The sequence below is a fragment of the Microbacterium sp. MYb45 genome (assembly GCF_002979655.1).
Classification (GTDB): Bacteria; Actinomycetota; Actinomycetes; order Actinomycetales; family Microbacteriaceae; genus Microbacterium.
The window spans coordinates 852,479-910,149 of record NZ_PCPG01000001.1; the positions used below are offsets into that span (position 1 = coordinate 852,479).

At 67.8% G+C, this 57,671-nt stretch carries 50 protein-coding genes (2 of these 50 running past the window's edge); 22 read left to right on the forward strand and 28 right to left on the reverse strand.

The annotated features are described in order from the left end of the window. On the forward strand, positions 1-654 hold the 3' portion of the coding sequence (locus CQ034_RS04080) for a DUF1684 domain-containing protein (protein ID WP_105710018.1). 222 nt of this gene lie to the left of the window's left edge; the window shows 654 of its 876 coding nt (coding positions 223-876); the start codon falls outside the window, past its left edge; the stop codon is at positions 652-654. A 168-nt stretch (positions 655-822) separates the two neighbouring features. Further along, complete coding sequence (locus CQ034_RS04085) at positions 823-1,980, forward strand: DUF1611 domain-containing protein (protein ID WP_181156202.1); 1,158 nt, start codon at positions 823-825, stop codon at positions 1,978-1,980. On the opposite strand, the gene CQ034_RS04090 is transcribed toward CQ034_RS04085, so the two are convergent. The 3 genes from CQ034_RS04090 to zapE form a co-directional block, all read right to left on the reverse strand. Continuing rightward, positions 1,946-2,527 carry a type II toxin-antitoxin system PemK/MazF family toxin gene (locus CQ034_RS04090; RefSeq protein ID WP_105710019.1) on the reverse strand — a complete coding sequence of 194 codons (582 nt, stop codon included), beginning with the start codon at positions 2,525-2,527 and terminating at the stop codon, positions 1,946-1,948. The two genes, CQ034_RS04085 and CQ034_RS04090, sit on opposite strands and share 35 nt — an antisense overlap. A gap of 20 nt (positions 2,528-2,547) precedes the next feature. Then, the gene (locus CQ034_RS04095) at positions 2,548-3,786 is read right to left on the reverse strand and encodes an ammonium transporter (protein ID WP_029263283.1); all 1,239 of its coding nucleotides are present in this window, start codon (positions 3,784-3,786) and stop codon (positions 2,548-2,550) included. Between the two features lie 134 nt (positions 3,787-3,920). Further along, on the reverse strand, positions 3,921-4,958 hold the full coding sequence (gene zapE / locus CQ034_RS04100; RefSeq protein WP_105710020.1) for a cell division protein ZapE: 1,038 nt from the start codon (positions 4,956-4,958) through the stop codon (positions 3,921-3,923). A 145-nt stretch (positions 4,959-5,103) separates the two neighbouring features. Here zapE and CQ034_RS04105 point away from each other — a divergent pair, with 145 nt between their 5' ends. Next, positions 5,104-5,997, forward strand: coding sequence for a sulfurtransferase (locus CQ034_RS04105; RefSeq protein WP_105710021.1), 894 nt, complete (start codon positions 5,104-5,106; stop codon positions 5,995-5,997). A gap of 19 nt (positions 5,998-6,016) precedes the next feature. Continuing rightward, a complete protein-coding gene (locus CQ034_RS04110; protein WP_029263280.1) occupies positions 6,017-6,448 on the forward strand; it encodes a SufE family protein in 432 nt (143 codons plus the stop codon). On the opposite strand, the gene CQ034_RS04115 is transcribed toward CQ034_RS04110, so the two are convergent. After that, positions 6,432-7,586 (reverse strand): S9 family peptidase, encoded by a 1,155-nt coding sequence (locus tag CQ034_RS04115; RefSeq protein ID WP_105710022.1) that lies wholly within the window; start codon positions 7,584-7,586, stop codon positions 6,432-6,434. The genes CQ034_RS04110 and CQ034_RS04115 overlap by 17 nt on opposite strands. A 25-nt stretch (positions 7,587-7,611) precedes the next feature. On the opposite strand from CQ034_RS04115, the gene CQ034_RS04120 reads away from it, so the two are divergent. The 4 genes from CQ034_RS04120 (at position 7,612) to CQ034_RS04135 (ending at position 12,810) form a co-directional block, all read left to right on the forward strand. Further along, complete coding sequence (locus CQ034_RS04120; RefSeq protein ID WP_029263278.1) at positions 7,612-8,193, forward strand: DUF3000 family protein; 582 nt, start codon at positions 7,612-7,614, stop codon at positions 8,191-8,193. Further along, positions 8,186-9,379 carry an HRDC domain-containing protein gene (locus CQ034_RS04125; RefSeq protein WP_105710023.1) on the forward strand — a complete coding sequence of 398 codons (1,194 nt, stop codon included), beginning with the start codon at positions 8,186-8,188 and terminating at the stop codon, positions 9,377-9,379. The genes CQ034_RS04120 and CQ034_RS04125 overlap by 8 nt, the downstream gene beginning before the upstream one ends. Positions 9,380-9,451: 72 nt before the next feature. Further along, complete coding sequence (locus tag CQ034_RS04130) at positions 9,452-10,657, forward strand: thiolase family protein (protein WP_021200670.1); 1,206 nt, start codon at positions 9,452-9,454, stop codon at positions 10,655-10,657. An 8-nt stretch (positions 10,658-10,665) separates the two neighbouring features. Then, on the forward strand, positions 10,666-12,810 hold the full coding sequence (locus CQ034_RS04135) for a 3-hydroxyacyl-CoA dehydrogenase NAD-binding domain-containing protein (RefSeq protein ID WP_105710354.1): 2,145 nt from the start codon (positions 10,666-10,668) through the stop codon (positions 12,808-12,810). Positions 12,811-12,874: 64 nt separating this feature from the next. Here CQ034_RS04135 and CQ034_RS04140 read toward each other — a convergent pair whose 3' ends face one another. From CQ034_RS04140 to CQ034_RS04150, 3 genes are read right to left on the reverse strand one after another with little or no spacing between them, the layout of a single operon-like run. Further along, positions 12,875-14,497: an FAD-dependent oxidoreductase gene (locus CQ034_RS04140; protein ID WP_105710024.1), complete on the reverse strand. Its 1,623-nt coding sequence runs from the start codon at positions 14,495-14,497 to the stop codon at positions 12,875-12,877. Next, on the reverse strand, positions 14,494-15,396 hold the full coding sequence (locus CQ034_RS04145; RefSeq protein ID WP_105710025.1) for a YegS/Rv2252/BmrU family lipid kinase: 903 nt from the start codon (positions 15,394-15,396) through the stop codon (positions 14,494-14,496). Before CQ034_RS04145 ends, CQ034_RS04140 begins: the two co-directional genes overlap by 4 nt. Before the next feature lies 1 nt (position 15,397). Continuing rightward, the gene (locus CQ034_RS04150; protein ID WP_258134032.1) at positions 15,398-17,020 is read right to left on the reverse strand and encodes an FAD-binding oxidoreductase; all 1,623 of its coding nucleotides are present in this window, start codon (positions 17,018-17,020) and stop codon (positions 15,398-15,400) included. A gap of 20 nt (positions 17,021-17,040) precedes the next feature. Here CQ034_RS04150 and CQ034_RS04155 point away from each other — a divergent pair, with 20 nt between their 5' ends. From CQ034_RS04155 to CQ034_RS04165, 3 genes are all read left to right on the forward strand, one after another. Continuing rightward, the gene (locus CQ034_RS04155) at positions 17,041-17,619 is read left to right on the forward strand and encodes a TetR/AcrR family transcriptional regulator (protein ID WP_105710027.1); all 579 of its coding nucleotides are present in this window, start codon (positions 17,041-17,043) and stop codon (positions 17,617-17,619) included. A 47-nt stretch (positions 17,620-17,666) separates the two neighbouring features. Beyond that, the gene (locus CQ034_RS04160) at positions 17,667-19,067 is read left to right on the forward strand and encodes a glycerol-3-phosphate dehydrogenase/oxidase (protein ID WP_258134033.1); all 1,401 of its coding nucleotides are present in this window, start codon (positions 17,667-17,669) and stop codon (positions 19,065-19,067) included. 74 nt (positions 19,068-19,141) lie between these two features. Next, complete coding sequence (locus CQ034_RS04165) at positions 19,142-19,903, forward strand: SPFH domain-containing protein (protein WP_258134034.1); 762 nt, start codon at positions 19,142-19,144, stop codon at positions 19,901-19,903. 39 nt (positions 19,904-19,942) lie between these two features. Here the strand turns inward: CQ034_RS04165 and dxs are convergent, their stop codons facing one another. The 5 genes from dxs to dut form a co-directional block, all read right to left on the reverse strand. Next, positions 19,943-21,883 (reverse strand): 1-deoxy-D-xylulose-5-phosphate synthase, encoded by a 1,941-nt coding sequence (dxs, locus tag CQ034_RS04170; RefSeq protein ID WP_105710029.1) that lies wholly within the window; start codon positions 21,881-21,883, stop codon positions 19,943-19,945. 156 nt (positions 21,884-22,039) lie between these two features. Then, a complete protein-coding gene (locus CQ034_RS04175) occupies positions 22,040-24,874 on the reverse strand; it encodes an aconitate hydratase (RefSeq protein ID WP_105710030.1) in 2,835 nt (944 codons plus the stop codon). Positions 24,875-25,027: 153 nt separating this feature from the next. Then, positions 25,028-25,762 carry a DUF3159 domain-containing protein gene (locus CQ034_RS04180; protein WP_029263267.1) on the reverse strand — a complete coding sequence of 245 codons (735 nt, stop codon included), beginning with the start codon at positions 25,760-25,762 and terminating at the stop codon, positions 25,028-25,030. Next, positions 25,759-26,346: a DUF3710 domain-containing protein gene (locus CQ034_RS04185; protein WP_029263266.1), complete on the reverse strand. Its 588-nt coding sequence runs from the start codon at positions 26,344-26,346 to the stop codon at positions 25,759-25,761. The genes CQ034_RS04180 and CQ034_RS04185 overlap by 4 nt, the downstream gene beginning before the upstream one ends. Continuing rightward, on the reverse strand, positions 26,343-26,813 hold the full coding sequence (dut, locus tag CQ034_RS04190) for a dUTP diphosphatase (RefSeq protein ID WP_029263265.1): 471 nt from the start codon (positions 26,811-26,813) through the stop codon (positions 26,343-26,345). Before dut ends, CQ034_RS04185 begins: the two co-directional genes overlap by 4 nt. 3 nt (positions 26,814-26,816) lie before the next feature. Between dut and CQ034_RS04195 the strand changes: the two genes are divergently transcribed. Next, complete coding sequence (locus CQ034_RS04195) at positions 26,817-27,290, forward strand: DUF3093 domain-containing protein (protein WP_051662458.1); 474 nt, start codon at positions 26,817-26,819, stop codon at positions 27,288-27,290. A gap of 75 nt (positions 27,291-27,365) precedes the next feature. Here CQ034_RS04195 and CQ034_RS04200 read toward each other — a convergent pair whose 3' ends face one another. After that, on the reverse strand, positions 27,366-27,659 hold the full coding sequence (locus CQ034_RS04200) for a DUF4193 domain-containing protein (RefSeq protein ID WP_029263263.1): 294 nt from the start codon (positions 27,657-27,659) through the stop codon (positions 27,366-27,368). Positions 27,660-27,855: 196 nt separating this feature from the next. Between CQ034_RS04200 and sepH the strand changes: the two genes are divergently transcribed. Then, the gene (sepH, locus tag CQ034_RS04205; RefSeq protein WP_105710031.1) at positions 27,856-28,899 is read left to right on the forward strand and encodes a septation protein SepH; all 1,044 of its coding nucleotides are present in this window, start codon (positions 27,856-27,858) and stop codon (positions 28,897-28,899) included. 47 nt (positions 28,900-28,946) lie between these two features. On the opposite strand, the gene CQ034_RS04210 is transcribed toward sepH, so the two are convergent. Continuing rightward, entirely contained in the window at positions 28,947-30,068 is a 1,122-nt protein-coding gene (locus CQ034_RS04210; RefSeq protein ID WP_258134037.1) for an alkaline phosphatase family protein, read from the reverse strand. Between the two features lie 44 nt (positions 30,069-30,112). Between CQ034_RS04210 and CQ034_RS04215 the strand changes: the two genes are divergently transcribed. Beyond that, the gene (locus CQ034_RS04215; protein WP_105710033.1) at positions 30,113-32,554 is read left to right on the forward strand and encodes a DNA topoisomerase (ATP-hydrolyzing) subunit A; all 2,442 of its coding nucleotides are present in this window, start codon (positions 30,113-30,115) and stop codon (positions 32,552-32,554) included. Between the two features lie 60 nt (positions 32,555-32,614). Here CQ034_RS04215 and CQ034_RS04220 read toward each other — a convergent pair whose 3' ends face one another. Further along, a complete protein-coding gene (locus tag CQ034_RS04220) occupies positions 32,615-34,741 on the reverse strand; it encodes a type IIA DNA topoisomerase subunit B (RefSeq protein ID WP_374956807.1) in 2,127 nt (708 codons plus the stop codon). Positions 34,742-34,922: 181 nt separating this feature from the next. On the opposite strand from CQ034_RS04220, the gene CQ034_RS04225 reads away from it, so the two are divergent. Then, a complete protein-coding gene (locus CQ034_RS04225; protein ID WP_029263258.1) occupies positions 34,923-35,141 on the forward strand; it encodes a hypothetical protein in 219 nt (72 codons plus the stop codon). Positions 35,142-35,147: 6 nt separating this feature from the next. Here CQ034_RS04225 and CQ034_RS04230 read toward each other — a convergent pair whose 3' ends face one another. Both CQ034_RS04230 and CQ034_RS04235 read right to left on the reverse strand, forming a co-directional pair. Next, the gene (locus tag CQ034_RS04230; RefSeq protein ID WP_105710034.1) at positions 35,148-36,188 is read right to left on the reverse strand and encodes an alanine racemase; all 1,041 of its coding nucleotides are present in this window, start codon (positions 36,186-36,188) and stop codon (positions 35,148-35,150) included. Beyond that, positions 36,185-36,889, reverse strand: coding sequence for an alanine racemase (locus CQ034_RS04235; RefSeq protein WP_258134039.1), 705 nt, complete (start codon positions 36,887-36,889; stop codon positions 36,185-36,187). Before CQ034_RS04235 ends, CQ034_RS04230 begins: the two co-directional genes overlap by 4 nt. An 80-nt stretch (positions 36,890-36,969) precedes the next feature. Here CQ034_RS04235 and CQ034_RS04240 point away from each other — a divergent pair, with 80 nt between their 5' ends. Further along, positions 36,970-37,986, forward strand: coding sequence for a sugar-transfer associated ATP-grasp domain-containing protein (locus CQ034_RS04240; protein WP_029263255.1), 1,017 nt, complete (start codon positions 36,970-36,972; stop codon positions 37,984-37,986). 63 nt (positions 37,987-38,049) lie between these two features. Here CQ034_RS04240 and CQ034_RS04245 read toward each other — a convergent pair whose 3' ends face one another. The 3 genes from CQ034_RS04245 to CQ034_RS04255 all read right to left on the reverse strand — a co-directional run bounded on the left by CQ034_RS04245 (position 38,050) and on the right by CQ034_RS04255 (position 41,090). Further along, positions 38,050-38,745, reverse strand: a complete 696-nt coding sequence (locus tag CQ034_RS04245; protein ID WP_029263254.1) for a coenzyme F420-0:L-glutamate ligase — start codon at positions 38,743-38,745, stop codon at positions 38,050-38,052. Then, on the reverse strand, positions 38,742-39,980 hold the full coding sequence (locus tag CQ034_RS04250; RefSeq protein WP_029263253.1) for an RNA polymerase sigma factor: 1,239 nt from the start codon (positions 39,978-39,980) through the stop codon (positions 38,742-38,744). Before CQ034_RS04250 ends, CQ034_RS04245 begins: the two co-directional genes overlap by 4 nt. 168 nt (positions 39,981-40,148) lie before the next feature. Next, positions 40,149-41,090 (reverse strand): proteasome assembly chaperone family protein, encoded by a 942-nt coding sequence (locus tag CQ034_RS04255; protein WP_029263252.1) that lies wholly within the window; start codon positions 41,088-41,090, stop codon positions 40,149-40,151. A 114-nt stretch (positions 41,091-41,204) separates the two neighbouring features. Between CQ034_RS04255 and CQ034_RS04260 the strand changes: the two genes are divergently transcribed. From CQ034_RS04260 to sucB, 3 genes are all read left to right on the forward strand, one after another. After that, positions 41,205-42,677 (forward strand): leucyl aminopeptidase, encoded by a 1,473-nt coding sequence (locus CQ034_RS04260; RefSeq protein WP_105710035.1) that lies wholly within the window; start codon positions 41,205-41,207, stop codon positions 42,675-42,677. Positions 42,678-42,680: 3 nt separating this feature from the next. Then, on the forward strand, positions 42,681-44,054 hold the full coding sequence (lpdA, locus tag CQ034_RS04265; protein WP_105710036.1) for a dihydrolipoyl dehydrogenase: 1,374 nt from the start codon (positions 42,681-42,683) through the stop codon (positions 44,052-44,054). A 67-nt stretch (positions 44,055-44,121) separates the two neighbouring features. Next, on the forward strand, positions 44,122-45,882 hold the full coding sequence (gene sucB, locus CQ034_RS04270; RefSeq protein ID WP_105710037.1) for a 2-oxoglutarate dehydrogenase, E2 component, dihydrolipoamide succinyltransferase: 1,761 nt from the start codon (positions 44,122-44,124) through the stop codon (positions 45,880-45,882). A 13-nt stretch (positions 45,883-45,895) separates the two neighbouring features. On the opposite strand, the gene CQ034_RS19710 is transcribed toward sucB, so the two are convergent. Continuing rightward, positions 45,896-47,395, reverse strand: coding sequence for a hypothetical protein (locus CQ034_RS19710; protein WP_258134044.1), 1,500 nt, complete (start codon positions 47,393-47,395; stop codon positions 45,896-45,898). Positions 47,396-47,559: 164 nt separating this feature from the next. Between CQ034_RS19710 and CQ034_RS04280 the strand changes: the two genes are divergently transcribed. Continuing rightward, positions 47,560-48,270, forward strand: a complete 711-nt coding sequence (locus CQ034_RS04280; RefSeq protein WP_105710038.1) for a DUF4191 domain-containing protein — start codon at positions 47,560-47,562, stop codon at positions 48,268-48,270. A 60-nt stretch (positions 48,271-48,330) separates the two neighbouring features. Here CQ034_RS04280 and CQ034_RS04285 read toward each other — a convergent pair whose 3' ends face one another. Then, entirely contained in the window at positions 48,331-49,518 is a 1,188-nt protein-coding gene (locus CQ034_RS04285; RefSeq protein WP_029262827.1) for a RimK family alpha-L-glutamate ligase, read from the reverse strand. 20 nt (positions 49,519-49,538) lie between these two features. On the opposite strand from CQ034_RS04285, the gene CQ034_RS04290 reads away from it, so the two are divergent. Then, positions 49,539-50,030, forward strand: a complete 492-nt coding sequence (locus tag CQ034_RS04290) for a RimK/LysX family protein (protein ID WP_029262828.1) — start codon at positions 49,539-49,541, stop codon at positions 50,028-50,030. Between the two features lie 9 nt (positions 50,031-50,039). Here CQ034_RS04290 and CQ034_RS04295 read toward each other — a convergent pair whose 3' ends face one another. Further along, on the reverse strand, positions 50,040-50,468 hold the full coding sequence (locus CQ034_RS04295; protein ID WP_029262829.1) for an RDD family protein: 429 nt from the start codon (positions 50,466-50,468) through the stop codon (positions 50,040-50,042). A gap of 146 nt (positions 50,469-50,614) precedes the next feature. Between CQ034_RS04295 and glnA the strand changes: the two genes are divergently transcribed. Continuing rightward, the gene (glnA, locus tag CQ034_RS04300; RefSeq protein ID WP_029262830.1) at positions 50,615-52,039 is read left to right on the forward strand and encodes a type I glutamate--ammonia ligase; all 1,425 of its coding nucleotides are present in this window, start codon (positions 50,615-50,617) and stop codon (positions 52,037-52,039) included. 529 nt (positions 52,040-52,568) lie between these two features. Here the strand turns inward: glnA and CQ034_RS04305 are convergent. From CQ034_RS04305 to CQ034_RS04325, 5 genes are all read right to left on the reverse strand, one after another. Beyond that, the gene (locus CQ034_RS04305; RefSeq protein WP_146114794.1) at positions 52,569-53,294 is read right to left on the reverse strand and encodes a helix-turn-helix domain-containing protein; all 726 of its coding nucleotides are present in this window, start codon (positions 53,292-53,294) and stop codon (positions 52,569-52,571) included. Positions 53,295-53,428: 134 nt separating this feature from the next. Next, positions 53,429-55,732, reverse strand: a complete 2,304-nt coding sequence (locus CQ034_RS04310; protein ID WP_105710040.1) for an arylsulfatase — start codon at positions 55,730-55,732, stop codon at positions 53,429-53,431. Continuing rightward, on the reverse strand, positions 55,729-56,571 hold the full coding sequence (locus CQ034_RS04315) for a tyrosine-protein phosphatase (RefSeq protein ID WP_036303301.1): 843 nt from the start codon (positions 56,569-56,571) through the stop codon (positions 55,729-55,731). The genes CQ034_RS04310 and CQ034_RS04315 overlap by 4 nt, the downstream gene beginning before the upstream one ends. A gap of 28 nt (positions 56,572-56,599) precedes the next feature. Further along, on the reverse strand, positions 56,600-57,556 hold the full coding sequence (locus CQ034_RS04320) for a DUF1214 domain-containing protein (RefSeq protein WP_105710041.1): 957 nt from the start codon (positions 57,554-57,556) through the stop codon (positions 56,600-56,602). Positions 57,557-57,584: 28 nt separating this feature from the next. Continuing rightward, positions 57,585-57,671: the 3' portion of an SHOCT domain-containing protein gene (locus tag CQ034_RS04325; protein WP_105710042.1), read on the reverse strand. The gene runs 288 nt beyond the window's last position; only the last 87 of its 375 coding nucleotides appear in the window; its start codon lies off the right edge, out of view; the stop codon is at positions 57,585-57,587.

The following is a 57,671-nucleotide window of genomic DNA, read 5'->3' on the forward strand; positions in this document are numbered from 1 at the left end:
GGCGAGTACCCCACCGGCACCGTCGAGATCGTGCCCGGGCGCAACCAGACCTACGGCCACGGGCGCAGCGTCCCCGTCTACTCCGGGGTGAGCGAGGTCGAGACCATCCCGCGCACGACCGACGACGGCGACCGCATCTTCGCGGTGCGGGTGCGGGACCCCCGCGAATCCGCACGCAAGGACTTCTCCGGCCTCGCCGCATACGACTACGACCCGACCTGGCGTATCCCCGCCCGATTCACGCCGGCCGTGCGGGAGGACGTCGAGCAGGTCACGGTCGAGACCGGGGTCCGCGAGACCACGGCGCGCATCGGGACGCTGGCGTTCGAGCACGGCGGCCGCACGTATGAGCTCGCACTGATCGGCAAGGATGCCGCGTACGGCGTGCAACCCGTCGCGCACATCCGCGACCTGACGAGCGGGAAGACGACGTACGGTGCCGGACGGGTCGTCGAGCTGCAGTTCGCGGACGAGGCGGGTCAGGAGATCGACCACATCGACTTCAACTATCTGACCGCGCTGCCCTGTGCGTTCACGAACTTCGTCACCTGCCCCCTCCCGCCGAGCCAGAACCACCTGGACTTCGAAGTGGCGGCGGGCGAGAAGAAGCCGGATGTCGACATCGACCGGGTGCTGACCTTTCAGAGCACCTGACCCCGGTCTGCGAGTGGCCGCGACGACCCACGGCCCAGTCCCAGCGAGCACTGCTACGGTGAGGCTGTCGGCATCTTGCCGACATCAGGGAAGACTTCTCGTCGACCAACGGGCCTTATAGGTCATTTCGTTCTCCGTCGCCTCCTCTGTGCGAGCCCGAGGAGCGTCATGCCCACCCCGTCAGTTCCCTCTTCCATCGACCCCGCGCACGCCTGGGCGGAGCCCATCGCGCTCCCGGTCGGCACCACGGCGATCGTGTACTGCGAAGGCCAGTTCGGCGAGCAGGACGGCAAGACCGCGAACGGACTCGTCCGCCACTCCGAGAAGTACGAGATCCTCAGCGTCATCGACAGCACGCACGCCGGCGCGGACGCCGGGATGCTGTTGGACGGCACCGCGAACGGCATCCCGATCCTCGGCGGCCTCGCCACGGCGATCGCGCACGCCGGCCACGTCCCGGACTACCTGATCTGCGGAGTCGCTCCCGCCGACGGGCTGCTCTCGGCCGACCAGCGCACCGTGCTGCTCGACGGCATCGCCCGTGGCATGCACATCATCAACGGGCTGCACGAGTTCCTCACGGACGACGCGGAGTTCGTCGCCGCCGCCCTGCTCGCCGGGGTGACCATCACCGACATCCGCCGCCCCAAGGACAAGAAGGATCTCCACCTCTTCTCCGGGCGCATCTTCGACGTGACCTGCCCGCGCATCACGATCCTCGGCACCGACGGCGCGATCGGCAAGCGCACCACGGCCACGATCCTCGTTCGTGCGCTCAACGATCGCGGCATTCATGCCGTCATGGTCGGCACGGGACAGACCACGATCATCCAGGGCGGTCGCTACGGCGTCGCGCTCGACGCACTCGTGCCGCAGTTCTGCTCGGGCGAGGTCGAGAACCAGGTGGTCGCCGCGTACGAGGGCGAGCACCCCGACGTGATCATCGTCGAAGGCCAGGGCGCGCTCAGCCACCCGGCCTACATCACTTCGGCGCACATCCTCCGCGGCAGCCAGCCCGAGGCAGTGATCGTGCAGCATGCACCTGGTCGCACGGTCCTGGGCGACTTCCCGATGGTCGCGATGCCGACCGTCACGAGCGAGATCGCTCTGATCGAGGCCTTCGCCGACACCCGCGTGATCGGGGTGACCGTGAACCACGAGAACCTCTCGGCGGATCAGCTGGCCGGAGCGATCGACGAGATCGAGCTCGACACGGGTCTCCCGGCGACAGACCCCCTGACTCGACCGTTGTCCGAGCTCGTCGAGATGGTCCTCCAGGCATTCCCCGCTCTCACCCCGCGACAGACCACCCGTACAGCCGCGTGAGAGCGGCTCCGACACGGTCGTAACGGCGCCTGTCGAGGACGGCGGCCTCCCGCCGCAGTCCTCGCTCGTGCACGCTGTACAGCTGCTCCACGTCGACCCACGACTCACGCCCCTGCGAATCCCACGCACCCGTGCCGATCGACAGGTAGTCGCGATCGCCGTCATGCGGCTTGCTCGTCATGCGCACGGCATACACGCGGTCCGCCGATTCGCGTCCGATCACGAGAACGGGGCGATCTTTGCCGCGTCCGTCGTTCTCCTCGTACGGGACCCAGGTCCAGACGATCTCGCCCGCATCCGGAGCTCCGTCCCGCTGGGGTGAATACGCGACCTGGAGGTCGCGGATCAGGCTGGGATCGATGCGCATGGTCGCGGTGCCACGCTCCTGCGCCGGCCCCGACGAGGTCGCGGCGCCGGTGCGCTCCTGGGATGTGCGCAGACGCGCGGCCGGGCGTCTCGGATCTGTCGTCCGAGACGCCCGGCCGGACCCCACTGCCTTGAGCAGGATGTCCACGAGTGCTGTCAGGATGCCGTTGGTCTTGCTCACACGGTCACCCTAACCGCAGATCATGCGTCGGCGAGTGCGTAGCCCTCCTCGCCGTGCACGACCTGGTCGACACCGGCGATCTCGTCCTCGTTCGTGACACGGAATCCGATCGTCTTCTCGATCGCGAAGCCGATGATGAAGGCGACCACGAAGGAGTAGATCAGGACACCGAGCGCCGCGATGACCTGCACCGCGAGCTGACGGGCGTCGCCACCGACGAACAGGCCGGTCTCGCTGGCGAAGAAGCCGAGGTACAGGGTGCCGATGAGTCCGCCGACGAGGTGGATGCCGACCACGTCGAGCGAGTCGTCGAAGCCGAGACGGAACTTCAGTTCGATCGCGAGGGCGCAGACCACACCGGCGAGGGCGCCGAGCAGCAGTGCCCAGCCGGGCGTCAGGTTGGCACACGCCGGGGTGATGGCAACGAGACCCGCGACCGCACCGGAAGCAGCGCCGACCGAGGTGGGCTTGCCGTCCTTGATCTTCTCCACCAGGATCCAGCCGAGGATCGCTGCAGCCGTGGCTCCGAGGGTGTTCAGGCCGATGAGTCCGACGCCGCCCATGTCCTCCGCGAGCCACTCCGCACCGGCGTTGAAGCCGAACCAGCCGAACCACAGCAGTGCGGCGCCGAGCAGCGTCAGCGGCACGTTGTGCGGCTTGAGGATGCCCTTCTGGAAGCCGATGCGCTTGCCCAGGACCAGCGCAAGGGCGAGGGCGGCCGCACCCGCGTTGATGTGCACCGCGGTACCGCCGGCATAGTCGATGACGCCGATCCCGCTGTCCTCACCGAAGAGCGTGGTGCCGAGGTTCATGATCCAACCGCCACCCCAGACCCACGCGGCGACCGGGAAGTAGCCGACCGTGGCGAAGATTCCGGCGAAGATCAGCCAGCTGCCGAACTTGGCGCGGTCCGCGATCGCGCCGGAGATCAGCGCGACGGTGATGATCGCGAAGGTCGCACCGTAGGCGACGCCGAGGAGAGCGACGTTCGAGCCCTCACCGGACGCCAGGCTGGAGAGCCCGAAGTCGGCGAACGGGTTGCCGGCGAAGGCGGTCGGGCTGTCGACGGCGCTCATCGAGAAGCCGAAGAGAATCCACAGCACGGCGACAAGACCGATCGAGCCGAAGCTCATCATCATCATGCTGACGACGCTCTTCGCCTTGACGAGACCGCCGTAGAAGAAGGCGACGCCGGGCGTCATGAGCAGGACCAGCGCTGTCGCGGTGATCGCCCACGAGATGTTGCCGGGAGCATCCATAGGAAAACCTCACATCCGAAGTAATTGAGAGCTTCAGTGTGACGACGCGCCGTTTCGCGCATGCGTGAGGTTTGTTTCCCCGCTGTTACAGGGCTGCCCCGGGTGTGAACATCGCGTTACGCGGGCCTTAGGGGTTACGCAGAATGCGTCAGGGCGTTGAGCCGAGAGACCGCTCGCAGGTACTTCTTGCGGTATCCGCCGGCGAGCATCTCGTCGGAGAACACCGAGTCGAGTCCCAGGCCGGTCGCGATGATCGGTATCTGGGCGTCGTATACGCGGTCCACGAAAGCGACGAACCGCAGAGCCTCGGACTGGTCCGTGAGCTGACGCACGCCGCGCAACCCGACCTGGCCGAGTCCCTCGATGAGACGGATGTAGCGCGACGGGTGCACCTGGGCCAGGTGGCGGATCAGGTCGTCGAACCGATCGTCCGAGGCTGCGCTCCCCTGAGCGGCTGCGGCCGATGCGGCCTCGTACGCGTCATCGTCGAGCACCACGGCGTGCCCGTCGAGCGCGCGCTGACGGAAGTCGACCCCATCGATGCGCAGCGTCTGGAAGCTGTCGGACATGGCGTGGATCTCGCGGAGGAAGTCCTGCGCCGCGAAGCGGCCCTCACCGAGGGCGTTCGGCGGGGTGTTGGAGGTGGCGGCGAGGCGCGTCCCCGTCGGCACGAGTTCGCCGATCAGCCGGGTCATCACCATCGTGTCGCCCGGATCGTCGAGCTCGAACTCGTCGATGCAGAGGAGGTCGGCGCCCTTGAGCAGGTCGACCGTGTTCTTGTAGCCGAGCGCCCCGACCAGTGCGGTGTACTCGATGAACGAGCCGAAGTACTTCCGGCGTGCCGGCATCGCGTGATAGATGGATGCGAGCAGGTGGGTCTTGCCGACTCCGAAACCGCCGTCCAGGTAGACGCCCGGCTTGAGCTCGGGTTCCTTCTTCGCGCGGCTGAAGAATCCGCCGCGCTTGACCGGGGCTCCCCGACCGGAGAAACGCATCAGCGTCTCCTTGGCCTCCTCCTGGGACGGATAGGCGGCATCGGCCCGGTAGCTGTCGAACGTCGCCGTGTCGAACTGGGGCGGCGGCACCAGGCTCGCGAGCATCTCCGGTCCGGTGACCGTCGGCTGACGATCGGTGAGGTGCACGATTCCGGTGCGGCTGGTCGGGTCGGTCATCACAGTCCTGAATCGGGTGCTCGCCTGTGTCGAAGTCTTACGAATCGGGCGCAGGGTGCTCGGCGGGGATCTATCGTCGAAGGGACGGATCAACACTACGCCGTCTGCACCCGCACCCTCGTCCGCTCAACGCTTCGGAGACCCCATGGCCATCGAGTTCGATTCCTCCTCCCCCAAGTTCGCCGAGTACGCCGAGCCCGGCCGACTCGTCACCACCCAGTGGCTCGCCGAACGGCTGGGAACGCCGGGGCTCGTGGTGGTCGAGTCCGATGAGGACGTGCTGCTGTACGAGACCGGCCACATCCCCGGCGCGGTGAAGGTCGACTGGCACACGGAGCTCAACGATCCCGTCGTGCGGGACTACGTCGACGGCGAAGGCTTCGCCGAGCTGCTGAGCCGCAAGGGCATCTCGCGTGACGACACCGTCGTCATCTACGGCGACAAGAACAACTGGTGGGCTGCGTACGCACTGTGGGTCTTCTCGCTCTTCGGCCACGAAGACGTCCGTCTGCTCGACGGCGGCCGCGACCGCTGGATCGCCGAGGGTCGCGAGCTGACCCGCGAGCCCGCGAACCGCCCGGCGACCGAGTACCCCGTCGTGGAGCGCGACGACTCCGTCATCCGCGCCTACAAGGAGGATGTGCTCGCGCACATCGGCAACCCGCTGATCGACGTGCGCTCGCCCGAGGAATACAGCGGAGAGCGCACCACGGCTCCCGCCTACCCCGAGGAGGGGGCGCTGCGCGCCGGTCACATCCCCACGGCGCAGAGCGTGCCGTGGGCGAAGGCCGTGGCCGAGGACGGCGGATTCCGCAGCCGCGCCGAGCTCGACGCCATCTACCGCGAGGGCGCCGGTCTCAACGACGGCGATGACGTCGTCGCATACTGCCGCATCGGTGAGCGCTCGAGCCACACCTGGTTCGTGCTCAAGCACCTGCTCGGCTTCGAGAACGTGCGCAACTACGACGGTTCCTGGACGGAGTGGGGCAGCGCCGTTCGGGTGCCGATCGTCACCGGCGCCGAGCCGGGATCCATCTGAACGTGGGACAATGACAGGGATGAGCGCGAGCGAAGTTCCTGAGGCACTGGCCGAGATCCGAGACGGTTTCCTGGAGACCCCGGAGTCCGATCGGCTCCTGCTGCTGCTCGAATACTCGGACGAGCTCCCCGACGTGTCCGACGAGGTCGCCGCCCACCCCGAGATGTACGAGCGGGTCGCGGAGTGCCAGTCCCCCGTGTACATCCACGTGGAGGTGGACGACGACATCGTCACGATGCACGCCACGGCTCCGCCGGAGGCTCCGACCACGCGCGGTTTCGCGAGCATCCTGGTGCAGGGCCTCACCGGACTCACCGCCGACGAGGTGCTGGCGATCCCGAACGACTACCCGCAGTCGATCGGTCTGACCAAGGCGGTCTCCCCGTTGCGGATCGGCGGCATGACGGGAATGCTCATGCGCGCGAAGAACCAGGTCATTCAGAAGCGCTGAGCCCCTGGGCATCCAGCCAGTCGGTAATCGCCGTGCTCCACCCGGTCTCGTCGTAGTTCCAGAGCTTGGTGTGCCGCGCGACGGTGAACCTCGGCATCGTGACGAGGTCGGGGCGTGCCTCCTGCAGCGCGTGCGAGGAGTCGGCGGGAACGAAGCCGTCGTCGTCGCTGTGCAGGATGAGGATCGGTGCGGTCAACTCATCGGCGCGGGCGACCATGTCCAGGCGGTCGAACAGGATCGGCTCATCGGCGCCGCTCAGGCGTGCGGTGAGCGGCGACTGCAGCGCGCCCATCGCGAGAGCCGGCAACGGCGCACGCACTCCGGCCATCCGAGCTTGGAAGCGCAGCACCGTCCGCCAGTCGACGACAGGGGACTCGAGGATGATCCCCGCGATGCGGTCGCGATGCCCGGAGGTGACTGCGGCCTGCAGCGACACCGCGCCACCCATCGACCAGCCCATCAGGATCACGCGCTCCGCGCCGTGTCGGAGCGCGTAGGCGATCGCGGCATCGACATCCCGCCATTCCGATGCGCCCAGCGCGTAGGCGCCGGCCCGGGTGCGGGGCGCCTCGCCGTCATTGCGGTACGACACGACGAGGTTGGGCAGACCGGCCGCGTGCAGCACCGGCACGGCCCGCAGGCACTCCGCACGCGTGGCACCGCGTCCGTGCACCTGGATCACCCAGGTCGATGACGACGCAGGGAAGTACCACGCAGGGCACGGGCCCGCAGGAGAACCGATCAGTACGTTCTCCCAGCGCAGATGAAGCTCACTGGGCGACGAGTAGTAGTACCCGCTGAACGAGGCTGCGCGGTCCACCCGGGATCCCGGCTCGATCTGCGTGAGCAGCTTGCGGCGCACACTCTTGCCGTCGGCACTGAGCACGGCGCCGAGCTTGACGTAGCCATAGGTGCCGGTGGTGAAGAGTCCGTACCGGCCGGGCAGCTCGGTGTCGAGGGTGCGCTCCAGCTCGATCGTCTGGGCTCCCGTGTCGACGGCCAGGATCTCGGTGTCCGTCGGGCGGCGCATGGGCGTGACCACCCGCCGGGCGACGGCGAACACGAGAAATGCGAACGCCGCTCCGAAGGCGAGCAGGGCAGGGACAAGGAGCGTAACGGCGTGCCTGAGACTCTTCATCGCTTCCTGACTCTAGCCTGTTGCCGTGACCGCACACCCCGAAGCCGGGACACCCTTCGACAGCGCTGTGGCTGAGCTGCGCGAGACCACGTTCCGCGATGACATCACGGTGCGCGAGATCGCCACCCCCCAGGGCCTCGCTCCGTTCGCCCTCGCGCTCGCCGCGGACGTCCGGCCGGAGGACCACGGGGAGTCCGTTTACGGCACCGGCCGATTCGTGCTGCTGCACGATCCCGACGAGCCGGGCGCGTGGGGAGGATCGTGGCGCATCGTCATCTTCGCGCAGGCGCCGCTCGAGACCGAGATCGGCACCGACCCTCTTCTGGCCGACGTGACGTGGTCCTGGCTGGTCGATGCACTCGACTCGCGCGATGCCGTCTATCACTCAGCATCGGGCACCTCGACGAAGACTCTGTCGAAGGGTTTCGGAGGGCTCGCCGTCGAAGGCGACGGTGCCCAGATAGAATTGCGGGCGTCCTGGACTCCGGAGGGCCCGTTCCGACCGCACGTCGAAGCATGGGCCGAGCTGGTCGGAATGCTGGCGGGGCTTCCGCCCGGCTCCGAGGGCATCGCCGTGATCGGCGCGCGAAAGGCTGTACGTGACTGAATACTCCGTGATCTCGGATGCCGAGGACTTCCGCGCGGCCTGCGCCGTGCTCGCCGCCGGCACCGGCCCCGTCGCCGTGGACGTCGAGCGTGCGTCCGGCTTCCGCTACTCGCAGCGGGCCTACCTCGTGCAGGTCTTCCGCCGCGATGCGGGCGTCTTCCTCTTCGACCCGCCGGCGATCGGCGACTTCGCCCCGCTCCAGGAGGCGATCGGCGACGTCGAGTGGGTGCTCCACGCCGCGAGCCAGGACCTGCCGTCGCTGCGCGAGCTGCACCTCGAGCCGCCGGTGATCTTCGACACCGAGCTGGCCTCCCGACTGCTCGGCCATGAGCGCGTCGGACTCGGCGCGGTCGTCGAGGACACGTTGGGCATCGTCCTCAAGAAGGAGCATTCGGCATCCGACTGGTCGACGCGTCCGCTGCCGGACTCGTGGCTCGAGTACGCGGCTCTCGACGTGCTCCACCTGATCGATGTCCGAGACGTCCTCGTCCAGGAGCTCGAGGAGCAGGGCAAGACCGCTTTCGCCGCCGAGGAGTTCGCCGCGACCCTCGCCCGGGCTCCGAAGCCGCCGCGCGAGGATCCGTGGCGTCGACTCAGTGGACTGCACCAGGTGCGCGGCTCCCGCAATCTCGCCGTGGCCCGCTCCCTCTGGCAGGCCCGAGAGGCCTACGCGCAGGCTCAGGACGTCTCTCCCGGCAGGCTCGTGCCCGACCGCTCGCTGGTCGCGGCTGTCATGGCGAATCCGACGTCGAAGCAGGCGCTCGCCGGAGTCAAGGAGTTCCAGGGCCGCGCCAGCCGCAGCCAGCTCGACCGCTGGTGGCAGGCGATCGTCGACGGCCGCGCATCGGAGGATCTGCCTCGCGAGCGCGTGCCGAGTGACACCCTTCCGCCCCCGCGTGCCTGGGCGGACCGGAATCCGGAAGCCGATGCCCGCCTGAAGGCCGCGCGTCCGGTCGTCGAAGCGGTTGCCGAAGAACTAGGGATGCCCACCGAGAACCTGCTCACGCCCGAGTATCTGCGTCGCGTCGCGTGGGATCTTCCCGGTGAGACTCCGGAAGAGATCGCCGCAGCCCTCGCCGCACTCGGCGCGCGCCCCTGGCAGATTGCACAGACTGCACAGAAGATCGCGGACGCCTTTGTAGAGGCGGCGCAATCGCCCGACACCACCCCGGCGGACGCTTCGTAGGTTCGATCCAACCGATTCCTCCCCGTTTCGCGTGCTTCATAGACTGAGGCCACGCACTAACTTGGAGGCAGAGTGGCCGAGATCTCGGACGTCTTCTTCGTCGATGGAGTACGCACCCCTTTCGGGCGCGCCGGCGAAAAGGGCATGTACTGGAACACCCGCGCGGATGACCTCGCCGTGAAGGCGACCATCGGCCTGATGGAGCGCAACGCTGCCGTCCCGGCCGACCGCATCGACGATGTGGCGATCGCCGCGACGAGCCAGACCGGCGACCAGGGGTTGACCCTCGGTCGCTCGGTGGCGATCCTCGCGGGGCTGCCGCAGACCGTCCCCGGACTCGCCGTCGAGCGCATGTGCGCCGGCGCGATGACCAGCGTCACCACGATGGGCGCCTCGATCGGCGTCGGCATGTACGACTTCGCCCTCGCCGGCGGTGTCGAGCACATGGGTCATCACCCGATCGGGGGCAACGCCGACCCGAACCCGCGCTTCGTCGCGGAGAAGATGGTCGATCCCGGCGCGCTCAACATGGGTGTCACCGCCGAGCGCATCTTCGACCGTTTCCCGCACCTCACCAAGGAGCGGTCCGACCGGTTCGGCATGCTCAGCCAGCACAAGGTGCAGGCCGCCTACGATGCCGGCAAGATCCAGCCTGACCTCGTGTCCGTGGCCACCAAGGGTGCCGACGGCGCCTGGGGTCTTGCCACCGAGGACGAGGGTCGTCGCCCGCAGACCACCATGGAGGACCTCGCGGCGCTGAAGACGCCGTTCCGTCCGCACGGGCGCGTCACCGCGGGCACCTCCTCCCCGCTCACCGACGGCGCGACGATGTCGCTGCTCGCCGGCGGCGGCGCGGTGAAGGAGTTCGGACTCGCGCCGAAGATGCGGATGGTCTCGTTCGCCTTCGCCGGTGTGCAGCCGGAGATCATGGGCATCGGCCCGATCCCGTCGACCGAGAAGGCCCTCAAGAAGGCCGGTCTGACGATCGCCGACATCGGCCTGTTCGAGCTGAACGAGGCGTTCGCCATCCAGGTGATCTCGCTGCTCGACCACTTCGGCATCGCCGACGACGATCCCCGCGTGAATCAGTGGGGCGGCGCGATCGCGCTCGGGCACCCGCTCGCGGCATCCGGTGTGCGTCTCATGATCCAGCTCGCGGCGCAGTTCGCCGAGCGCCCCGACGTCCGCTACGGTCTGACCGCGATGTGCGTCGGCCTCGGCCAGGGCGGTTCGGTCATCTGGGAGAACCCGCACTACGACGGCAAGAAGAAGAAGTGAGCGCGAACGTGACGAACTACGACGACATCGACTTCTCCCCCATCCAGGCGCTCACCGAGGGCGAGGTCATCACGCGGTCGCCTGTGCGCGACATCCGACTGGCCTCGGGCAAGGTGCTCGCCCTGATCACGCTCGACAACGGTCGGGACCACACGCGCCCGAACACGCTGGGGCCGGCCACTCTCACGCAGCTGGGCGAGACCCTGGACGGTCTCAAGGCACGTGCGGCGAACGGCGAGATCCAGGCCGTCGGCATCACCGGCAAGCAGTACATCCTCGCGGCCGGCGCCGATCTGTCCGACATCAGCAAGGTGGGATCGCGCGACAACGCACGCCTCATCGCGCAGCTCGGCCACAAGGTGCTCGGCAAGCTCGGTGACCTCGGGGTGCCGTCGTTCGCCTTCGTGAACGGCCTCGCCCTGGGCGGCGGCCTGGAGATCGCGCTGAACTCCAGCTACCGCACGGTCGATTCCTCTGCTGCGGCCGTCGCACTCCCCGAGGTCTTCCTCGGCATCATCCCCGGCTGGGGTGGCGCCTATCTGCTGCCGAACCTGATCGGCATCGAGAACGCGCTCGAGGTCGTCATCTCGAACCCGCTCAAGCAGAACCGCATGTTGAAGCCGCAACAGGCGTTCGATCTGGGCATCTTCGATGCGATCTTCCCCGCGGCCAACTACCTCGAGAACTCGTTGTCGTGGGCGGATGCGGTCCTCGGCGGCAAGAAGGTCGAGCGCAAGAACGAGCCCGGCAAGATCGAGCGCCTCACCAAGTGGCCGATCGCCATCAAGATGGCGCGCGGCATGCTCGAGTCGAAGATCGGCACCATGCCCAAGTCGCCCTATGCCGCGCTCGAACTGCTCGACAAGGCGAAGAGCGGCACCCAGGCCGAGGGCTTCGCCCGTGAGGACGAGGCTCTCGCCGAACTCGTGACGGGCGACCAGTTCGCCGCGTCGATGTACGCCTTCGATCTGGTGCAGAAGCGGGCGAAGCGACCCGTCGGCGCTCCCGACAAGCAGCTCGCGAAGAAGGTCACCAAGGTCGGCATCATCGGCGCCGGCCTCATGGCGAGCCAGTTCGCGCTGCTCTTCGTGCGCAAGCTCCAGGTGCCCGTGCTCATCACCGACCTGGACCAGGCGCGCGTCGACAAGGGCGTCGCCTACATCCACGAGGAGATCGGCAAACTCGAGGCCAAGGGTCGTCTGGACTCCGACTCCGCCAACAAGCTGCGCGCCCTCGTCACCGGCACCACCGACAAGAGCCTCTACGCGGACTGCGACTTCGTGATCGAGGCCGTGTTCGAAGAGGTCGGCGTCAAGCAGCAGGTGTTCGGGGAGATCGAGCAGATCATCGCCGAAGATGCCATCCTCGCGACCAACACCTCGTCGCTGTCGGTCGAGGAGATCGGCTCGAAGCTCGCACACCCCGAGCGTCTGGTCGGCTTCCACTTCTTCAACCCCGTCGCGGTGATGCCGCTGATTGAGATCGTGAAGACGCCGACCACGTCGGAGGCGGCACTGTCGACGGCGTTCGTCGTGGCGAAGAACCTGGGCAAGAACGCGGTCCTCACCGCTGATGCGCCCGGGTTCGTCGTGAACCGCCTTCTCGCCAAGGTCATGGGCGAGGCCGCTCGTGCGGTCTACGAAGGCACTCCGATCGCGGATGTCGAGAAGGCCTTCGGTCCGCTCGGGCTCCCGATGGGTCCGTTCCAGCTGATCGACCTGGTCGGCTGGAAGGTGGCCGCTCACGTCCAGGACACGATGGTGCAGGCGTTCCCCGACCGGTTCTACGCGAACGAGAACTTCCACGCTCTCGCCGAGCTCGACGCGGTCGTGGAGAAGGACAAGGGCGGGCGCGTCATCGGCTGGACCAAGCAGGCCGAGAAGGTGCTGAAGCCCGCCGTGGGCAAGTCTCCCGCTTCCGCGGCGACGATCCTGCAGCGCGTGCAGGACGGCCTCGCACAGGAGATCAAGCTGATGCTCGACGAGGGTGTGGTGCCCGAGGTCGAAGACATCGACCTCTGCCTGATCCTCGGTGCCGGCTGGCCGTTCATCGACGGTGGTGCGTCGCCGTATCTCGACCGCGAAGGTGCTTCCGAGCGGGCCTTCGGCGGCTCGTTCCACACGCCGCAGATCCGGGGCGTCGAGCACCGCTGATCATCATCCCCGAAGGGGCCGCATCGGGAGATGCGGCCCCTTCGTCGTCTCCGGAGGCAGCCGCCTACGGCGACGGGCGGGTATCCGCTTCGCCGCGACGCGGCCAGTACGACAGAGCCCGTTCGGCCAGAGCGGTGATCGTGAGCGAGGGGTTCACGCCGGGGTTCGCCGGCACAGCCGAACCGTCGACCACGTGCAACCCCGGATACCCCCAGACGCGGTGATAGGGATCGACCACGCCGTCTTCGGGCGCAGCAGAGATCACCGCACCGCCGAGGAAATGCGCGGTGAGCGGGATGCCGAAGACCTCCGGCCAGGATCCGCGTGCCTCCGCCGGCTCTCCCCCCTCCTGCTCGACCCGGGCCGCAATCGCCGCAGCGGCGCTGTGCGCTTGAGGGAGGTAGCTCGGATTCGGCTCGCCGTGTCCCTGTGCGCTGGTCATCACGAGTCGACCGAAGCGCCTGCGCAGGGACAGGGTCAGAGAGTTGTCCGCCGTCTGCATCACGAGCGCGATGATTCCGCGCTCGCTCCACCGTCTGAGGTTCCCGAGACGGAACTGCCGTACCGGAGAGCGGAGCACCTGTGTCATGAGGCTGCGCAGACGCACGCCGAGGCGACGATCGCCGGGGACGAGTACGGTCGCCAGCGCACCCATCAGGTTCGAACCCGGGCCGTAGCGGACGTTCTCGACGTGGGTGCGCTCGTCGACGTGGAACGAGGTGGTGATCGCGATGCCTCGCGCGAGCTGCAGGGATTCGGGAACCCTCGTCGCCACCGCACCGTCGAGTGCTTCCGAGTTGGTGCGGGTGAGACGCCCCAGGGCATCGGAGAGGTGTGGCAGCGCGCCCGACGCCTTCATCCGGTGCAGCAGCTGTTGCGTGCCCCAGGTTCCGCCGGCGAACACGACCTGCTCTGCCGTCACCGTCCGGCGCGCGCGACGGAACCAGGCACCGCTCTGCTGCGTCGTGACCGCGAAACCGCCGCCGGGGAGTTCACGCACCTCGGTCACCGTGCGCAGCGCCTCGATCGCGACGCCTCGACGCTCCGCGAGAGCGAGGTAGTTCTTCATCAGCGTGTTCTTCGCGCCCACACGGCAGCCCACCATGCAGTTGCCGCAGAGTGTGCAGCCGGTGCGGTCCGGTCCCTGGCCGTCGAAGAACGGATCGGGCGCACGCTCCCCCGGCTTCCCGAACCACACCCCGACGGGGGCATGCCGGAAGGTCGAGCCGACCCCCAGATCCTCGGCAGCCCCGGCCATGATCAGCTCGACAGGCCCGGTGTGCGGGTAGTGCTCCACGACGCCGAGCATCCGCTTCGCGGTGACGTAGTGCGGCGACAGTTCCGACTCCCACTCAGCGATACCCCGCCACTGCACGTCCTGGAAGAAGGCGGGGCCCGGCTGATAGAGCGTGTTGGCGTAGTTGAGCGACCCGCCGCCCACGCCCGCACCCGCCAGGATCATCACGTGGGGAAGGCGATGGATGCGCTGCACGCCGAAGCATCCGAGCATCGGCGCCCACAGGTAGCGACGCAGATTCCAGCTCGTCTTCGCGAAGTCCTCGTCCTCGAAGCGGCGGCCGGCCTCGTAGACGCGCACCCGGTACCCCTTCTCCGTCAGTCGCAGCGCGGCGACGGACCCGCCGAACCCGGAGCCGACGATCACGACGTCCTCGTCGAAGTCAGTCATCGCTCTCCCCCCGGGACCAGCATCGTCAGCGCTCCGGGCAGCACCGCGATCGTGCATTCATCTTCACCGATCCGCTCACCGTCGGCGTAGACCACGAGGCCGGGCGCCGCGACCGTCACGGTGCGTGCTCGGCGATGGACGACCTCCGGTCGACTCAGATGCGTCCCCCGCAGCAGCAGCGGAAAGAGCCGCAGCAACCGCAGTCGGCCGAGCGGAGCGACGTGCACGATGTCGAGCAGCCCGTCGTCCGGCACTGCGCCAGCGCAGATCGGCATACCGCCACCGTAGCTCGATGTGCTGCCGACGGCGATGAGCGTGCCCGACGATCGCGTGGGCTTCTCGCCGTCGACGGCGAGTGTGAAGTCCATTGGTCGCAGACGCACGAGTTCGATCAGCAGCGCGAGGTAGTAGCGCGGTGCACCGTGAGGCCAACGGAGCCGGTTGGTGCGGTCGCTGACCTTCGCATCGAATCCCAACGCCGCGATCGTGAGGAACTTCCGTCTTCCACCTGTCGTCGTGACCTCACCGACGTCTATCCGTCGTGGCACGCCCCTGAGTGCGAGCTCCGCGGCGGCAGCAGCATCGTTTCGCGGCAATCCGAGAGCACGTGCGAGGTCGTTCCCCGTGCCGGCCGGAATAAGGACCACCGGGACGGCTGACGCGCACACCGTGTCGAGAATGCCCGACAGCGTGCCGTCGCCGCCGACCACCACCAGTGCACGCGGATCGTCCACCAGAGCTGCGACGGCGAGCCGGGCGGTATCGGCCGCGGACGCGCCCGCGTAGGCACGCACCTCGGCACCGCGATCTCGGAGGTGCAGGACGGCGGCGTCGGCTGCTCTCCCGCCCCGGCCCTTGCCGGAGAACGGATTCGCGAGCACCGCGATGTGCGCGGCCACGTCAGTCGTTCCGTTCGAGGGGGATCACGGCGCCGGGGTTCAGGATGCCCGCCGGGTCGAGCTCGCGTTTGATCGCCGAGAGGATGCGCATACCGGTCGCACCGATCTCCTGACTCAGCCAGGGGGCGTGATCCCGACCGACCGCGTGGTGATGGCTGATCGTGCCGCCGGCGGCGATGATCGCGTCGCTGACGCGCGCCTTGACGGGTTCCCACGCCCCGAGCGGATCGGCCCGGACGCCGGCGAGCACCGTGAAGTAGAGCGACGCTCCCGTCGGGTAGATGTGCGACACGTGGCACATGACATACGATTTCGCCCCGGCCGCGGAGAAGCCGCCTTTGAGCGCCATCTCGACGGCTGACCGCAGCGTCTGCAGATTCGTCCAGGTCGTCGCGGTCTCCAGCGTCTCGCAGAAGACCCCGGCGTCGAGCAGTGAATCCCGCAGGTAGGGACCATCGAACCGGCCTTTCAGCCAGTCTTCCGCCGGGCCCGTCCCCGACGAGATGCCACCGGCGGCAGCGAGGTGCGCGCTGACACGGGTCCGGCGTTCATCGATCCCCTCGCCCTCGTACACGGTGACGACGCTGGTGCCCTTCGCGAGGACCTTCCCGATCTTGCCGACCTGGGCGAGGCTCACTGCCGTCTCCGCCTCATCGGACAGCCGGATGACCGTGGGGCCGTTGCCCTGCTGCGCCACTCGCCGCAGACCCTCGACCCCGCTGGTGAAGTCGGGGAACGACCACGACTCGAACACGCGCTCGCGCGGGATCGGATGCACCCGCACCCGCACCTCGGTGATGACACCGAAGATGCCCTCCGACCCGAGGAACACCCGGATCAGGTCGGGCCCGGCGGCGGAACCCGGCGATCGTCCGAGCTCGATGTCGCCGGTCGGGGTCGCCACTCTGATGCCGGTCACCATGGTGTCGAAGCGGCCGTTCCCCGCCGAGTTCTGTCCCGACGAGCGTGCGGCGGCGAAGCCTCCGATTGTCGCGTAGCGGAAGCTCTGCGGGAAGTGTCCGAGTTCGAGCCCGTGCGCGGACAGCAGCGCTTCCGCCTCCGGCCCCGTCGTCCCCGCAGCGAGCACGGCCTCGCCACTGACCTCGTCGAGCCTCACGAGACCACTGAGACGCCGGAGGTCGAGGCTCACGACCGCATGATGCGCTCCCCGCTCCGGGTCGAGTGCGCCGACGACGCTCGTACCGCCGCCGAACGGGATGACCGCGATCCCCCGCGCGACCGCGACGTCGAGACACGCCCGGACCTCGTCGTGATGGGCGGGACGAACCACCGCATCCGGGGCGTCTTGATCGGGCTCACGGCGACGGAGGAGGTCCGGCGTCGAACGCCCACCGGCATGACGGATCCGTGCCTCTGTCGTGACGTCGACGTGCGCGGGGCCGACAGCTGCGGACAGTGCGGCGTGGTCCTCAGCGGTCAACCGTGATGGCGCCAACCGCACGTCCTCGATTTCGACGGCCGCTGCAGGTCTGCGTACGCGTCCGAGCAGTATCGGCAGCAGTGCGCGCACCGGCAGGGGAAGTTCTTTAGCCTTGGCCGGATCGCCCCAACCGTTCCATCTCATCGACGGGTCCGCATCGACCCTGCCATTGTCTTGGCTCATGCGTTACAGTGTGACACATCATGGAAGAACGTCAACCTTTGTGGGACGCGACGCAGACGAGGATCCTCGATGCCGCCGACGCGCTGATCGAGCGCCGGGGCGTGCACGGCGTCACGATCGCCGAGCTCGCCCGGCGCGCCGATCTCAGCCGTCCGACCATCTATCGCAATTGGAGCGATGCCGACGATGTCGTCAGAGCAGCTCTGCTGCGCCGCGTCGACGGCATACTCCGGACCTTCTCGGCCGATGCGCGTACGAGGACCGCTCTCGTCGACGACGTGCTGCGTTTCACGACGCTGTTCCGGAACGACACCCTCTACAAGCGTCTGCTCGCCGACGAGCCCGAAGCGTTCACGCGGTACACCCTGCAGCGGGTCGGATCCAGCCAGCGCCTGATCCTCGGATGGCTCGCCACCGCCATCGACGCCGCACAGACCGAGGGCTCGGTGAGACAGGGCGCACCGCAGGAGATCGCGGTCATGCTGCTGCTGATCGCGCAGTCCGCCGTCCTCTCCCACGCAACAGTGGCCGACCTCATCTCGGAAGACGCGTGGGAACGTGAGCTACGAGCCGCACTCGACGGACTGCTCCGCCCATGACCGGGCATTCATCCGCGCTCAATGTCGCGCGACGGAGGATCGATCTCATGCACGCGGCCGATGAGCAGGTCGACGTGCTCGTCGTCGGAGGCGGGATCACGGGCGTGGGAGCCGCACTCGACGCGGCATCCCGCGGCCTCAGCGTGACACTGATCGAAGCCGAGGACCTTGCCTTCGGGACCAGCCGTTTCAGCTCGAAGCTCGTGCACGGCGGCCTGCGCTATCTCGCCACGGGTGACGTCGCGACTGCGAGGGAGAGCGCACACGAGCGCCATCTCCTCATGACCACGATCGCCCCGCATCTGATCCGCCCGCTCGGGCAGCTCCTGCCCTTCTCCCGCGACGTGACGTTCCGGCAGCGCACCGCGGGCGCCGTCGGCATGGGAATGGGCGATCTGCTCCGGATGCGGGCACGCACACCCCGCTCGGTGCTGCCTGCCCCTACCCTCGTGACGGCACGCACGGCCCGCCGGCTCGTGCCCGCTCTCGATCGTCATGGTCTGCGCGGGGGAATGCTGTCCTACGACGGTCAGCTGGTCGACGACGCGCGCCTCGTGGCGACCGTGGCCCGCACGGCCGCGGCCCTCGGCGCCCGCATACTCACGCGGGTTCGAGCCATGACCCTGCACGGAGACGGTGCCGCCGTCGAAGAAGCCATCACGGGCGAGCGGTTCGAGATCCGCGCCCGTGCCGTCGTCAACGCGACGGGTGTCTGGGCCGGTGCGCTCGACGAGGCGATCGGCGTGCGTCCGAGCCGGGGAACCCATATCGTGCTCGATGCCGCCGACCTCGGGATCTCGTCGACGGCACTCACGATTCCGCACGAGGGCTCGATCAGCCGCTACGTCTTCGCGCTGCCGCAGGCGTACGGCCGCGTGATCGTCGGGCTCACCGACGAAGACTCTCCCGGTGCCGTGCCCCGAGTCGCTCAACCGACCGAGCCGGAGATCGACTTCCTGCTGAGAAGCCTCAACCGCGTGGTCACGGCACCGGTCGGACGTGATCGGGTGCGTGGCGCTTTCGCGGGTTTGCGGCCGCTGGTCGACAGCCGCACGGCCTCCACCGCCGACGTCTCGCGCAGGCACCTGGTGACGACATCCGCCTCAGGCTTCGTCACCGTGCTCGGCGGAAAACTGACGACCTATCGACGTATGGCCGAGGATGCCGTCGATCTCGTCTCCCGGACCCGCGGCCTCCAGGCGGCACCGAGTCGGACGGCGTCGGTGCGGCTCGTCGATCGCGTGGTGCCCGACTCCGGAGAGCTACTCGACGACGCGACGGGGCTGACCACCGCCGAGGTCGAGTTCGCCGTGCGGGTCGAGGGGGCGATGACCGTCGAGGATGTCCTCGACCGCCGCACGCGGGTCGGCCTCGTGGACGCCGATCGCGCACGCTGTCATGCCGGGGTCGAGGCCGTCGTCGCCCGTACCGTGGCCGACCTCATCTGAGCCTGTCCCCGGGCGGCTCCGAGCCGCCGCGTATCCACCGCACAGCGACCCGGAGAACGCGTGGCGAACAGCGCATGAACTCCCCCGAACCCTGGTGCCCGATGGCGCTCCGGCACGCCGCGACCCGGCACAGTGGTGTCATGGACATGCTCTTCACGATGCTGGGCGGCAAGGGGATGTCAGGGCTCCTGAAGACCGGCACAGCGGTTCTCACCCTGCTCCTGGTCCTTCCCGCGCTCCTCAAGCTCTTCGTCGTCACGGTCGATGAAGGCTGGGCCGCGATCCGGACCCGAAACGGCAAGCCCATCATCCGCAACCGTCCGCAGCGCCGTCCGACCGCTCGCGGCGGGGCTGTCGGGGAGGTCGTCGTCCTCGACCCCGGCTCACATGGCGCTTTCCCCCTGTTCTACTGGTATCGACTCATCGATGTGCGCTGCCGGGCGACCGACCTGCCCGTCCGCGAGATGGGCGGTGCGAGCGGACACCAGCATCGCGTGCACGCGTCGTTCGAATGGCGCCCGATACCGACGGGACGCGATCTCCGGGTGTTCGAGCTCGACGTCGTGAACGTCAAGGAGCGCGCCTCGAACATCGTCGGGGCTGCCCTGCGAGACGTGATCCGGGGCCTCGACGGCACGGAGCTGCCGCACAACGACGAGATCAACGCGCGCGTGATCGCAGCCAGCGCCGAGGAGGTCCGTCGCGCCTGCGGGGTGGAGCTCGTGCGCGTGATGGTCACCGGCGACGCGTTGACCGACGGATACCTGATGTCGACGGCGCTCCGCGACGTGGATCGCGGCGCGCAGGCCGTCGCCGCACTGCACGCCCTGAACTGACGCTCCCCCTCGATTCGGACCGGCGGGTCCTTCAGCGCATCAGTGGCGTTCGTGGAGGGGCAAGTCGATCGTCCCCGTCTCGCCCGCATCCCGCGCCTTCGGGATCCTGGTACCGAGCACCTGCGACACGATGTCCTGGGCGATCTTCGGCGCCGTGAGTCCCGCATCCGCGAGGATCTGGTCCCGAGAGGCGTGATCGATGAACTCGTCGGGCAGGCCGAGCTCGTCCACCGCCGTGTCGATGCCGGCCTCACGCAGGACCTGACGCACCCGAGTGCCGATGCCGCCGACGCGGATACCGTCCTCGAGCGTGATGACGAGTCGGTGGTGGGCCGCCATCTCGATGACGGACGGTTGCACCGGGATCGCCCAGCGCGGATCGATCACGGTGGCACCGATGCCCTGCGCCCGAAGACGCTCTGCGACGTCGAGCGCGAGTTCCGCGAACGGGCCGATAGCGACGATCAGCACGTCCTCCGACTCCCCCCGGGCGAGCACGTCCACACCGTCTTTCAAGCGCTCGATGGCGGGAAGGTCGGCGGCGACCTCGCCCTTCGGGAACCGGATGACCGTCGGCGCGTCGTCGACCTGAACGGCCTCGCTCAGCGCTTCGGTCAGACGCGCGCCGTCCCGGGGAGCGGCGATGCGGATGTGCGGGACGATCTGCAACATGGCGAGATCCCACATCCCGTGGTGGCTTGGACCGTCGGGGCCGGTCACGCCGGCACGGTCGAGCACGAAGGTCACGCCCGCACGGTGCAGTGCGACATCCATCAGCACCTGATCGAAGGCCCTGCCCATGAACGTGGCGTAGAGCGCGACGACGGGGTGCAGTCCGCCGTATGCCAGCCCCGCGGCGGAGGCGACCGCGTGCTGCTCGGCGATCCCCACGTCGTAGACGCGATCGGGGAACCGCTCGGCGAACGGCGCGAGACCCGTCGGTCGCAGCATCGCAGCCGTCATGGCGATGACGTCGCTGCGCTGCTCCCCCACCGAGACGAGGGCGTCCGAGAACACGTCGGTCCAGCCGCGACCGCCGGAAGACAGCGTCTCACCCGTCGCGGGGTCGATCTTCCCCACTGCGTGGAACTGGTCGGCCTCGTCGTCTCGGGCGGGCTGGTACCCGCGTCCCTTCTCGGTGATCGTGTGCACGATGACCGGGGCCCCGTACGACTTCGCCAGCTCGAGCGTCTCGAGCAGAGCGGGGAGATCGTGTCCGTCGATGGGACCGAGGTACTTGATGTCGAGGTTGGAGTAGAGCGCCTCATTGTTGGTGAAGCGGGAGAGGAAGCCGTGGGTTCCGCCGCGAACCCCGCGGAACACCGCCCGGCCCACAGGACCGAACGCACGGAACAGGCGGTCGGAGCGCTGGTGCAGATCCTTGTATGCCGCTGCAGTGCGCACGCGGTTCAGGTACCGCGACATCCCGCCGATGGTGGGCGCGTATGAGCGACCGTTGTCGTTGACGACGATCACGAGGTTCCGGTCGTTGTCATCGGAGATGTTGTTCAACGCCTCCCACGTCATTCCGCCGGTGAGGGCCCCGTCCCCGACGACGGCGACGACATGTCGATCCGCGCGACCAGTGGCCGTGAGTGCGCGGGAGATCCCGTCCGCCCAGCTCAGCGAGCTCGAGGCATGCGACGACTCCACGACATCGTGCGCGCTCTCGCTGCGCTGCGGGTAGCCGGCGAGGCCTCCCCGCACGCGTAGGCCGGAGAAGTCCTGGCGACCCGTGAGGAGCTTGTGCACGTAGGACTGGTGCCCCGTGTCGAAGATGAACGGATCGTCCGGAGACGAGAAGACCCGGTGCAGGGCGATCGTCAGTTCGACGACGCCCAGGTTCGGGCCGAGGTGACCGCCGGTCTGCGAGACGTTCTCGACCAGGAATGTGCGGATCTCGGAGGCGAGCTCCTCCAGTTGAACGGTCGATAGCGCGTCCAGATCACGGGGTCCTGAGATGCTCGGAAGAATGGGCATCTGCGCCTCCTCACAGGCTTCGCCAGAAGCGCCCGACGAGGGTGCGGACGCCCGTCGATCCTACCGCGCCAGGTGGGGAGAACCCGGTGAGCGCCGCCCCCCTTGACATGACGAAGGGACTCCGATCCATGGATCGGAGTCCCTTCGTCTGTGGGATCAGACCAGCGAACGCAGCACGTACTGCAGGATGCCGCCGTTGCGGTAGTAGTCGGCCTCACCGGGTGTGTCGATGCGGACGACCGCGTCGAACTCGACCGGCTGCTTGCCTTCGGGCGAGTTCTCGCTCGGGGTGGCCGTGACCTTGACCGTCTTGGGCGTGACACCGTTGTTGAGCTCTTCCAGCCCCGTGATCGAGACGATCTCGGTGCCGTCGAGGCCCAGCGACTCCCAGCTTTCGCCGGCGGGGAACTGCAGCGGGACGACGCCCATGCCGATCAGGTTCGAGCGGTGGATGCGCTCGAAGCTCTCGGTGATGACCGCCTTGACGCCCAGCAGGCTCGTGCCCTTGGCCGCCCAGTCGCGCGACGAACCGGAGCCGTACTCCTTGCCACCGAAGATGACGAGGGGCGTGCCCTGCTCCTGATAGTTCATGCTCGCGTCGTAGATGTACGACTGCGGGCCGCCCGGCTGCGTGAAGTCACGCGTGAAGCCACCCTCGACGACCTGTCCGTCGTTGACGGCCGCGACCATCGCGTTCTTCAGACGGATGTTCGCGAAGGTTCCGCGGATCATGACCTCGTGGTTGCCGCGACGCGAACCGAAGGAGTTGAAGTCCTTGCGGTCGACGCCGTGCTCCGTGAGGTACTGGGCCGCCGGCGTGCCGGCCTTGATGTTTCCGGCGGGCGAGATGTGGTCGGTGGTGACCGAGTCACCCAGAGTCGCCATGACACGTGCGCCCTCGATGTCCTTCACCGGGGTGAGCTCCATCGTCATGCCCTCGAAGTACGGCGCCTTGCGGACGTAGGTCGAGTTCTCGTCCCACTGGAAGATCGCGTCATCCGGCGTGGGCAGGCTGCGCCAGCGCTCGTCGCCGTCGAAGACCGTCGCGTACTGCTTGATGAACTGCTCGCGCGAGATCGAGGAGTCGACGAGTTCCTGCACCTCGGCCGGAGTCGGCCAGATGTCCTTGAGGAAGACGTCTTCACCGTCGGTGCCCTTGCCGAGCGCGTCGTTCTCGAAGTCGAAGTGCATCGACCCGGCCAGCGCGTAGGCGATGACCAGCGGCGGGCTGGCGAGGTAGTTCATCTTCACGTCGGGGCTGATGCGCCCCTCGAAGTTGCGGTTGCCCGAGAGGACGGCCGTGACGGCGAGGTCGTGGGAGTTGATCGCCTCCGACACCTCTTCGATCAGAGGACCGGAGTTGCCGATGCAGATCGTGCAGCCGTAGCCGACCGTGTAGAAGCCGAGGCCCTCGAGGTCCTTGTCCAGGCCGGACTTCTCGTAGTAGTCGGTGACGACCTTCGAGCCGGGGCCGAGCGTGGTCTTGACCCACGGCTTCTGCTTCAGGCCCTTCTCCAGCGCCTTGCGTGCGACGAGACCGGCGGCGATCATCACCGACGGGTTCGACGTGTTGGTGCACGAGGTGATGGCGGCGAGCGTGACGGCGCCGTTGTCGAGGATGTACTTCTCCCCCGACGGCGTCGTGACCGGCACGGGCTTCGAGGCGTTCGCCGGAGCGCCGCTGTTGATGTGCACCGGACGCGTGGTCGGCTCCTCTTCGCCGGGGACAGAGCCCGGGTCGGATGCCGGGAAGGAGTGCTTCGACTCCAGGTCGACGATGTCGTCGGAGGTCGACGCCGTCGTGTAGCCCAGGATGTCGTGCTCGAACTGGGCCTTCGCCTCGGAGAGGAGGATACGGTCCTGCGGGCGCTTCGGGCCGGCGATCGACGGCACGACGGTGCCGAGGTCGAGCTCGAGGTACTCGCTGAAGGTCGGCTCGACGCTCGCGTCGTGCCAGAGCTTCTGCTCCTTGGCGTACGCCTCGACCAGCGCGACGGCCTCTTCGCTGCGGCCGGTCAGGCGCAGGTACTCGAGGGTCACGTCATCGATCGGGAAGATCGCCGCCGTGGAGCCGAACTCGGGAGACATGTTTCCGATGGTGGCGCGGTTCGCGAGCGGCACAGAGGCGACGCCCTCACCGTAGAACTCGACGAACTTGCCGACCACGCCGTGCTTGCGCAGCTGGTCGGTGATCGTGAGCACGACGTCGGTCGCGGTCACGCCGGCGGGGATCTCGCCGGAGAGCTTGAAACCGACGACACGCGGGATCAGCATCGACACGGGCTGGCCGAGCATGGCCGCCTCGGCCTCGATGCCGCCGACACCCCAGCCCAGCACGCCCAGGCCGTTGACCATGGTGGTGTGCGAGTCGGTGCCGACGCAGGTGTCGGGGTATGCGCGGAGCACGCCGTCGACATCGCGGTCGTAGATGACCTTGGCCAGGTGCTCGATGTTCACCTGATGGACGATGCCGGTTCCGGGCGGGACGACCTTGAAGTCGCTGAAGGCCGTCTGGCCCCAGCGCAGGAACTGGTAGCGCTCGCCGTTGCGCTCGTACTCGATCTCGACGTTGCGCTCGAGGGCGTTCTCCGAGCCGAACAGGTCGGCGATGACGGAGTGGTCGATGACCATCTCGGCGGGCGAGAGCGGGTTGATCTTGTTCGCGTCACCGCCGAGGGCCGTCACGGCCTCGCGCATCGTGGCGAGGTCGACGATGCAGGGCACACCGGTGAAGTCCTGCATGACCACGCGCGCGGGCGTGAACTGGATCTCGGTATTGGGCTCTGCCGCGGCATCCCACGAACCCAGCGCCTCGATCTGCGCCTTCGTCACATTCGCACCGTCCTCGGTGCGAAGCAGGTTCTCCAGGAGGACCTTGAGACTGAAGGGGAGCTTCTCGAAACCGGGCACCGTGTCGATGCGGAAGATCTCATAGTCGGTGCTGCCGACTGTCAGGGTGCTCTTGGCACCGAAGCTGTTCACCGTGGACACGAATCCGTCTCCTTCTATTCGGATGGGAGCGACAGGCGCCTCCATCTTGCTCGCCAGCGAGCCCCTGCGGCTAGCAAGGCGGACCTAACCAGTCTGCTCCGCGCAGCTCACCGGCGAAAGCCTGCGATTTATCTTGATGTCAAGATAAATCTATCATGCCTCGGCGGCGTCTTCGCGCGACGGACCACGCGGATGGAGAGCGCGTACGACGAGCCAGGTGACCGCGATCAACGGCGCGAAGAGCGGGAGGCCCATGATGAGCTTGAGCGTGCCGAGTGCGGTCACATCGCCTGCGAGGTACAGCGGGAGCTGCACGGCGAGTCTGGCGAAGAACAGCGCAGCCCACGCGATCCCGAGCCAGAAGTAGGCGCGGCGCTTGCGCCGATCGTTCCGCCAGGTGGTGCCCTCCCCCATCAGGAAACCGACCGCGAGGCCGATCAACGACCACCCGATCAGGGCCGACACGAGGATGACCGAACCGTAGACCGCGTTGGTGATGAGACCCGGGACGAAGTTGTCTGCTCCGCGACCGGTCCACAGCGCGAGCGCAGCCGCGGCGGCCGCGGCGACGAGTCCGCCGATCGCCGCGGAGGGCGGGGACTTCTGCACGAGGCGGACGATCGTGAAGACCGCAGCGAGGCCGACCGAGATACCGAGCGACAGGATCAGCGGCTCGGGGCGGATCGTGAAGATGATCACGAAGGCCAGGCTCGGCAGCACCGATTCGAGGATGCCGCGGACCCCGCCGATCGCCGACCAGACGACCTTGTGCGTGCTGGCGGTCTCCGCCGGGTCGAGCCCGGCACGGCGGGCGGCGCTGCCGAGAGCCGCCCCGAGGATCTCGGAGGTGCTCTTCTCGCGTTCCGGGTCGGGTTCGGGGACGCTCACGCGGAGCCCGGGGTCGCCGGCATCTTGAGTGGGATCAGATCACGCGGGGGCATCGGAGAGCCACCGCGGACGACGACGATCGAGCGGAACAGATCCTCGACCTTGGCGCCGGCCTCGGGATCCGACGCACCCGCTCCGCCGATCACGCCGCGAAGGAACCAGCGGGGACCGTCGATGCCGATGAATCGGGCGAGGCGCAGTCCGGAGCCTTCGCTCGCGGTCGCCGGGACCTCGGCGAGGAGCTCTTTACCCAACGGGCCGTCGCGTTCTTCGACGCGGCCGCCCTGTGCCTTGACCTGGTCGCGCAGCTGCACGCGCGTCTCATCCCACAGTCCGCCGGAGCGCGGCGCCGCGAACGGCTGCACCTGCAGCGAGGATTCCGCATAGTCGAGGCCGACGGCGACGATGCGCTTGGTCTGCTCTTCCACCTCGAGCCGGAGGTTCAGCCCCTCGCGTGGAAGGATCTTGATCCCGCCCAGGTCGATGTACGGGCGAACCGGGTTCGCCTCGGAGTCGTCGAAAGGTCCGTCGGTGCCGCGGTTCGCGGGTGCCGACTTGGAGGGGGTCGCGTTGTTGTCAGTCATCTGTTCTGTCCCGCTTCGTTCTGCGTGAGCCCCGCCTGGTACCCGGTGGAGCCGAAACCGCCGGCGCCGCGGACGCTGTCCGGCAGCTCGTCCACCGAGATGAACGTGGCGCGTGTCACCGGCATGATGATCAGCTGCGCGATGCGATCGCCGACGGCCACATCGTACGCGCTCCTGTTATCGGTGTTGATCAGGCTCACCTTGATCTCGCCCCGGTATCCGGCGTCGACCGTCCCCGGCGAGTTCACGATCGAGATCCCGTGCTTGGCGGCCAGCCCGCTGCGCGGAACCACGAAAGCCGCATAGCCGTCGGGAAGCGCGATCCTGACTCCGGTGGCCACGAGAGCGCGCTCGCCCGGTTCCAGATGCACGGCCTCCGCCGCGACCAGATCGGCGCCGGCGTCGCCCGGATGCGCGTATCCGGGCACCACTGCAGCGATAATGGGGACATCAACGGAATCGGTCACCCCATGAGGCTAATGCAGAACCCCGCCACAGACGCACGTGTCCGCTATCGCGAACGACTCTCTCCCAGCCTCTGGCTGCTGGTCACCGTCGCGGTCGCAGGACCGATGGTGTCTCTCGTCTTCGTGCCCATCGGGTCGACCGTCGCGCTCATCGTCGGCGCCGCCGTCTCCGCGCTCCTGGTGCTCGGCTTCATCGCGGCGACGCCGGTCGTGTCGGTGGAGGGCCGCATCCTGCGCGCCGGTCGCGCACACATCGATGTCGAGCACCTCGGCGAACCGCTGGCTCTCGTCGGCGAAGAAGCCCGACAGGCACGCGGTCCCGGCCTCCCCGCACGCGGCTGGCACCTGATCCGCGGCGGGATCGACGGGATCGTCGTCGTTCCGAATCTCGACGCGGACGACCCGGTCGACACGTGGAGCATCTCGACCCGCACGCCAGACCGACTCGCGGCGGCCATCCGCGCTGCCCGTTCCTGACGGGCCCACTCACATACGACAGCGCGCCCCTGACCGAGCGGTCGGGGGCGCGTGAGACGTCGCTCGGAGGACTGCTTACGCAGCGCACTCCTTGCAGATGGGCCCGGATGCGCCCTCGTGGTCGAGCTGTGACTGGTGCTTCACGAGGAAGCAGCTCATGCACGTGAACTCGTCCTGCTGCGCGGGCAGCACGACGACGTCGAGCTCGAGGTCGGAGAGGTCGGCACCCGGAAGGTCGAAGTTCGACGGGTTGTCGGAGTCTTCGTCCCCGCTTGAGCCGGAAGATTTGTCCGGCACACGCTCCTTGAGGGCTTCGATCGACTCGGAGTCGTCTTCGCTCTTTCGGGGGGCGTCGTAATCGGTTGCCATGCGGTAGATCTCCACTTTCATGGTGCGAGTGGGTGGTGCGCCGTCGGGTATCGGCGGCCATAGTTTGCACGACCCGGAGACATAACGCAAATGCGGTCCGTGCGACAGAGCAAACTCACGGCACGCCCAGGGTATTCCCGGCCCAGACGCCGCATGCGTGACACCATGAACGGACACCCATCAGAGGGGCATTCGCATGGAAAACGTCACCATCGTCGGCACAGAAGCAGGAGTCCTCGTACTCGCGACCGAGTCGGGCGAGCGGTTCTCGCTGCCCATCGACGACGTGCTGCAGCGTGAGATCCGTCGCGCCACCCGCCAGGCAGAGCCCACCGCGCAGAAGCTCGCCGCGAGCCCGCGCGACATCCAGGCGCAGATCCGCGCCGGACTCACGGCTCCCGAGGTCGCCGAACTGCTGGGAATCAGCGTCGACGACGTCGCCCGCTTCGAAGGTCCGGTCCTCGCCGAGCGCGAGCACATCATCGGCCAGGCACTCGCGGTTCCCGTGCTGATCGGCAGCGAGGTCGAACCAGACGCCCAGCCGACCTTCGGCGTCGCGGTCCGCGCGAAGCTCGCCGAGGTCGCAGCGACGGCGGAGCGGTGGGCGAGTTGGAAAGAGGATTCCAGCTGGACGATCAAGCTCGAATTCACGGCGAACGACGTCGACCACGATGCCCGCTGGAGCTTCGACCCTCGCCGCAGCGCTCTCTCGCCGCTGAATGCCGACGCCACCCAGCTCTCGCGCCAGGGATCATTGCCCGAAGGGCTCATCCCGCGCCTTCGTGCCGTGGATGCGGAACGCACCAACTCCCCCTACAAGGACGAGAGCCGGTTCGACTCCGGCGCCTTCGGTCCGCGTCTGCTTCCGGCGCCGGAAGCGGAGTTCGAAGACCCCTCGCTCCCGGAGCGCTCCGACATCGCCGCGCAGGATGCCGCCATCAAGCGCGCGCCTTCCGCGCAGAACACGAGCCCCGAGACCGCAGACCTGCTGGAGGCGCTCCGTCGCCGTCGCGGTCAGCGCGAGACCGCTCCGCTACTCGACGAGCCCGACGATGACGAGCACTCCGACCCGATCTCGCTGTTCGACGCCCTCGAGCAGCCCGATGACGAGCCCGAGCCGGCGCAGCCTTCGGCCCAGGCCGCCCCTTCCGACGCCGGCGACTCCGGCGGTCGCCGTCGCCGCCGCAATGCCATGCCTTCGTGGGACGAGATCGTCTTCGGAGCTCGCACCGACGAGTGAGCGGCGCCGAGGAGTGACGGCTCCTCTGCCGGTTCGCGCTGGCAGCGTCAGCGCGCGAACGCGCCGAGCCTGATCAGGGGCACCTGCCGCTCCTCGGGCGTGAGCGCTCCGTGCTGCCCGATCATGCCGCGCCCGCGCTGGTCGGCCGCAGTGCCGTCGTAGAGGGCCCAGGTGCCGCGGGCGATGGCGAGCAGGTCGCCGATCCGTGCCGACGCTGCTGCGGTGACAGTCGCGCCGAACAGTCCGCCGCGGGTGGCTTCCTCGCGGGTGACGACGTCGGCGACCCCCTCCAGATCCGCCCGCCACCGAGCAGAGACCGCCGCGGCGTCGGCGTCGGGGTCGAGGTAGACGTGCAGCATCCGCGGCTCGCCACCGACGTGATGCACGCCCCGCAGATGCGACTCTTCCAACACGACCTGGCGATCCTCTCCGACGTCGACCATCCCGTGGTCCGACGTGACGAGCACCCCGACGGCCGGTGGCACCCGCGTGACCAGAGCGGCATCGATGTCCTCGAGCGCCGCGACCCACTCGCGAGACGCGATCCCGTGCTTGTGGCCGGCCTTGTCCACCTCGGGCAGATAGCAATAGACGAGGGATCCCGGGTGGGTCTGGGCGAGCGTGTACGCGGCTTCGATGCGCGCTGCCGCCGTGGTCGCGGCGACGAACTCCGCGCCTCGGAGCGTGGCTTTCGTGAATCCACTGTGCGCGTATCCGGCGAATCCGACCGCGAAGCTCTCGTGTCCGTCGCGACCTGCCCGTTCGAAGATGGTCGGCACCGGCTGCCAGGTGAGCGGGTCGATCCCGTCGGTCTCCCAGCCGCTGAGCTGATTGACGAGCACGTCGCGGCTCACATCGAGCACCCGGTAGCCGACGAGGCCGTGCTCCCCCGGCCACACTCCCGTGACGATGCTGGTGAGTGCGGCGGCCGTGGTCGAGGGGAACACCGACTGCGCGACATCCTTCTTCGCCATGCCGGCCGTCAGCGTGCGGGCGTGACCAGCATGTGCGCGGAGGCTGATCGCCCCGAGACCGTCGACGACGACGAGGACGACGGAGTCCGCACGCGGAAGCACCTCGGATCCGCCTCGGAGCGCGGCGAACAGGTCGTCCGCCACCCCGACGACGCTCCGGGCGCTGGGCGACGCGGACGGTAGCATGAGGGACATCCGAGCCAGTCTGACACAGGCTCCCGTACGCCCTCAGGAAGTCCATGCCGAAAACCCCGCCGCCCGAGCCCGTCGAGGAGCGCATCCAGGACATCGATCTCTCCGCCGAGATGCAGGGTTCGTTCCTCGAGTACGCGTACTCGGTGATCTACTCCCGCGCTCTGCCCGATGCCCGTGACGGTCTGAAGCCGGTGCAACGCCGCATCCTGTACCAGATGGCCGAGATGGGGCTGCGCCCCGACCGCGGCCATGTCAAGAGCGCCCGTGTCGTGGGCGAGGTGATGGGAAAGCTCCACCCTCACGGAGACTCCGCGATCTACGACGCGCTGGTTCGTCTCGCGCAGGAGTGGGCGCTGCGTGTGCCCCTGATCGACGGCCACGGCAACTTCGGATCCCTCGACGACGGTCCGGCTGCTGCACGGTACACCGAGGCCCGGCTCGCCGCGGCGGCGCTCGCCCTCACCGAGAACCTCGACGAAGATGTCGTCGACTTCATCCCGAACTACGACGGTCAGTTCCAGCAGCCGGCTGTGCTGCCGGCCGCGTTCCCGAACCTCCTCGTCAACGGCGCCAGCGGTATCGCCGTGGGCATGGCTACGAACATGGCGCCGCACAACCTCATCGAGGTCGTGGCGGCCGCGACCCACCTGCTCGAGAACCCGGATGCCACCACCGAGGAGCTCATGGAGTTCGTCCCCGGTCCCGATTTCCCCTCGGGCGGCATCCTGATGGGTCTCGACGGCGTCAAGGACGCGTACACGAACGGACGCGGAGCGCTCAAGGTCCGCGGTAAGACGTCGATCGAGCCCCTGGGTCCGCGGCGCACCGGCATCATCGTCTCCGAGCTGCCCTACATGGTGGGCCCGGAACGCCTGATCGAGAAGATCCGCGACGCCGTGCAGGCGAAGAAGCTGCAGGGGATCAGCGACGTCACCGATCTGACCGACCGCAACCACGGGCTTCGCGTCGCGATCGGCGTCAAGACCGGGTTCGACCCGAACGCGGTCCTCGAGCAGCTGTACCGCCTGACCCCGCTCGAGGACTCGTTCAGCATCAACAACGTCGCACTCGTCGACGGCCAGCCGCGCACCCTCGGCCTGAAGGAGATGCTGAGCGTCTACGTGGGCCATCGCCTCGAAGTGATCACGCGGCGGAGTCGCTACCGCCTCGCGCGCCGCGAGGAACGTCTTCACCTCGTCGAGGGCTTGCTCATCGCGATCCTCGACATCGACGAGGTCATCCAGGTCATCCGCTCCTCCGACGACTCGGAGCAGGCGCGCACACGTCTGCGCTCGGTGTTCGATCTGAGCGAGCTGCAGGCCGAGTACATCCTCGAGCTTCGACTGCGTCGCCTGACCAAGTTCTCACGCATCGAGCTCGAGACCGAGCGCGATGCGCTGCTGGCGGAGATCGCCTCGCTCCGTGAGCTGCTCGGCAGCCCGGTGCTCCTGCGCGGCGTGGTCGCCAAGGAGCTCGATGCTGCGGCCGATGCCTACGGCACACCGCGCCGTACGCTTCTGATGAACGCCGCTCCGCCGAAGCCACGAGCGACCAAGGGAGCGGTCGATCTGCAGATCGCCGACGCCCCCACGGTCCTTGTCCTCTCCACCACGGGCCGCGCCGTGCGGGTCGACCTCGGTGAGGGGCAGGAGCTCACGATTCCGGCACGCCGCAGCAAGCACGACGCGATCCTGACGACGGTCGAGACGACGGTCCGCGCGGAGATCGGGGCTCTCACCAGCCTCGGCCGTGTCGTGCGCTTCTCCCCCGTCGACCTGCCCTCCGTCCCCGCGACCTCCGTCCAGCTCGCTGCGGGGACGCCGCTGCGTGACTACCTCGGGATCACGACCAGGAACGAGCGGATCCTCGGGTTCGTGCGTTTCGACAGCGAGACGCCAATCGCCCTCGGGACGGCGCAGGGAACGGTGAAGCGCATCGTCCCGTCGTCGCTGCCGGTGCGCCCCGACCTCGAAGTCATCGGCATGAAGCCCGGCGACACGGTCGTGGGAGCAGCAGAGGCCCGCGACGACTCCGATCTCGTGTTCGTCACGAGCGATGCCCAGCTGCTCCACTTCCCCGCCGCGAACGTGCGCCCTCAGGGAGCACCTGCGGGCGGCATGGCCGGTGTCAAGCTCGGCTCCGGTGCGACCGTGCTGTTCTTCGGCGTCGTCGATCCCACGGCGGAGGCCGTCGTGGCGACGGTCTCCGGTGGCGAGAGCATCCTGCCCGGCACGGACCCGGGACGTGCGAAGGTCTCGGCCTTCACGGAATACCCGGCGAAGGGCCGCGCGACGGGCGGCGTGCGCGCGCACTCGTTCCTGAAGGGCGAAGATCGGCTCACCGTCGCCTGGGTGGGACCGAACCCGCCTTTGGCTGTCGACCCGACCGGCGCCGTGCGCAAGCTCCCTGAAGCCGGAGCACGACGTGACGCCTCGGGTCAGCCCATCGACGGCGTGATCGGCAGCATCGGCCGCACACTCGTCTGAGAACGGGAGACGGGCCGCGGCGATCCGCGGCCCCTCTCCCGTTTCTTCACCCGATCGGGGTCAGGCGTCGATCGATTCGCGCGACAGCCGGTCGGACGAGTCGATGATGAACTCGCGGCGCGGGGCCACCTCGTTGCCCATCAGGAGCTCGAAGACACGGCCCGCGGCCTCGGCATCCTCCATGCGCACCCGACGCAGCAGACGGCCGGAGCGGTCCATCGTCGTGTTCGCCAGCTGTTCGGCGTCCATCTCACCGAGACCCTTGTAGCGCTGGATCGGCTCGTGCCAGCGTTTGCCGGCCTTGCGGAGCTTCGTCAGGAGCGCGTGCATCTCCTGCTCGCTGTACGTGTAGATCGTCTCGTTCGGCTTCGACCCCGGGTTCATCACGATGACCCGGTGCAACGGCGGTACGGCGGCGAACACGCGACCATCCTCGATCAGCGGTCGCATGTAGCGGAAGAACAGCGTCAGCAGCAGCGTGCGGATGTGCGCGCCGTCGACGTCGGCGTCGCTCATCAGGATGATCTTCCCGTAGCGAGCGGCGCTGAGGTCGAACGTCCGCCCGGAACCGGCACCGATCACCTGGATGATCGACGCGCACTCGGCGTTCGACAGCATGTCGCCGACGGAGGCCTTCTGCACGTTGAGGATCTTTCCTCGGATGGGCAGCAGGGCCTGGAACTCACTGTTGCGCGCGTTCTTCGCGGTACCGAGCGCCGAGTCGCCCTCGACGATGAAGAGCTCGCTGCGGTCCACCTCGTTCGTTCGACAGTCGACGAGCTTCGTGGGAAGGGTCGACGACTCGAGGGCGTTCTTGCGGCGCTGCGTCTCCTTGTGAGCTCGCGCCGATACGCGCGCCTTCATCTCGGAGACGATCTTGTCGAGCAGCTGCGCCGCCTGGTTCTTGTCGTCGCGCTTGGTCGAACTGAAGCGCTCCCCCAGGTCCTTGCGGATCACCTGGGCGACGATCGCGCGCACCGCCGGCGTGCCCAGGATCTCCTTGGTCTGGCCCTCGAACTGCGGCTCCGGGACGTTGACCGTCAGGACCGCCGTGAGACCGGCCAGGACGTCGTCCTTCTCGAGCTTGTCGTTACCGACCTTGAGGCGGCGCGCATTCTGCTCGACCTGGGCTCGCAGCACCTTCAGGAGCTCCTGCTCGAAACCCTGCTGGTGGGTTCCGCCTTTGGGCGTGGAGATGATGTTGACGAACGAACGGACGCGGGTGTCGTAGCCGGTGCCCCAGCGCAGCGCGATGTCGACGGCGCACGTTCGCTCCACCTCGGTGGAGACCATGTGCCCGTCGGCCTGCAGCACGGGAACGGTCTCCTTGAACGTTCCCTCCCCCTGGATGCGCCAGGTGTCCGTGACAGGAGGATCGGTCGCCAGGTACTCGACGAACTCCGAGATGCCGCCTTCGTACAGGTAGGAGGTCTCGACGGGGCCGAGCGTGGTGGTCTCACCATCGGAATCAGGGATCGGGACGACCTGACCGGCAGCGCGCTCGTCCTTGACGACGATCTCGAGCCCCGGAACGAGGAAGGCCGTCTGGCGCGCCCGCGTCTCGAGCTCCGCGAGTTGGAAGGCCGCATCCTTCGTGAAGATCTGACGGTCGGCCCAGTAGCGCACGCGGGTCCCGGTGACGCCGCGAGGCGCCTTGCCGATGACGCGGAGCTCGCTGTTCTCCTGGAACGGTGTGAACGGGGCGTCGGGGCGCTTCTCTCCCGAATCCTTGAAGATGCCGGGCTCGCCGCGATGGAACGACATCGCATAGGTCTTCCCGCCGCGATCCACCTCGACGTCGAGGCGCTCCGAGAGCGCGTTCACGACCGATGCGCCGACGCCGTGCAGACCACCCGATGCGGCGTAGGAGCCACCGCCGAACTTCCCGCCCGCGTGCAGCTTGGTGTAGACGACCTCGACGCCGGTGAGGCCGGTACGCGGCTCGACGTCGACGGGGATGCCGCGGCCGCGATCATGGACCTCGACGCTGCCGTCGGCGTGCAGGATGATGTCGATCTTCGTGCCGTTGCCTGCCACCGCCTCGTCGACGGAGTTGTCGATGATCTCCCAGAGGCAGTGCATGAGGCCCGGCGAACCGTTCGACCCGATGTACATGCCCGGGCGCTTGCGGACAGCTTCGAGCCCTTCAAGCACCTGGAGATGGTGGGCAGAATACTCGGCATTCACAATCTCTGAGTCTATTCTCGCGACCTGCGCTCCAGCCGCAGACACTCCCCGCGCGCGTCCAGTCCGTTCCCGTCCCGTACGCGCTGAGCGAAACACGCCGCAAACCGGGCATGCACACAGGTGCAGCGTGGTTGTATTGACCAAATCAGCAAGCGAAGCCGACACCCGAGGAGGCACCGAGATGAATGCAACGACCGAACGTGACACCTCCACCATCGAGTTCCGTCTGACGGCCATGGATCGTTGCGATTCCTGCGGCGCTCAGGCGTACATCGCCGCCGAGGTGAACGGCTCCGAGCTCCTGTTCTGCGCCCACCACGGCCGCAAGTACGAAGAGAAGCTCCGCAGCATCGCGACCAGCTGGCACGACGAGACAGCACGCCTGATCCAGGCCGTCTGACGCCCGTCAGTCCTGTACGACCCGGCGGACCCGAGCGGTCAGCCGGGTGAGGATCTCCTCGCCCACCGTGTCGATACGCTCAGCGAGAGTGGTTGCCGACGATTCTCCGCGCTCACCCGCGCCGAACAGGGTGACCTCGTCCCCCACCCTGAGGCCCGGCCACCCGGCGACGACCGACGTCGTCTGATCGACGGCCATCAGATTCCGGGCACCGTCCGGCGTCCCCACGTCGACACCCCTGAGGGTCGAGGGGAAACCGTCGAAACTGCCGATCGAGATCACGGCGTCGCCTGCGTCGACATCGACCACGGTCGCCACCAGACTCGCCACCGGACGGACGCCCGGCAGCTCAGGGCCGTCGGCGGAACGGATGCCGTAGCAGAACGCTCCGATTCGCGACACCGTGCCGCGCATCTCGGGACGCCACCAGGATGCCGCTGAGGCCGTCAGGTGCAGCGAAGCGGGGACCGGCCCCGACTCCCCCACGACGCGCACCGCGTCCAGGAACACCTCTTGCGCATCGTCGTCCTCCTCGTCGCTCGCCTCGGCGATGTGACTCCACACGCCATCGAGCTCGAGGAGTCCTGCGCGCTCCGCCGCCCGGGCCTCCGCCACCGTCGCGGCCCAGTCCTCCGGCAGGATCCCGTTGCGGTGCAGCCCCGTGTCGATCTTCAGGTGCACGCGCGCACACACGCCGAGGGCTTCGGCGCGGGTGATGATCCGCCGCAGGTAGGCGGTCGTTCCCACTCCGAGATCGATCTGCTGCAGGAGGGCGTCGTCGACCTCAGCATCCGTCGATGTCGCCCATGCGAAGATCCGCGCATCCCCGCCGGCGATGCGTCGAACGCTCAGCCCACCGGCGATGTCGTAGCTGCCGAACCGCTCGACGCCTGCCTGGACCGCCGTCTCGACGGCCCACGCGAGCCCGTGTCCGTATGCGTCGTCCTTGAGCACGAGCATGAGGGCCGATGGCGCGATCCGCGTGCGCACGGCCTCGATGTTCGTGCGGAAGACGCTGCTGCTGACGCGCAGCTCCGGGCGGCTCATGCCTCCCACCCCCGAACCGCGTGTGCACCGGCCACCGTGACGAGCTCTGCCGCCGCCATCCCGGTGACCGCGCTCCATCGGGCGAGTCCGTCCGCGGCGGGGCCGCGTCCACCGAAGTACGTTGCCTCCGCACCGGCTTCGACGTCGGAGCCGGCGAGATCGACGACGCAGACGTCCATGGCGACGCGCCCGATGATGGGTCGCGCGACACCGTCGATGTCGACGAGCCCCTGGTTCCCGAGCGCTCGCACGATGCCCTGTGCGTAACCGCCCGTCACGAGCGCCACCGTCGTGTCTGCGGACGCGCGGTAGGTGTAGCCGTACGAGACTGCGTCGCCTGCACGAAGGCGCTTGGTGGACAGCACGCGGCCGGTGAGGCGCATCACGGGCTCCGTCACGAGGACGCCTGACTCATCAGGAAGTCCGTACAACAGAGTCGGATCGATATCGGCGTCGCCGGAGGTCACCCCGACGATCCCCTCCAGACGCAGCGCCTCGACCTCTCCGTCGGCGTCGACCAGCACCTGCTCCGCGCCGGCGGCGGTCACCGCCTGAGCGACAGCGAGCACGCCGTGCCCCCAGGCATCGCGACGCAGATCGGCGACGCCCCCGCCGGCGATCACCGCCGCTGACGCCCCTGCAGCCAGGGCAGACCGGGAGATGATCGCTCGCGGCAGGGCGCTGGAAGTCGTCTCACACACGTCCTCCACCCTAGCTTCCGACTCCCAGGTGGACCTGCGCGGTCCCCGTAGACTGGTGGAGACCCCGACCCTGGAGCCATATGTCTCGTCTTTCCCTCACGCCCCGCATCCGCTACCTGCTGGGACGTGCCCGCCGCATCGATGTCGGATCGGTGGTGGAACGAGCGAAAGAGGCTTCGGAGCAGCACCACAAGGCCGTACCCGGCATCATCGTCGACATGCTGTGGTCCGCCGCCCGTCACAACGTCGGCTTCCAGGACTACATCGACTACGACTTCGCCATGCTCACCAAGGCCGAGCGCGAGACCTACATGACGCATCCGGTGTCGAACCAGCTCTCGCAGCGGTACGACCACCCGGACTACCGCTGGATCTTCCAGGACAAGGTCGAGTTCGACAAGCAGTTCTCCGCGTTCCTGAAGCGCGAGTGGATGGTCGTCGAAGAAGGCAACGCCGACGCCGTGCGTGAGCTCACCCAGCGCCTCGGCACGATCGTGACGAAGGAGCCGGTGGGGCAGGCCGGCACCGGAGTGCACCGCTACCACGCTGCCGACATCGAGGACTGGAACGAGTTCCACCGCGGACTGCTGGAGCGCGGCGAACTGCTCATCGAAGAGGTCATCCGTCAGCACGACGCCCTGGCGGCCGTGTGCCCCGGCACCGTGAACACCACCCGTATCACCGCGTTCTTCGACGGCGAGAAGGCGCACATCCTCGCGATGGCGCAGAAGTTCGGCCGCGGCGAGGTCAGCGATCAGATGACCTTCGGCGGCTTCTACACGATGCTCGATGAGAACGGCCACGCCGTGGGAGCCGGGTACGACTCGCACGGGCACGTGCACGAGACGCACCCCGACTCGGGTTTCCGCATCGCCGACTTCCAGTTGCCGTACATGGACGAGGTGCGGGCATTCATCGATGAGGTCGCCCGTGTCGTGCCGCAGGTGCAGTACGTCGGCTGGGACATCGTCGTGTCCCCCGACGGCCCCGTGCTCGTCGAGGGCAACTGGGGCGCCGGCGTCTATGAGAACAAGCCCAGCGTCACCGGCATCCGCACCGGTCACAAGCCCCGCTATCGTGAGGTCATCGGCTTCTGAACCATGAAGAGAAAGGCCCCGGATGCTCGAGCATCCGGGGCCTTCTTCGTGAGTTCCGAGAGATCAGATCGCGCGGACGATACCGAGCGGCGTGGACTCGAGGCCCTGGCCGAGCGGGTTGTCGCCGAGGATCTTCACCAGACGACGCTCACCGTCTTTGTCGAGCGTCGAACCGAGGATGTTGCCACCGAGATCGTTGATGTCGACCACGGCGACCTCCGCGTGACCGCCGACGAGCTTCTTGAGGCGGGCCGCGACACCGTCGGGATCCTTCGGCCCGAGCACGACCGCCTCGTTGTACGGCGGGATCGTGTGCTTGGTCGGTCCGTCGATCGCGCGTGCCTTATCGCCCGCGATGCGATAGAAGTCTCCCCGGCGACCGAACGCCTTGGTGACCGCCGCCACAGCCGAAGCGAAGAGGATCCGCGGCGTACCGCACTCCCGCAGCGCCATCTCCATCGTCTCCGGCATGCCGAGCCCGATGCCGTACGGCGTGCGTGTGACGTACTTCGACAGGAACAACGCGAGCTTGCGCGGCTTGATCTCATCGAGACGGTACGACCGCCCCTGCGTGATCGCCACGATTTTCTCGGTCACGAACAGCAGGTCGCCCGGCTGCACCGCGTCCTTGGCGTACTCGGTGATGATCGCATCGAGGTCGTCCTCGGGCATGACCACTCGAGTGCGCAGCGGGATGCGCGCATAGTTCTTGCCGTCGACGCTCGCCTCGAGAGCCTTGCCGTCGTTCGCCTGGCTCATTCGAGGTAGTCCCGCAGGGACTGCGAACGGCTCGGGTGACGCAGCTTCGCCATCGTCTTCGACTCGATCTGGCGGATGCGCTCGCGCGTCACGCCGAACGTGTCACCGATCTGGTCGAGGGTCTTCGGCTGACCGTCGCCCAGGCCGAAGCGCATGCGGATCACGCCTGCTTCGCGCTCGGAGAGCGAGTCGAGCAGCTGTTCCAGCTGACGCTGCAGCATGGTGAATCCCACGGCGTCTGCGGGGACCACGGCCTCGGTGTCCTCGATCAGGTCGCCGAACTCGCTGTCGCCGTCCTCACCGAGCGGAGTGTGCAGCGAGATGGGCTCGCGGCCGTACTTCTGCACCTCCACGACCTTCTCCGGCGTCATGTCCAGCTCGCGGCTGAGCTCTTCCGGAGTGGGTTCGCGACCGAGGTCCTGCAGCATCTGACGCTGCACGCGGGCGAGCTTGTTGATGACCTCGACCATGTGCACCGGGATGCGGATCGTGCGGGCCTGGTCGGCCATGGCACGGGTGATCGCCTGGCGGATCCACCAGGTGGCGTAGGTCGAGAACTTGAAGCCCTTGGTGTAGTCGAACTTCTCCACAGCGCGGATCAGCCCGAGGTTGCCCTCCTGGATCAGATCCAGGAACTGCATGCCGCGGCCCGTGTAGCGCTTCGCGAGGGAGACGACGAGACGGAGGTTGGCACCGAGCAGATGGCTCTTCGCGCGCTGGCCGTCGCGGGCTACCCACTGCAGGTCGAGTCCGAGCTGGCTCGTCTTCTCGGCCGCCGTCATCGCCGACAGCTTCTCTTCGGCGAACAGACCCGCCTCGATGCGCATGGCGAGCTCGACCTCTTCGGCCGCGTTCAGTAGCGCGACCTTTCCGATCTGCTTCAGGTAGTCCTTGACGGGGTCAGCCGTCGCACCGGTGATCTGCGTCGAGTAGACCGGGACGTCTTCATCGTCGTTCGACGAGATGACGATCGCGCCGGTCGGCAGCGGCTCGGTGAACTTCGGCTTGGCGTCTTCGTCCTCGTCGTCGTCGACAGCGGCCACGGCAGGAGCCTCGTCTTCTTCGACGACGTCCTCGGCCTTCTTCTTCTTGACGGGGGCGCGCTTTGCGGCAGCACGCTTCGCCGCGCTCAACGGCGCGGGCTTCTCGGGCGCATCGGCCTCGACCGGAGCGTCGGCGGTCGTCTCTTCGGCAGCCTTCTTCGTCCGGGTGTTCTTCGTCGTGGCAGGAGTCACGTTTCGCCTTTCACGGAGCTGCTGTGTAGCCCCGGGACATTTCGGACACTAGTAAGACCCTTGTCAAGTCCAGCGTTCGAAAACACTGATTGACAACGGGTCAGAGTCCTAGTATCGCACACGTGTGGCGATGCGGACGCATTCCGACGAAGTTCTGCCGTATCGATCTCACCCGCGGCCGGGCTTGTCCTCGTCGCCGGAGGGACGAGAGGCGAGATAGCGCTCCAGCTCAGCCGCCAGTTCATCGGCGCTGGGCAGGTCGCGCTCGCTGAATCCGCCCTCGTCGTAGGAGTCGTCGTCGGGGTTACGCCCCGCCATATAGGCGTCGTACCGGCGCTCGAGGTTGTGCAACATCTGCTGCAGCTCGTCGTTCCCGGCGACCTGCTCCCCCACTCGGGTCAGGTAATCCTCGCGCCGCTCCTGCACCGCGTCGAGCATGAGCACCAGGCCCGTCGAGGCCATGAGCTTCTCGGCGGCGGCGATCACGGCATCGGGGTTCTCCGTCTCCGCGAGATAGTGCGGCACCAGGAGCACGAATCCGACGGCACGCTCGCCGCGTTCGATGAAGCGGTACTCGAGCAGGTGTCCCGCGGTGGCCGGCACCTGTGTGCGCGGCCTCCACACCGAATGCGCAACCGTGAGGTCGCGTCGGTTGCCACTCACCGTCGTGCCGATCGGACGCGTGTGCGGCACCGGCATGGCGATCGAGTGGACCCAGTGGAGCCCGGAAACCTCGAACTCCGCGGCCAGATCCAGCACCGTGCTCGCGAACGCGTTCCAGGCGAAGTCCGGCTCATAGCCGGCGAGGAGCAGGAAGGGCCGATCCAGGGCATCCGTCGCGAGGGAGAGCTCGAGCCGGGGCGGACGGAACTCGGTGAGGTGATCCTGATCGAAGGAGATCACCGGACGCCGTGCGCGATAGTCCAGCAGAGCGTCGTTGTCGAAGACGATGACCGGCTCGGGCGACGCGGTCTCGCGCAGGTGGTCGATGAGCCCGGAGACAGCGCTGCCCGCATCGGTGAAACCGGTGAGGAGAACCACCAGGGGCAGGCCGTGCGGCACTGTCGGCGCATTCGCGACACGTTCGTGGATCTCACCGGAGAAGGGCATGCCTCCATGCTACGAGCAGGTCCGGATACCGGGGCGCGACGCATCATGCTGAGAGCGAACACTCCCCTGGGCGGCGGACGACCATGCTGCGGCGAAGATCCTAGGATGGAAGACATGACGCTTCCCGTGCTCTCGCACACCACCGCTCAGTTCCCCGGAAGCGCTGCAGATGCCGCAGTGCTCGTCGTCGCCACTCTTCCCGAGTCTGCGGAATCGCTGTCCGCCTACCCCGGCCTGGCGGACGCGCTGGCCGGCATCGGATTCACCGGCTCCGCCGGATCATTCGCCCGTGTGCACCTCCCCGAGGTCAGCACCTTGCCGTTCGCGGTCGTGGGAGCAGGCGACAAGCCCGATGCCGCCGCCGTGCGCAATGCGGCCGGCGCCGCGCTGCGCTGCCTCACCGGATTCGACCACGTCGCGCTCGGTCTCGCCGACGGCCTCGAGGGGTTCGCCCCTGCAGCGGCCGAGGGCGCGGTCCTCGGCGGCCACCGCTTCGACGGATACCGTTCCGAGAAAGGCAAGACCCGCGCCACCGCGGTCACCCTCCACGCGGTGCTCACCGATGAGGAGGCAGCCTATGCCCAGACCATCGGCGATGCGGTGGCGCTGATCAAGGACCTCGTCAACGTGCCTGCCGAGTGGCAGAGCCCTGCGCAGCTCGCGCAGAGTGCCGCCGACAGCGTCGCCGACCTCGACGTCACGGTCGAGATCCTCGACGAGAAGGAGCTGGCGGAGAAGGGCTTCGGAGGCATCCTGGGCGTCGGACAGGGCTCCGACCGACCGCCGCGGCTCGTTCGCCTCGACTACTCCCCCGCGGGTGCGAATCGACACATCGCCCTCGTCGGCAAGGGCATCACATTCGACACAGGGGGACTGTCCCTGAAGCCCGCGGCGTCGATGGTCGGGATGAAGTTCGACATGGCGGGAGCGGCCACGTCTCTTGCGGCGCTCCGCGCGATCGCCGCGCTGCAGCTGCCGGTGCGCGTGACGGCGTGGCTCTGCATCACCGACAACATGCCGTCCGGGCGAGCACTCCGTCCCGGCGACGTCATCCGCATCCTCGACGGCACGACCGTCGAGGTCCAGAACACCGATGCCGAAGGCCGCCTCGTCCTCGCCGACGGCTTGGTCGCGGCGAGTCGCGAGCAGCCCGATGTGATCATCGACGTCGCCACTCTCACGGGTGCGATCGTCGCCGCCCTCGGACACCGGCACACGGGCGTCTTCGGCGACGACGACACCGTCGCCGAGTTCCTCGCTGCCGCCGAGCACGTCGACGAGCCCGCCTGGCACATGCCGCTGCCGAGCTACATGGAGGAGTCCCTCGAGTCGCCCATCGCCGACCTGCAGAACGCGAACATGGGTGACCGGATGGGAGGTGCCTCGTTCGCCGGTCTGTTCCTGCGCCGTTTCGTCGGCCGCACTTCCGAGGCCGAGGACGCCCCGCGCATCCCCTGGGTCCACCTCGACATCGCCGGCTCCGGCGAGCACGGCGGATCACCGTACGGCTTCACGGAGAAGGGCCCCACGGGGGCGATGGTCCGATCGATCGTCGCCTTCGCCGCAGCATCCCACAAGGAGGCATGACACATGACAACCCACACCTTCGACGTCGTCGTCCTGGGCGGCGGCAGCGGCGGCTACGCCGCGGCTCTGCGCGCGAGTGAGCTCGGCAAGTCCGTCGCACTCGTCGAGAAGGACAAGGTCGGCGGCACCTGCCTGCACCGCGGCTGCATCCCGACCAAGGCGCTGCTGCACGCCGCCGAGGTCGCCGAGCATGTGCGCGACGCCGCCTCCGTCGGCGTCACCGCGACGCTGCAGGGCATCGATCCGGCTGGTGTCCGGGCATACCGCGAGGGCATCGTCGCAAAGAAGTTCAAGGGCCTCGAAGGCCTCGTGAAGGCCCGCGGCATCACCACCGTCGCCGGTCTCGGCCGACTGAACGCCGACCGCAGCGTCAGTGTCGGCGACGATGTGTACGTCGGCGCCGATGTGGTGCTGGCGACAGGCTCGTACAGTCGTTCACTTCCCGGCCTCGACATCGGCGGACGGATCCTCACGAGCGAGCAGGCGCTCGCGCTCGACGTCATCCCGGAGCGCGTCCTCATCCTCGGCGGTGGCGTGATCGGCGTCGAGTTCGCCAGCGTGTGGCGCTCCTTCGGTTCCGAGGTCACGATCATCGAGGCTCTGCCGCACCTGGTTCCGAACGAGGACATCGCCCTCAGCAAGGGCCTTGAGCGCGCATTCCGTCGTCGCGGCATCCAGTACTCGCTCGGTGTCCGCTTCCAGACGGCGACGCAGGACGACTCCTCGGTCACCGTCACGCTCGAAGACGGCAAGGAGTTCACGGCCGACTACCTGCTCGTCGCGGTCGGACGAGGCCCCGTCACCGCGGACCTCGGATTCGAAGAGGCAGGCGTCACCCTCGACCGCGGCTTCGTGACGGTCGACGAGAACCTGCGCACCGGCGTTCCCGGGGTCTGGGCTGTGGGGGACATCGTTCCCGGCCTGCAGCTCGCCCACCGCGGATTCCAGCAGGGCATCGCCGTCGCCGAACGCATCGCCGGTCTGTCCCCCGCGAACATCCCGGACGCGCAGATCCCCAAGGTCACGTACTCGAGCCCCGAGGTCGCCTCGGTCGGCGTCACCGAGGAGGCTGCGATCGCCGAGCACGGTGCCGATGCGGTCGCCGCTTACGAGTACAACCTCGCCGGCAACGGCAAGAGTGAGATCATCGGGACGAGCGGGCTCGTCAAGGTCGTCCGGCTCAAGGACGGCCCCGTTCTCGGCGTGCATCTGCTCGGCGATCGCGTCGGCGAGCTCATCACCGAGGGACAGCTCGCTGTCGCCTGGGAAGCGCATCCTGAGGACATCGCCCCCCTGATCCACGCCCACCCGACCCAGAGCGAGGCACTCGGCGAAGCCTTCCTCGCACTGGCCGGCAAGCCTCTGCACGCCCTCTGAGCACCAACCGGTGCCCGAGTCACTAAGCTAGACAAGCGTCATACAACTTCTTGAAGGAGACTCAGTCATGAGCACATCCGTCGTCCTCCCCGCTCTCGGCGAGAGCGTCACAGAGGGTACGGTCACCCGCTGGCTCAAGCAGGTGGGAGACACCGTGCAGGCGGATGAGGGCCTGCTCGAGATCTCGACCGACAAGGTCGACACCGAGATCCCCTCCCCCGTTTCCGGCGTGATCGAGGAGATCCTCGTGGCCGAAGACGAGACCGTCGAGGTCGGTGCGCTTCTCGCGCGAATCGGCGATGGCAGCGAGTCGGCCCCTGCGGGAGACGCTCCTGCTGCCGCCGAGGCTGCACCCGCTGAAGCCTCGCCCGCCGAGGCCGCGCCCGCGGAATCCGCACCTGCGGGGGCCGCACCTGCCGCTGAGGCCCCCGCACCCGCCGCGGAGACGCCGGCTGCAGAATCCGCTCCCGCCGGCGACGCGACCGACATCGTGCTTCCCGAGCTCGGCGAGAGTGTCACCGAAGGCACCGTGACCCGTTGGCTCAAGCAGGTCGGCGACAGCATCGCCGTCGACGAGGCGCTTCTGGAGATCTCGACCGACAAGGTCGACACCGAGATCCCGTCGCCGGTCGCCGGTGTGCTGCAGGAGATCGTCGCCGGCGAGGACGAGACCGTCGCCGTCGGCGCTGTCCTCGCTCGCGTCGGTTCCGGCGCTGCAGCGGCAGCTGAGGCACCGGCCGCTGCGGCACCTACTGCCGCCCCGGCTCCCGCTCCTGCCGCGGCGCCCGCACCCGCCGCCGCACCGGCACCGGCTGCTGCCGCGGCACCTGCTGCCGCGCCCGCGCCCGCCGCACCGGCACCGGCTGCTGCTCCGGCTCCTGCCGCTGCTGCTCCGGCCGCACAGAAGCTCGCGCTGCCCACCGAGAACGACAACCTGTACGTGACGCCGCTGGTGCGCCGCCTCGCCGCACAGCAGGGCGTGGACCTCGCCTCCGTCACCGGAACCGGTGTGGGTGGCCGCATCCGCAAGGAAGACGTCCTCAAGGCTGCCGAGACCGCCACGGCACCCGCTGCGGCAGCCGCGTCGGCCCCGGCACCGCTCGAGGTGTCTCCGCTGCGTGGCACCACGCAGCCGATGTCGCGCCTGCGCAAGGTTCTGGCGAAGCGTGCCGTCGAGTCCATGCAGCAGACCGCTCAGCTCACCACGGTGGTCGAGGTCGATGTCACGGCTCTGGCCGACTACCGCGACAGCGTGAAGGCGTCGTTCCTCGAGAAGACCGGCGACAAGCTGTCGTTCCTGCCGTTCTTCGCGCTGGCGACCGCGGAGGCGCTGCAGGCGTTCCCGATCGTGAACGCGACCGTCGACGGTGAGAACATCGTGTACCCGGCGAGCGAGAACGTGTCGATCGCGGTCGACACCGAGCGCGGTCTGCTCACGCCTGTGCTGCGCGACGCGGCCTCGAAGAACATCGCGCAGATCGCACATGAGATCGCTGACCTCGCCGCCCGCACGCGTGACAACAAGCTGAAGCCGGACGAGCTCGCCGGAGGAACGTTCACGCTGACCAACACCGGTTCGCGGGGCGCATTGTTCGACACCCCGGTCGTCTTCCTTCCGCAGTCCGCGATCCTCGGCACCGGCACGGTCGTCAAGCGTCCCGGCCTCGTGAAGGTCGGCGGTGCGGATGCCATCGCGATCCGTTCGTACGTGTACCTCGCCCTCTCGTACGACCACCGGATCATCGATGGTGCGGATGCAGCACGGTTCCTGGGTGCGGTGAAGGCCCGCCTCGAGTCGGCGCAGTTCGCCGCTCAGCTCGGCGCCTGACCGATAGAGCACCTCATGGCTGGTCCGCGACGTCATACACGTCGCGGACCAGCCATTTCTCTTCCGTCCGGATGAGGACGACCATCATGTGCGCCGGTTCCCGAGAGTTCACCTCTCCGGCCTCCTCATCGCCATGACCGACCTCGAGCCGCACGACGGCGACGTCCCCGTACTCGTCGACCAGCTCGACGGCGGTCCCCTCCGCAGCCCCGAGCTCTTTCACCACACCGTCAGACCCTGAGGCCACGGCCTCAGGGCACGCGACGTCGGCACGAGCACGGCAGGTCGTGATCGACGTGAGCAGAGCTGCCGCTGCGGCCACAGGATCGGCTCCTCCCGACGAGCTGCTCCTGTCCGGATCTCCACCTGCCCTCGTCTCGTCCGCCGTCCCCTTCTCCGTAGACCCCTCGGATTCCTCGTGCGCCCCGGCGTCCTCCGACGCGGGCGTGGCCGATGGCTCACCCCCCGAGGGTGCCGATGCCGATTCGGCCGCCCGCCGCCCTCCTGCATCAGCAGCCTCGCCCGGCTCGCCACCGTCCGGCCACAGCAGGCCCGCGGCGAGTACGACGACCGCCACGGCTGCCGCCACGATGAACGGACGTCGCCGCGAGTGCGACCGCGTGCCTTGATCCCCTGCCTCACCCGTCCTTCGGCCTCGCCGCCCCTGTACCCCCGCCGCGATCCGCGCGTACGCGACCCGGAAGGACTCCTTCGCGGCGTCGGCGAGCGTCACGGCTGTGGTCGCGATCCCCCGGCTCCTGCGGCGACGATCCGCCCGCAGACGCTGACCGTTCCGCGAAAGGACCGGTTGATGCGCCGTGATCACGCGCGCGACCTCCCTCGCACGCTCCGGCGCATGCGACCCGCGATCGAGAGGTTGTGGAGCAGCGACGCTCAGGAGCTCTTGCTCCCACACATCGAGGAGCCGGCGCGGGATGCGCGGCTGTGTGGCGGCCTTCTCGAGCCCCTTCTCGATCACGCTGAGCGCCCGCGTGAGCACCTTGTCGGTGCTGTCTTCGCCCAGTCGCCGGACGATCTGCGCCGCTCCTTCTCGCGCATCCACCCCTGCTCCGAAGACGAACATCGGCCGTCCGCCGTCGGTCACCCACCATGCTCCGGTGCGTGTCCCCTCCGCACCATCGCCGATCTCGTCGAGACCGCGCAGCAGGCTGATCACGAGGGTGCAGCACTCCCCCGGTTTCAGCACTGCCCCCGTGGCCGATCGACGGACCAGGAGCCCCAGCGCCTGATCCGTGCACCACGGGAGCAGCACATCGTGGCCACCGCCTCGTCGGATGACGTCGATCGGTGCGGCCACATGCTCCGCCCCCGAGTACCGCCATCCGATCCATCCTCCGAGAGCCGAGGCGTCCACCCGCACCGCCACTGCGTCCCCCGAAGTGACCAGTGCGCCCTCGAACGGCCCCTCATCCGCGTCGAGAACCCGAACGACCCGATGCGCGGCCGGAAGAAGGGCCGTCCCCCGAGCGTCATGCGTGCCGATGTCTGTCATTCCTCCATCACAGCCCACCGCACACCGGAATCTGCGTGATCCGGGCCTCACCGAACGGGTTCCGGCCGATGCCGAGAATGTGCAGGAAGAGTGCCGTCACATCCGACTCCGCTTCACGCGAACGGCGACATCACGAGGGCTGCGGACTCGGTAGGCTGGTCCCCATGGCAAAGCGTGCTCCTGAACCCGAAAAGCGTCCTGGGTTCTTCTCCCAGATCAAGTCCCTCTTCCGGTTCACCCGTGAGGCCTACCCGTGGCTTCCGTGGGCTCAGCTCGCGATCCTGGTCGGCGGCGTCCTCATCGGCCTCGTCGCCGGCTACCTGATCCCGCCGTTCCAGATCTGGACGCTCGTCCTCTGGGGCATCACGGGTCTCATGCTCGGCGTCCTCGGCGCGCTGTTCCTCATGACCCGAATGTCGACTTCGGCCATGTACACGAAGATCGACGGCATGCCCGGCGCCACCGGCCACGTGCTCAGCACCAGCCTCGGACGCAGCTGGCAGGCGTCGGAGACGCCCGTCGGCATCAACCCGAAGACGCAGGAGGCGGTGTACCGCACCATCGGTCGCGGTGGCATCGTCGTCGTGGGAGAAGGTGCGCGGGGCCGCCTGACCCGCCTCGTCAACGAGGAGCGCAGCAAAGCCCAGCGCGTCGCGCACGGAGTTCCCGTCACGGTGCTCTACGTCGGGCACGGCGAGGACGAGGTCGCGATCGCCGACCTGGCGAAGACGATCAAGAAGCTCCCGAAGGCCATCGACAAGACCACCATGGCAGCGGTCATCCGCCGCGTGGACTCGGTCTCGCAGTCGCTGTCTTCGCTGCCGATCCCCAAGGGGATCGACCCGACGAAGGTGCGCTCGCAGCGACCTCGTTGAGCCCAGCACTCTGAAACGAAGAGCGCGGCCGTTTTCCTTTGAGGGCGGCCGCGCTCTCGTTCATTCGGAGAGCGGCTGCCGAGGCAGGCGACGGACCTTCGCACGCCGACGACGACGCTCGGGAACCATCGAACGCATCTCGTCGAGCTTGCCGAAGCAGAACAGTCGGTCGTCCGCCTCGAGGACCACGTGCTTGCGCGGGTTCGGGATCACGCTCACGCCGCGGTGGAGCGTGAGGACCGTGATGTCGCGTTCCCAGAGGCCCGCCTCACCCAGAGTCTTGCCGACCAGGTCGACGGCGCCATGCACCATCAGTTCCGCGACGCCGTATCCCGTCGAAACCGTGAGCCGTTGCCGCACATCGATCTCGGGGAACGCGACCTGACCGGCGATGTAGTCGATGATCGCGCCGGCGACATCGAGCTTCGTCGCCGTCTCGATGCCCTGCAGCCCCGGCGAGGAGTTGACCTCCATGACCAGCGGTCCGTCGTCACCTTCGAGCATGTCGACGCCGGCGACCCGCAGCCCCATGATCTGCGCGGAACGGACGGCGGCACGCTCATACACGGGGTCGAGTTCGACGGCCTCGACGGATCCCCCGCGGTGCACGTTCGAGCGGAATTCGTCTCCGGCGGCCGAACGCCGCATCGCGGCCACGACACGGTCACCGACGACGAGAGCCCGGATGTCGCGTCCGCGACTCTCCGAGATGAATTTCTGGATCAGCACGTTCTGCTTGGTGGAGTGCAGCGTCTCGATGATCGCCTCGGCCACCTTCACCTGGGGCGCGAGGATGACTCCGATCCCCTGGGTTCCCTCCAGCAGCTTGATCACGACCGGCGCCCCACCGACGCGCTCGATCGCCGGACGCACGTCTGCGCGATTGCGTACGAACGCCGTCGGCGGCATCGCGATGTTGTGCCGTGACAGGATCTGATTCGCGCGGAGCTTGTCCCGTGCGCTGGAGATCCCGTTCGCGGTGTTCGGCGTGTACACGTCCATCTGCTCGAACTGCCGCACCACGGCGGTGCCGAAGTACGTGATCGAGTTGCCGATGCGGGGCAGGATCGCGTCGTAGTCGCTGAGCTGACGACCCCGATAGTGGAGGTCGGGTTCATCGGCCGTGAGATCGATCGCGAAGCGCAGCGTATTGAGCACCTTGACGTTGTGTCCGCGCTGAAGCGCAGCTGCGCGCAGTCGCTGGGTGGAGTACGCCTGCGGCGCACGGGAGAGCACTGCGATCTTCACGGGGGATTTTTCCTGCCAGGATGTATCAGGTGAGTAGGACTACCCCCCATTCAAACACCCTTACGGGGTGGCGAGAATGGGTGAGCCTGCCCGATCTCGGAGTCGACTGGCTGAAAGCCAAGATCGACACCGGTGCGCGCACCTCCTCACTGCACGCGTTCGACATCGTCGAGTTCGAACAGGACGCCCAGCCCTGGGTCCGTTTCAAGGTCAAACCCTGGCAGGACAGCCAGGAGGACGCCGTGGTCGTCGAGTGCCCGGTCCACGACCGGCGCGCCGTGCGCAGCTCGTCGGGGCACGCACAGGAGCGCCTCGTAGTGGAGTTGTTGATCCGCCTCGTCGACCGCGAAGTGCTCGCCGAGGTGACGCTGAGCAACCGCGACGAGATGGGCTTCCGGATGCTCATCGGAAGAGAAGCGCTGCGACAGGGATTCTCGGTCGACCCGGCACGATCGTTCCTCGGCGGACGCGCACCCCGAGAGGCCCGTCGCCGCAACCGCGGCAAGATCTGAACGCTGCGCTCAGGCGCGGATGAGAACGGTGCCGACGGCCTTGTCATGCAGGCCGCGCTGATCGGCGTCCCAGATCACCGCCGGCACGACCACGACGAGCAGGAGGGTGCGCACGATCGGCCGCCACAGGCCGACCCAGGCACCGTCGCGGCGCACGAGCCGCATTCCGAGGATCCGGTGGCCCGGGCTGCCTCCCGCGGTAGGGATGAAGAGGATCTGCAGCACGGCGAACACCAGCATCGGCGCGAACTGCGTGAGCCCGGCTTCGGTGGGAAGCGCGAACTGGTCGTAGCCGAGGAACGCGGTGGCGATGATGGTCGCGGCGAGGTAATCGATGAGCAGAGCCCCGATGCGGCGGCCCGGCCGGGCGATGCTGCCGGGACCAGACTCCGGGAGTCCGAGTCGCTCACCGGGGTACGTGTTCACAGCATCCGTCACTCCCCCAGCCTACCGAGAGCGAAATGCCGCATCGTCGCCGGGCTCCTGTAACACGCCCGAAACAAAGCGGATACCGTAGAGAAATCCCCCGTCCGTACTCTGCAGAGTGGCCGTGAAGCCATCGATCCGCATTACAGGAGTCGTACATGTTCAAAGATTCGTCCGAGGTACTGACCTACATCAAGGAGAACGACGTCAAGTTCCTTGACATCCGTTTCACCGATCTCCCTGGTGTACAGCAGCACTTCAACATTCCTGCATCGACGGTCGACGAGGCTTTCTTCACCGACGGTCAGCTGTTCGACGGCTCCTCGATCCGCGGTTTCGCGAGCATCCACGAGTCGGACATGCAGCTCATCCCCGACGTCACCACCGCGTACGTCGACCCCTTCCGCGAGGCGAGCACCCTCGTGATGCTGTTCGACATCTACAACCCGCGCACCGGCGAGATCTACTCGAAGGACCCGCGTCAGGTCGCCAAGAAGGCCGAGAAGTACCTGACGTCGACGGGCATCGCCGACACCGCGTTCTTCGCCCCCGAGGCCGAGTTCTACATCTTCGACGACGTCCGCTACAACGTCACCTCGAACTCCAGCTTCTACAGCGTCGACTCGGAAGAGGGCGCCTGGAACACCGGCCGCGAAGAAGAGGGCGGCAACCTCGGCAACAAGACCCCGTACAAGGGCGGCTACTTCCCGGTGAGCCCGGTCGACAAGACCGCTGACCTCCGCGACGACATCACCCTCAAGCTGATCGACGCCGGCTTCATCCTCGAGCGCTCGCACCACGAGGTCGGCACCGGCGGGCAGCAGGAGATCAACTACCGCTTCGACACGATGGTCCACGCGGCGGACGACATCCTGAAGTTCAAGTACATCGTCAAGAACACCGCCGAGGAGTGGGGCAAGGTCGCGACCTTCATGCCCAAGCCCCTCTACGGCGACAACGGCTCAGGAATGCACACGCACCAGTCGCTGTGGAGCGACGGCAAGCCGCTCTTCTACGACGAGGCCGGCTACGGTCAGCTCAGCGACATCGCACGCTGGTACATCGGCGGCATCCTGGCGCACGCGCCGGCCCTGCTCGCCTTCACCAACCCGACGCTGAACAGCTACCACCGTCTGGTGAAGGGCTTCGAGGCTCCGGTCAACCTGGTCTACTCGGCCGGAAACCGCTCCGCCGCGATCCGCATCCCGATCACGGGCTCCAACCCGAAGGCCAAGCGCATCGAGTTCCGCGCGCCCGACGCCTCCGGAAACCCGTACCTCGCCTTCGCCGCGCAGCTGATGGCGGGCCTCGACGGCATCAAGAACCGCATCGAGCCGCACGAGCCGGTCGACAAGGACCTCTACGAGCTTCCGCCCGAGGAGGCCAAGGACATCCCCCAGGTGCCGAACTCGCTGCTCGACTCGCTCGACGCCCTGGCGGCCGACCACCAGTTCCTCCTCGAGGGCGGCGTGTTCACCAAGGAGCTCATCGAGACCTGGATCTCGTACAAGTACGAGAACGAGATCCTGCCGATGGCCCAGCGCCCGCACCCGTTCGAGTACGAGCTGTACTTCGGGGTCTGACGACCGCAGCGCATCGTGAAGAGCCCGCCTCAGCTTCGGCTGAGGCGGGCTCTTCCGCGTACAGTCCCGTACGCGACGCGGTAGCGGGAGTGGATCACGACGTCGCCGACGCGACTGCAAGGACCTCCGGGAACGAGTCCGGCTGGGGGCCGAACATGATTCCCGAAGGTCCTCGCCGCTCCAGCCGGTCACGAAGAGCCGGCGAGCATCACCACGCACATGTTGGGGATACCACGTGCGGGGTGAAGGTGTCGTTCCCCGAGGCGAGGAAAGGAACGCCCGGGGGTGACGTGAGAAGCCATGAGGCTGTATGCGACATGGTTCGCCTTTCGTCACAGATTCGGGTGCTGCTCCATCGCGGCTTCCAGCGGCGGGTGGTGAAGCAGTGTCAGTCTCTCGACACGACATTCCCGACTGAAGAGCGGGAGCGGCATCTGCGACAAAGAGGTCCTCCGTGACAGGAATTGCTCTGTCGCAACTTCCCCTTCGGGCACGCCGAGCCGCGAGACGGCGACGAGCGTGGGAGCGGTCAGTTCCCGCGGGGCGCGCGATGTCCCGCCCTCGTGAGCGCACGTCGCATCGTGACGACGGAGGTGAATCCGGACTCGGCGGCGATGTCCGCCATCGAGGGACCGTGCTTCCCGTCGTCGGATGCGAGCCGGCGCAGACCCTCCGCGACGCGATGACGCTCGATCTCTCTCCGCGGGCTCATGCCCATCGGCTGATAGGCGCGATGCAGTGAACTGGCACTCACGGCGAGATCTCGGCACAGCACCTCGACGGTCAGGGCGGGGTCGCGAAACCGCTCGGAGATGAGCGTCTGCGCGGCGAGGAACAGGCCATCTCGGTGAACAGGATCAGTGCGGGACCGGGACGAATGCTCATAGGCCGCAGCGGCGGCCAGATGCTCCATCGCGATCCGAGAGTGGATGGAGGGCTTCACCCCGGACCGGTTCGCATCGAGCGATGTGTTGGCCACAGAGGTCATGGCGAGGAGGGACTCTCGCGTGATCGACCGCGGCTCTCCCATCAGGCGGCGATACTCCCGCCCCCGCAGGATGCTGTCGCGGAAGAACCAGCCGTAGCGCGCCCACGGTTTCGGCGAGTGGGCGTGGAGTGCGGAGTCGCCGTCGAGCAGGATGATCTGCCCCGCCTCGATCTGCACGGTGCTGCCGTCCACCGTCACCTCGGCGATTCCCTCCACGATCGCCGCCACGTGAACGATGCCCGCGCGGCTGTGGAGCGCAGTACTCATCCCTCCGCTCCACAGCCGCGCGAACCCGAAGTCATCGGTGGCCGTCTCGTCGTACTCGTAGACCTGCGGTCGAGCGTCGTAACTCCACCCGTGCCTGAGGCTCTGCTTCAGTACCTCCACCTCGACCGCCGGTGTCAGCTCGTGTAGATCACGTCGACCGCGTGGATCTCACCGGTGAAGGCGAACGGCGCACGGTCGAAGTAGTCGAGCGAGACGGAACCACCCAGGCACACGCCGATGTCGAGACAGTCGTTGGCGGTGAACAGCAGCGGGACGCTGACGGGCACGGTGCCGGTCGCGATCTGCCGGCCGTCGAGCGAGATGTCGATGCGCAGCGGTCCAGCCGGCCGCGCTTCGACGTAGCCGGTCTCCACGACGATCTCCGCGCGCCCCACGGGTAAGCGCTCCGCGGACCGGATCTTGGTGCGGTGCACGATGAACGTGTTGTACTCGTAGCAGAGGTAGCCGTCGTCCAGGTAGCACGTGAGGCCTCCTCCGGCGCCACCCAGCGCGTAGAGCACTCCCTCGGCGTTCTCCGGCAGCGATGCGTCGATCGTCACCCTGTTCGCGCGGTTCCCGAGCGCCGGTGCGATGAACTCCGGCATCCGTCGCAGGTCGCCGGTGAAGCTCCAGCTCCGGTACGGCGTCGAGATGCGGAACTCGGGGTGGTAAATCGGCACCCAGAGGCCACCGCCGACCGGATAGACGCTGTTCTTCGCCGCCTCGATGGCGAACAGCTCCTTGAGCTGGGCGAGCTTGTCGGGATGCTCGTCTGCGAGGTCATGAGCCTGCGTCCAGTCCTCGTCGAGGTGATACAGCTCCCAGGCATCCTGGTCTGGGCTCCAGTCGGCGATCCCCTCCGGCAGTCCGGGAACCCAGGGGGCTCGGGGACCGAAGGCCGACGCCATCCACCCGTCGTGATAGATGGCCCGGCTGCCGAGGATCTCGAAGTACTGGGTGACGTGCGTCTCCTCGGCCTCCGGGTCCGTGAGCGCCGCGGCGAAGCTGGATCCGTCGATCGGATCCTGGTGCACGCCGCGGACCTCGCGAGGCGGAGTGATCCCGATCAGGTCGTAGAGGGTGGGGACCACGTCCGTGCAGTGCACGAACTGCGACCGCGGCGTGGAGTCCGGGGTGATCCGCGCCGGCCAGCGCACCGCCAACGGATTGCGTGTGCCACCGAGGTGGGAGGCGAGCAGCTTCATACCCTTGTACGGGGTGCTGCCCGCCCAAGCCCATCCCGCGTGGTACATGTTGTCGGCCTTGGCCGTGCCGAGAGCGTCCAGGCCGCCCATCTCGTTCATCGCCTGGATGTGCATCTGCACGGTCGACGGGATGCCGTTCTGGGCGAGCAGTTCGCTGATCGTGCCGTTCTGCCCCTCACCGGACGACCCGTTGTCTCCCCAGATGTACATGATCAGGGTGTTGTCCCCGTATCCGAGCGCCTCGATCTCGTCGATGACGCGTCCCGCCTGCACGTCGGCGTGCTCGCCGAAACCGGCGGCGATCTCCATCAACCGGGTCTGGAACTCCCGTTCGTCTTCGGGGATGTCATCCCACGCGGGCATCCGCGCGTCCCGCTCGGTCAGCTCCGCCGATTCGGGGATCCAGTTCTTCGCCTTGGCACGCGCGAAGACCCGCTCGCGGTATTCGTCCCAGCCGCCGTCGAATCGCCCGGAGTATTTGTCCGCCCACTCCTTCATGATGTGATGCGGGCCGTGCATCGCGCCGGACGCCCAGTACAGGAAGAACGGCTTGTCCGGAGCCAGCGCCTTGTGGTCGCGGAGCCAGCCGATGGCATCGTCGGCGAGATCCTCACTGAGGTGGTATCCCTCGGCGGCGGTCTTCGGCGGCAGGACGCTCGTGGTGTTCCTCACGAGGTGGGGCTCGTACTGCGACGCTTCACCCGCGAGGAAGCCGTAGAAGTACTCGAATCCGATGTTGGAGGGCCAGTTGTGGAACGGCCCGGTGGCTCCCGTCTCGATCGCGGGCGTGTTGTGCCATTTGCCGAACGCGGCGGTCGAGTACCCGTAGTCCTTCAACACCTCGGCGCCGAGCGCACTGGAGCGCGGGATCTCGCCCGCGTACCCATCCCAGTCGTTCGCCAGCTCGGCGATCTGTCCGTTCCCGATCCGATGGTGATTGCGACCGGAGAGCAGAGACGCCCGCGTCGGCGAACACATCGCGGTCGTGTGGAACCTGTTGAAGCCGACTCCCTCGTCGATCACGCGGGACAGTGTGTCGGTGCGCACCTCACCGCCGAAGGTGTCCGGAAGACCAGGTCCGGCATCGTCGATCAGGACGATGAGGATGTTCGGCGCGTCATCGGGAAGCCGCGACGGAGCCGCCCTCTGGCCGTACACCGATTCCTGCATCGTGCGACCCGCGATGCTCGCGGACGGGGTCGGCGGGAACGGGAGGACGTCTTGCGGGTTCATGAGGAGTACCTTTCGGGGGTCGACGGCTGCGCCTCGCCGTCATGGAGGACGAGACGCCGACGCAGCGCGACGAGATCAGCGGGGTCGAGACCGAGCCCATCCACGGCGTAGCCCTCGATCCCTCCGAACCTCGTGTGCGCCTCGTCGATCGCTGCGTCGAGATACTCAGCACGCACGCCGAGGACGGGAAGGAGCAATCTCGTGTCCACCCCCTTCGCCGCGGCGGCCGCGAGAAGCGGCTGCAGAGCGGGCAGCAGGTCGGTGTTGGTCTCGAGATAGTCGGCACGCACGTCGCCCTCGCTGACGCCGAGCAGCAGAAGCAGCGAAGCCGCCGCCCACCCCGTGCGATCCTTGCCCGTCGTGCAGTGGAACAGCGCCCCACCGCGACGAGCCGGATCGATGAGGTCGAGGTAGAACGCCCTGTAGGCCGCGAGTGCGGACGGGAGACTCACGATGTTCCGGTAGGAATCCCGCATCAGCTCGACGCCGCGCCCGTCTCCGAGCGTCGCAGCGAGCCCGACCGGGTCACTGGCGAGTTGGCCGACGCCCGCCGCGACATCCGTGGTGCTGTCGGCCAGCACATCCAGCCCGACGAGCCGCACGCCGTCGGGCAACCGATCGGGTGACGCGCCGCGCTCGCCGACCGTACGGAGGTCATAGACGGTCGTGATGCCCAGCCCGAGGAAGGCCTCGACGTCATCGCCTTCCAGCCGAGCGAGTGTGGCCGAGCGATAGACGGCACCGGACCGGAGGACTCCCCCGGCTGCGCGCAGCCCGCCGAGATCACGCAGGTTCGGGGCGCTGCGCAGGGGAATGCGGCGGGTGATCGGAATGCTCATCGACTCTTCTCCTGTTCTTCGACCGTCGTCAACGTTCGTCGGTCGGAATCGGCTCAGGGCGCGGCGGGACCCAGCTGCCATCGAGGACCGACTGCTGCGGACGATAGAGCCGCAGTGTGTAGTTCCAACCCGGCATGATGGGCAACGCGTTCGAGTGGCCCACCGGGTCAGCGCCGAAGTGGATGGTCACTCCGCCGTCGTCGTCTGCGACCGCCGTCAGACTGTTGATGCTGTTCACCCCGAGAGTGTTCTGCTCGAAGTAGCCGGCGGCGTTGTAGAGCGACACCGACCAGAAAGCGTCGACCGGCACGTCTTCGAGCCGCAGCCGGTAGTCAGCCACCGGCAGCCCCTCATCGATGCTGATGTAGGTGGCCTCATATTCGGGAAGGCCGCCCCAGCCGCCGGCGGTGCCGAGCAGGTGCATGACCGGATCGACCTCCGCCGGCGTTCCGAAGGCGTGGTCGTAGGTGGCGACGCCGCGTCCCAGGGTGCGGAGCGCGTCGCGGGTCTCTGCTTGCGACGCTTCGTCGTACTCCGGCAGCGGGAACGCCCCCACGCCGCCACCCTCCAAGACGATCGCATCCTGGAGACGGTTCACTTCCAGGACGTCGATGGCATCGTTCGGGTCGACCAGGATGCGCACCAGGATCACCGCGTAGTCGGTCCCGATCGCGTCGCGGGTGAGCACGTGGGGACCGGCATCCCGCAGCAACAGTGGACCGTAGTGGTCCTGACTCACGACGAACGCGGAGATGTAGCGACCCGCGGTGTCCGGCAGTGTAAGGGTGACATCTTCGCGCACATCGATGACGGCGCTGCTGTAGAGGGTGTCGCGGTTCTGCCGGATGATCGGCTGATCATCGAGAGACTTCAGGCCGCGGCTGTGATTCCACGCTCCGAGTCCGACCCCGGCCGCGAGGCGGGAGAACATGAGGTCGGACTCGGCGCGAGCGAAGCTGCGAACGGTCACTTTCGTTGCGGGCATGAGCTTCCCTGCTGTCGATGTCAACGGATCAGGCGAGAGCCTTGGCCTTGAGCCGGTCGAACTCCTCGGAGCTGATCGCGCCCGCATCACGGAGTCGGGCCGCGGCCTCGATCTC

Bases quoted from the DNA above. Each gene is read 5' to 3' on its own strand.
- sepH (WP_105710031.1), top strand. From the start codon at position 27,856: ATGGAAAACGTCACCATCGTCGGCACAGAAGCAGGAGTCCTCGTACTC.
- CQ034_RS04305 (WP_146114794.1), bottom strand. From the start codon at position 53,294: ATGAGTACTGCGCTCCACAGCCGCGCGGGCATCGTTCACGTGGCGGCG.
- CQ034_RS04115 (WP_105710022.1), bottom strand. From the start codon at position 7,586: ATGAAGAGTCTCAGGCACGCCGTTACGCTCCTTGTCCCTGCCCTGCTC.
- CQ034_RS04210 (WP_258134037.1), bottom strand. From the start codon at position 30,068: ATGTCCCTCATGCTACCGTCCGCGTCGCCCAGCGCCCGGAGCGTCGTC.
- CQ034_RS04255 (WP_029263252.1), bottom strand. From the start codon at position 41,090: ATGCCCTTCTCCGGTGAGATCCACGAACGTGTCGCGAATGCGCCGACA.
- CQ034_RS04165 (WP_258134034.1), top strand. From the start codon at position 19,142: ATGAACTCCCCCGAACCCTGGTGCCCGATGGCGCTCCGGCACGCCGCG.
- CQ034_RS04290 (WP_029262828.1), top strand. From the start codon at position 49,539: ATGTATCAGGTGAGTAGGACTACCCCCCATTCAAACACCCTTACGGGG.
- CQ034_RS04320 (WP_105710041.1), bottom strand. From the start codon at position 57,556: ATGCCCGCAACGAAAGTGACCGTTCGCAGCTTCGCTCGCGCCGAGTCC.
- CQ034_RS04245 (WP_029263254.1), bottom strand. From the start codon at position 38,745: ATGAGCCAGGCGAACGACGGCAAGGCTCTCGAGGCGAGCGTCGACGGC.
- CQ034_RS04095 (WP_029263283.1), bottom strand. From the start codon at position 3,786: ATGGATGCTCCCGGCAACATCTCGTGGGCGATCACCGCGACAGCGCTG.
- CQ034_RS04230 (WP_105710034.1), bottom strand. From the start codon at position 36,188: ATGAGCCGCCCGGAGCTGCGCGTCAGCAGCAGCGTCTTCCGCACGAAC.
- CQ034_RS19710 (WP_258134044.1), bottom strand. From the start codon at position 47,395: ATGACAGACATCGGCACGCATGACGCTCGGGGGACGGCCCTTCTTCCG.
- CQ034_RS04150 (WP_258134032.1), bottom strand. From the start codon at position 17,020: ATGAGCCAAGACAATGGCAGGGTCGATGCGGACCCGTCGATGAGATGG.
- glnA (WP_029262830.1), top strand. From the start codon at position 50,615: ATGTTCAAAGATTCGTCCGAGGTACTGACCTACATCAAGGAGAACGAC.
- CQ034_RS04310 (WP_105710040.1), bottom strand. From the start codon at position 55,732: ATGAACCCGCAAGACGTCCTCCCGTTCCCGCCGACCCCGTCCGCGAGC.
- CQ034_RS04215 (WP_105710033.1), top strand. From the start codon at position 30,113: ATGCCGAAAACCCCGCCGCCCGAGCCCGTCGAGGAGCGCATCCAGGAC.
- CQ034_RS04110 (WP_029263280.1), top strand. From the start codon at position 6,017: ATGAGCGCGAGCGAAGTTCCTGAGGCACTGGCCGAGATCCGAGACGGT.
- zapE (WP_105710020.1), bottom strand. From the start codon at position 4,958: ATGACCGACCCGACCAGCCGCACCGGAATCGTGCACCTCACCGATCGT.
- CQ034_RS04140 (WP_105710024.1), bottom strand. From the start codon at position 14,497: ATGACTGACTTCGACGAGGACGTCGTGATCGTCGGCTCCGGGTTCGGC.
- lpdA (WP_105710036.1), top strand. From the start codon at position 42,681: ATGACAACCCACACCTTCGACGTCGTCGTCCTGGGCGGCGGCAGCGGC.
- CQ034_RS04315 (WP_036303301.1), bottom strand. From the start codon at position 56,571: ATGAGCATTCCGATCACCCGCCGCATTCCCCTGCGCAGCGCCCCGAAC.
- CQ034_RS04185 (WP_029263266.1), bottom strand. From the start codon at position 26,346: ATGACTGACAACAACGCGACCCCCTCCAAGTCGGCACCCGCGAACCGC.
- CQ034_RS04200 (WP_029263263.1), bottom strand. From the start codon at position 27,659: ATGGCAACCGATTACGACGCCCCCCGAAAGAGCGAAGACGACTCCGAG.
- CQ034_RS04280 (WP_105710038.1), top strand. From the start codon at position 47,560: ATGGCAAAGCGTGCTCCTGAACCCGAAAAGCGTCCTGGGTTCTTCTCC.
- CQ034_RS04155 (WP_105710027.1), top strand. From the start codon at position 17,041: ATGGAAGAACGTCAACCTTTGTGGGACGCGACGCAGACGAGGATCCTC.
- CQ034_RS04195 (WP_051662458.1), top strand. From the start codon at position 26,817: ATGAGGCTAATGCAGAACCCCGCCACAGACGCACGTGTCCGCTATCGC.
- sucB (WP_105710037.1), top strand. From the start codon at position 44,122: ATGAGCACATCCGTCGTCCTCCCCGCTCTCGGCGAGAGCGTCACAGAG.
- CQ034_RS04225 (WP_029263258.1), top strand. From the start codon at position 34,923: ATGAATGCAACGACCGAACGTGACACCTCCACCATCGAGTTCCGTCTG.
- dxs (WP_105710029.1), bottom strand. From the start codon at position 21,883: ATGCCCATTCTTCCGAGCATCTCAGGACCCCGTGATCTGGACGCGCTA.
- CQ034_RS04160 (WP_258134033.1), top strand. From the start codon at position 17,667: ATGCACGCGGCCGATGAGCAGGTCGACGTGCTCGTCGTCGGAGGCGGG.
- CQ034_RS04085 (WP_181156202.1), top strand. From the start codon at position 823: ATGCCCACCCCGTCAGTTCCCTCTTCCATCGACCCCGCGCACGCCTGG.
- CQ034_RS04105 (WP_105710021.1), top strand. From the start codon at position 5,104: ATGGCCATCGAGTTCGATTCCTCCTCCCCCAAGTTCGCCGAGTACGCC.
- CQ034_RS04260 (WP_105710035.1), top strand. From the start codon at position 41,205: ATGACGCTTCCCGTGCTCTCGCACACCACCGCTCAGTTCCCCGGAAGC.
- CQ034_RS04240 (WP_029263255.1), top strand. From the start codon at position 36,970: ATGTCTCGTCTTTCCCTCACGCCCCGCATCCGCTACCTGCTGGGACGT.